Annotated in this window: 50 protein-coding genes and 2 pseudogenes (1 of these 52 running past the window's edge); 18 read left to right on the top strand and 34 right to left on the bottom strand. The window is 70.1% G+C overall.

What is annotated here, in order from left to right:
• Positions 1-428 precede the first annotated feature (428 nt).
• Together AB0J42_RS25310 and AB0J42_RS25305 are read left to right on the top strand one after the other, a co-directional pair.
• Complete coding sequence (locus AB0J42_RS25310) at positions 429-1,007, top strand: TetR/AcrR family transcriptional regulator (protein WP_364298478.1); 579 nt, start codon at positions 429-431, stop codon at positions 1,005-1,007.
• A gap of 52 nt (positions 1,008-1,059) precedes the next feature.
• Positions 1,060-1,941, top strand: a complete 882-nt coding sequence (locus AB0J42_RS25305) for an alpha/beta hydrolase (RefSeq protein WP_364298476.1) — start codon at positions 1,060-1,062, stop codon at positions 1,939-1,941.
• 232 nt (positions 1,942-2,173) lie between these two features.
• On the opposite strand, the gene AB0J42_RS25300 is transcribed toward AB0J42_RS25305, so the two are convergent.
• Positions 2,174-2,320 (bottom strand): hypothetical protein, encoded by a 147-nt coding sequence (locus tag AB0J42_RS25300; RefSeq protein WP_364298474.1) that lies wholly within the window; start codon positions 2,318-2,320, stop codon positions 2,174-2,176.
• Positions 2,321-2,611: 291 nt separating this feature from the next.
• Here AB0J42_RS25300 and AB0J42_RS25295 point away from each other — a divergent pair, with 291 nt between their 5' ends.
• Both AB0J42_RS25295 and AB0J42_RS25290 read left to right on the top strand, forming a co-directional pair.
• Positions 2,612-3,322, top strand: coding sequence for a hypothetical protein (locus AB0J42_RS25295; protein ID WP_364298472.1), 711 nt, complete (start codon positions 2,612-2,614; stop codon positions 3,320-3,322).
• Between the two features lie 236 nt (positions 3,323-3,558).
• Positions 3,559-4,044 (top strand): hypothetical protein, encoded by a 486-nt coding sequence (locus AB0J42_RS25290; protein WP_364298470.1) that lies wholly within the window; start codon positions 3,559-3,561, stop codon positions 4,042-4,044.
• A gap of 29 nt (positions 4,045-4,073) precedes the next feature.
• On the opposite strand, the gene AB0J42_RS25285 is transcribed toward AB0J42_RS25290, so the two are convergent.
• The 3 genes from AB0J42_RS25285 to AB0J42_RS25275 all read right to left on the bottom strand — a co-directional run bounded on the left by AB0J42_RS25285 (position 4,074) and on the right by AB0J42_RS25275 (position 5,429).
• Positions 4,074-4,253, bottom strand: a complete 180-nt coding sequence (locus tag AB0J42_RS25285; RefSeq protein ID WP_364298468.1) for a hypothetical protein — start codon at positions 4,251-4,253, stop codon at positions 4,074-4,076.
• A gap of 47 nt (positions 4,254-4,300) precedes the next feature.
• Positions 4,301-4,621, bottom strand: a complete 321-nt coding sequence (locus tag AB0J42_RS25280; RefSeq protein ID WP_364298466.1) for a hypothetical protein — start codon at positions 4,619-4,621, stop codon at positions 4,301-4,303.
• A gap of 103 nt (positions 4,622-4,724) precedes the next feature.
• Positions 4,725-5,429, bottom strand: a complete 705-nt coding sequence (locus tag AB0J42_RS25275) for a class I SAM-dependent methyltransferase (RefSeq protein WP_364298464.1) — start codon at positions 5,427-5,429, stop codon at positions 4,725-4,727.
• A gap of 199 nt (positions 5,430-5,628) precedes the next feature.
• Here AB0J42_RS25275 and AB0J42_RS25270 point away from each other — a divergent pair, with 199 nt between their 5' ends.
• Together AB0J42_RS25270 and AB0J42_RS25265 are read left to right on the top strand one after the other, a co-directional pair.
• Positions 5,629-5,751 (top strand): hypothetical protein, encoded by a 123-nt coding sequence (locus AB0J42_RS25270; protein WP_364298462.1) that lies wholly within the window; start codon positions 5,629-5,631, stop codon positions 5,749-5,751.
• A gap of 66 nt (positions 5,752-5,817) precedes the next feature.
• Positions 5,818-6,249 carry a cytidine deaminase gene (locus tag AB0J42_RS25265; protein WP_364298460.1) on the top strand — a complete coding sequence of 144 codons (432 nt, stop codon included), beginning with the start codon at positions 5,818-5,820 and terminating at the stop codon, positions 6,247-6,249.
• Between the two features lie 5 nt (positions 6,250-6,254).
• Here AB0J42_RS25265 and AB0J42_RS25260 read toward each other — a convergent pair whose 3' ends face one another.
• The gene (locus AB0J42_RS25260; RefSeq protein WP_364298458.1) at positions 6,255-7,133 is read right to left on the bottom strand and encodes a hypothetical protein; all 879 of its coding nucleotides are present in this window, start codon (positions 7,131-7,133) and stop codon (positions 6,255-6,257) included.
• A 338-nt stretch (positions 7,134-7,471) separates the two neighbouring features.
• On the opposite strand from AB0J42_RS25260, the gene AB0J42_RS25255 reads away from it, so the two are divergent.
• On the top strand, positions 7,472-9,034 hold the full coding sequence (locus AB0J42_RS25255) for a BCCT family transporter (protein WP_364298456.1): 1,563 nt from the start codon (positions 7,472-7,474) through the stop codon (positions 9,032-9,034).
• Here AB0J42_RS25255 and AB0J42_RS25250 read toward each other — a convergent pair whose 3' ends face one another.
• The 9 genes from AB0J42_RS25250 to accB are packed head-to-tail and all read right to left on the bottom strand — an operon-like array spanning position 9,035 to position 19,801.
• A complete protein-coding gene (locus AB0J42_RS25250; RefSeq protein WP_364298454.1) occupies positions 9,035-9,802 on the bottom strand; it encodes an IclR family transcriptional regulator in 768 nt (255 codons plus the stop codon).
• A gap of 10 nt (positions 9,803-9,812) precedes the next feature.
• Complete coding sequence (locus AB0J42_RS25245; RefSeq protein WP_364298452.1) at positions 9,813-10,703, bottom strand: amidohydrolase family protein; 891 nt, start codon at positions 10,701-10,703, stop codon at positions 9,813-9,815.
• The gene (locus AB0J42_RS25240; RefSeq protein ID WP_364298449.1) at positions 10,700-12,712 is read right to left on the bottom strand and encodes an acetoacetate--CoA ligase; all 2,013 of its coding nucleotides are present in this window, start codon (positions 12,710-12,712) and stop codon (positions 10,700-10,702) included. The genes AB0J42_RS25245 and AB0J42_RS25240 overlap by 4 nt, the downstream gene beginning before the upstream one ends.
• Positions 12,705-13,802 (bottom strand): PEP/pyruvate-binding domain-containing protein, encoded by a 1,098-nt coding sequence (locus tag AB0J42_RS25235; RefSeq protein ID WP_364298446.1) that lies wholly within the window; start codon positions 13,800-13,802, stop codon positions 12,705-12,707. Before AB0J42_RS25235 ends, AB0J42_RS25240 begins: the two co-directional genes overlap by 8 nt.
• A complete protein-coding gene (locus tag AB0J42_RS25230) occupies positions 13,799-15,655 on the bottom strand; it encodes a PEP-utilizing enzyme (RefSeq protein ID WP_364298444.1) in 1,857 nt (618 codons plus the stop codon). The genes AB0J42_RS25235 and AB0J42_RS25230 overlap by 4 nt, the downstream gene beginning before the upstream one ends.
• Positions 15,652-16,506: an HAD hydrolase-like protein gene (locus AB0J42_RS25225; protein ID WP_364298442.1), complete on the bottom strand. Its 855-nt coding sequence runs from the start codon at positions 16,504-16,506 to the stop codon at positions 15,652-15,654. The genes AB0J42_RS25230 and AB0J42_RS25225 overlap by 4 nt, the downstream gene beginning before the upstream one ends.
• Positions 16,503-17,975 (bottom strand): hypothetical protein, encoded by a 1,473-nt coding sequence (locus tag AB0J42_RS25220; protein WP_364298440.1) that lies wholly within the window; start codon positions 17,973-17,975, stop codon positions 16,503-16,505. The genes AB0J42_RS25225 and AB0J42_RS25220 overlap by 4 nt, the downstream gene beginning before the upstream one ends.
• Positions 17,976-19,352 (bottom strand): biotin carboxylase N-terminal domain-containing protein, encoded by a 1,377-nt coding sequence (locus AB0J42_RS25215; protein WP_364298438.1) that lies wholly within the window; start codon positions 19,350-19,352, stop codon positions 17,976-17,978.
• On the bottom strand, positions 19,349-19,801 hold the full coding sequence (accB, locus tag AB0J42_RS25210) for an acetyl-CoA carboxylase biotin carboxyl carrier protein (RefSeq protein ID WP_364298436.1): 453 nt from the start codon (positions 19,799-19,801) through the stop codon (positions 19,349-19,351). Before accB ends, AB0J42_RS25215 begins: the two co-directional genes overlap by 4 nt.
• A gap of 154 nt (positions 19,802-19,955) precedes the next feature.
• Between accB and AB0J42_RS25205 the strand changes: the two genes are divergently transcribed.
• Together AB0J42_RS25205 and AB0J42_RS25200 are read left to right on the top strand one after the other, a co-directional pair.
• Positions 19,956-20,654: a helix-turn-helix domain-containing protein gene (locus AB0J42_RS25205; RefSeq protein ID WP_364298434.1), complete on the top strand. Its 699-nt coding sequence runs from the start codon at positions 19,956-19,958 to the stop codon at positions 20,652-20,654.
• Positions 20,655-20,708: 54 nt separating this feature from the next.
• Entirely contained in the window at positions 20,709-21,260 is a 552-nt protein-coding gene (locus AB0J42_RS25200; protein WP_364298432.1) for a dihydrofolate reductase family protein, read from the top strand.
• Here the strand turns inward: AB0J42_RS25200 and AB0J42_RS25195 are convergent.
• The 3 genes from AB0J42_RS25195 to AB0J42_RS25185 form a co-directional block, all read right to left on the bottom strand.
• Positions 21,242-22,246, bottom strand: a complete 1,005-nt coding sequence (locus tag AB0J42_RS25195; protein ID WP_364298430.1) for a 1-aminocyclopropane-1-carboxylate deaminase — start codon at positions 22,244-22,246, stop codon at positions 21,242-21,244. The two genes, AB0J42_RS25200 and AB0J42_RS25195, sit on opposite strands and share 19 nt — an antisense overlap.
• A gap of 73 nt (positions 22,247-22,319) precedes the next feature.
• Positions 22,320-22,955, bottom strand: coding sequence for a response regulator transcription factor (locus AB0J42_RS25190; RefSeq protein WP_364298428.1), 636 nt, complete (start codon positions 22,953-22,955; stop codon positions 22,320-22,322).
• Positions 22,952-24,031, bottom strand: a complete 1,080-nt coding sequence (locus AB0J42_RS25185; RefSeq protein ID WP_364298426.1) for a sensor histidine kinase — start codon at positions 24,029-24,031, stop codon at positions 22,952-22,954. The genes AB0J42_RS25190 and AB0J42_RS25185 overlap by 4 nt, the downstream gene beginning before the upstream one ends.
• 124 nt (positions 24,032-24,155) lie before the next feature.
• Here AB0J42_RS25185 and AB0J42_RS25180 point away from each other — a divergent pair, with 124 nt between their 5' ends.
• From AB0J42_RS25180 to AB0J42_RS25165, 4 genes are all read left to right on the top strand, one after another.
• Positions 24,156-24,977 carry a type II CAAX endopeptidase family protein gene (locus tag AB0J42_RS25180; RefSeq protein ID WP_364298424.1) on the top strand — a complete coding sequence of 274 codons (822 nt, stop codon included), beginning with the start codon at positions 24,156-24,158 and terminating at the stop codon, positions 24,975-24,977.
• A gap of 85 nt (positions 24,978-25,062) precedes the next feature.
• On the top strand, positions 25,063-25,500 hold the full coding sequence (locus AB0J42_RS25175; RefSeq protein ID WP_364298422.1) for a hypothetical protein: 438 nt from the start codon (positions 25,063-25,065) through the stop codon (positions 25,498-25,500).
• A gap of 49 nt (positions 25,501-25,549) precedes the next feature.
• Positions 25,550-25,933 (top strand): MerR family transcriptional regulator, encoded by a 384-nt coding sequence (locus tag AB0J42_RS25170; protein ID WP_364298494.1) that lies wholly within the window; start codon positions 25,550-25,552, stop codon positions 25,931-25,933.
• Positions 25,934-25,986: 53 nt separating this feature from the next.
• The gene (locus tag AB0J42_RS25165; protein ID WP_364298420.1) at positions 25,987-27,156 is read left to right on the top strand and encodes an MFS transporter; all 1,170 of its coding nucleotides are present in this window, start codon (positions 25,987-25,989) and stop codon (positions 27,154-27,156) included.
• A gap of 508 nt (positions 27,157-27,664) precedes the next feature.
• Here AB0J42_RS25165 and AB0J42_RS25160 read toward each other — a convergent pair.
• The 5 genes and pseudogenes from AB0J42_RS25160 to AB0J42_RS25140 form a co-directional block, all read right to left on the bottom strand.
• Positions 27,665-28,042 (bottom strand): hypothetical protein, encoded by a 378-nt coding sequence (locus tag AB0J42_RS25160; RefSeq protein ID WP_364298417.1) that lies wholly within the window; start codon positions 28,040-28,042, stop codon positions 27,665-27,667.
• Between the two features lie 97 nt (positions 28,043-28,139).
• Positions 28,140-28,310: pseudogene (locus tag AB0J42_RS25155) on the bottom strand (IS5/IS1182 family transposase); the annotation flags it as partial.
• Positions 28,311-28,619: 309 nt separating this feature from the next.
• A complete protein-coding gene (locus tag AB0J42_RS25150; protein WP_364298415.1) occupies positions 28,620-30,047 on the bottom strand; it encodes an aldehyde dehydrogenase in 1,428 nt (475 codons plus the stop codon).
• Entirely contained in the window at positions 30,044-30,241 is a 198-nt protein-coding gene (locus AB0J42_RS25145) for a 2-hydroxymuconate tautomerase (protein WP_364298413.1), read from the bottom strand. Before AB0J42_RS25145 ends, AB0J42_RS25150 begins: the two co-directional genes overlap by 4 nt.
• A gap of 31 nt (positions 30,242-30,272) precedes the next feature.
• Positions 30,273-30,791, bottom strand: a complete 519-nt coding sequence (locus AB0J42_RS25140; RefSeq protein ID WP_364298411.1) for a MarR family transcriptional regulator — start codon at positions 30,789-30,791, stop codon at positions 30,273-30,275.
• A gap of 69 nt (positions 30,792-30,860) precedes the next feature.
• Between AB0J42_RS25140 and AB0J42_RS25135 the strand changes: the two genes are divergently transcribed.
• Positions 30,861-31,925 (top strand): hypothetical protein, encoded by a 1,065-nt coding sequence (locus AB0J42_RS25135; RefSeq protein ID WP_364298409.1) that lies wholly within the window; start codon positions 30,861-30,863, stop codon positions 31,923-31,925.
• Here AB0J42_RS25135 and AB0J42_RS25130 read toward each other — a convergent pair.
• The 5 genes and pseudogenes from AB0J42_RS25130 to AB0J42_RS25110 form a co-directional block, all read right to left on the bottom strand.
• Positions 31,916-34,894: an NEW3 domain-containing protein gene (locus tag AB0J42_RS25130; protein WP_364298407.1), complete on the bottom strand. Its 2,979-nt coding sequence runs from the start codon at positions 34,892-34,894 to the stop codon at positions 31,916-31,918. The two genes, AB0J42_RS25135 and AB0J42_RS25130, sit on opposite strands and share 10 nt — an antisense overlap.
• Positions 34,895-35,063: 169 nt before the next feature.
• The gene (locus AB0J42_RS25125; protein ID WP_364298405.1) at positions 35,064-35,981 is read right to left on the bottom strand and encodes a hypothetical protein; all 918 of its coding nucleotides are present in this window, start codon (positions 35,979-35,981) and stop codon (positions 35,064-35,066) included.
• 137 nt (positions 35,982-36,118) lie between these two features.
• Entirely contained in the window at positions 36,119-37,066 is a 948-nt protein-coding gene (locus AB0J42_RS25120; protein WP_364298403.1) for an ATP-dependent DNA ligase, read from the bottom strand.
• Between the two features lie 5 nt (positions 37,067-37,071).
• Positions 37,072-37,608 (bottom strand): sugar O-acetyltransferase, encoded by a 537-nt coding sequence (locus tag AB0J42_RS25115; protein WP_364298492.1) that lies wholly within the window; start codon positions 37,606-37,608, stop codon positions 37,072-37,074.
• A gap of 116 nt (positions 37,609-37,724) precedes the next feature.
• Positions 37,725-37,844: pseudogene (locus AB0J42_RS25110) on the bottom strand (50S ribosomal protein L11); the annotation flags it as partial.
• 41 nt (positions 37,845-37,885) lie between these two features.
• Here AB0J42_RS25110 and AB0J42_RS25105 point away from each other — a divergent pair.
• Together AB0J42_RS25105 and AB0J42_RS25100 are read left to right on the top strand one after the other, a co-directional pair.
• Complete coding sequence (locus tag AB0J42_RS25105) at positions 37,886-38,803, top strand: MerR family transcriptional regulator (protein WP_364298400.1); 918 nt, start codon at positions 37,886-37,888, stop codon at positions 38,801-38,803.
• Between the two features lie 22 nt (positions 38,804-38,825).
• On the top strand, positions 38,826-39,383 hold the full coding sequence (locus AB0J42_RS25100) for a DUF305 domain-containing protein (protein WP_364298398.1): 558 nt from the start codon (positions 38,826-38,828) through the stop codon (positions 39,381-39,383).
• Between the two features lie 57 nt (positions 39,384-39,440).
• On the opposite strand, the gene AB0J42_RS25095 is transcribed toward AB0J42_RS25100, so the two are convergent.
• The 3 genes from AB0J42_RS25095 to AB0J42_RS25085 form a co-directional block, all read right to left on the bottom strand.
• A complete protein-coding gene (locus tag AB0J42_RS25095) occupies positions 39,441-41,573 on the bottom strand; it encodes a carbon starvation CstA family protein (RefSeq protein WP_364298396.1) in 2,133 nt (710 codons plus the stop codon).
• Between the two features lie 3 nt (positions 41,574-41,576).
• Positions 41,577-41,903: a hypothetical protein gene (locus AB0J42_RS25090; protein WP_364298394.1), complete on the bottom strand. Its 327-nt coding sequence runs from the start codon at positions 41,901-41,903 to the stop codon at positions 41,577-41,579.
• Positions 41,904-42,011: 108 nt separating this feature from the next.
• A complete protein-coding gene (locus AB0J42_RS25085; protein WP_364298391.1) occupies positions 42,012-42,518 on the bottom strand; it encodes a hypothetical protein in 507 nt (168 codons plus the stop codon).
• Positions 42,519-43,176: 658 nt separating this feature from the next.
• Between AB0J42_RS25085 and AB0J42_RS25080 the strand changes: the two genes are divergently transcribed.
• Together AB0J42_RS25080 and AB0J42_RS25075 are read left to right on the top strand one after the other, a co-directional pair.
• Positions 43,177-43,743 (top strand): PadR family transcriptional regulator, encoded by a 567-nt coding sequence (locus tag AB0J42_RS25080; RefSeq protein ID WP_364298389.1) that lies wholly within the window; start codon positions 43,177-43,179, stop codon positions 43,741-43,743.
• Positions 43,744-43,864: 121 nt separating this feature from the next.
• Positions 43,865-44,485, top strand: coding sequence for an Ig-like domain-containing protein (locus tag AB0J42_RS25075; RefSeq protein WP_364298386.1), 621 nt, complete (start codon positions 43,865-43,867; stop codon positions 44,483-44,485).
• Positions 44,486-44,558: 73 nt separating this feature from the next.
• On the opposite strand, the gene AB0J42_RS25070 is transcribed toward AB0J42_RS25075, so the two are convergent.
• The 4 genes from AB0J42_RS25070 to AB0J42_RS25055 form a co-directional block, all read right to left on the bottom strand.
• Positions 44,559-45,164 (bottom strand): energy-coupling factor transporter transmembrane protein EcfT, encoded by a 606-nt coding sequence (locus tag AB0J42_RS25070; protein ID WP_364298383.1) that lies wholly within the window; start codon positions 45,162-45,164, stop codon positions 44,559-44,561.
• Positions 45,161-45,835 (bottom strand): ABC transporter ATP-binding protein, encoded by a 675-nt coding sequence (locus tag AB0J42_RS25065; RefSeq protein WP_364298381.1) that lies wholly within the window; start codon positions 45,833-45,835, stop codon positions 45,161-45,163. The genes AB0J42_RS25070 and AB0J42_RS25065 overlap by 4 nt, the downstream gene beginning before the upstream one ends.
• A 107-nt stretch (positions 45,836-45,942) precedes the next feature.
• Complete coding sequence (locus AB0J42_RS25060; protein ID WP_364298490.1) at positions 45,943-47,046, bottom strand: thiolase family protein; 1,104 nt, start codon at positions 47,044-47,046, stop codon at positions 45,943-45,945.
• Between the two features lie 265 nt (positions 47,047-47,311).
• Positions 47,312-48,340 carry the 3' portion of an AMP-binding protein gene (locus AB0J42_RS25055; RefSeq protein ID WP_364298379.1) on the bottom strand. 441 nt of this gene lie beyond the right edge of the window, so the window shows 1,029 of its 1,470 coding nt (coding positions 442-1,470); its start codon lies off the right edge, out of view; it ends in the stop codon at positions 47,312-47,314.

Genomic DNA, 48,340 nt, shown 5'->3' with positions numbered 1-48,340 from the left:
ACACCAGGCCCGCGCCCGCTGGTTCCATAAACGCGCCCGCCTGGCAGCCGCATAAACCCACAGCTCAGCTCGCGAATGGAGACTGCCGTACTAGTGGTCTCAATTTCGTCGCGCACACGATGTCCTTCTTCAACGCGCTCCGGCTCCGGGATGATCGCCGTGCCGAGGGTGGGTCCGTAGGTGGCTGAGGTGCTTGTCCTTCTTGAGCGCCGCCATCATGCTCACCCCAACGTAGAGGCAGAAGAGCAGCCCGCCGCTACTTTCGAGCGATCCGCTCCAACGCCTTCGCCCGTGTGGCGGGGGCGGGATGATGCTTGGTCGCGTGGGCGATCGGCTGTTGTTCCTGTTCGTCCCCTCGTACACAGAGGAACCCCGGCCCGCATGACCCTTTCTGGATCGATCGCTCCAGATAGGTGTACGGTGGAGTCATGGCCAGAACGCGGGGGTTCGACACCGAGGTCGCGGTGAGCCGTGCGATGGAGTTGTTCTGGATGCGCGGCTACGAGGCGACCTCGCTGCGGGACCTGACGCAGCACCTGGGGATCGGCCAGGGCTCGCTGTACGCGGCGTTCGGTGACAAGCAGGGCCTCTACCGGGCGGCGCTGGAGCACTACCGCGCCAACCTGGCCGCGGCTGCCCTGCGCGATCTGGAGGAGGGGGCGGATGCCCGGTCGGCGGTTCGTGCGTTGCTGATGGAGCGGGTGCGGATCGCTGTGGAGGACGGCGGCCGGGGATGTCTGGCTGTCAACGCCGCCTGTGAGCGGCTGCCGGAGGATCCGTCGATCCGGCGTGTCGTGCGGGACATGCAGGACGCCAGTCAGGAGGCGCTCGCTGAGGTGTTGCGCGCCGGGGTGGAGCGGGGTGAGATCGCGCCGCAGCATGACCCTCACACGCTGGCCGCTTTTCTCGTCACCTTCCTCAATGGGCTGCTGGTCACCTCGAAGATCACGCCGGATGCCCGTGCCCTCGAACCTGTCGTGGAGGTGGCGCTGGCCACTCTCGGGTGACTTCTTCGTGCCCGCAATCTGTATCAACTGTTCCAGAAAGGCTGGATGAGAAATGATGGTCGACCACAACGGGCAGCCCATGCGTACGGGCCGCGCCGGCGTCAACGGGACGAGCCTGCACTACCGGACGGCCGGTTCCGGTCCTGCGGTGGTGCTGCTGCACGGCGTGCCCAAGACCGGCTACCACTGGCGTCACCTGGTCAAGAAGCTTGCGCCCCACTACACCGTCGTCGTGCCCGACCTGCGGGGGCTCGGCGACTCGGCGCGTCCCGCGGACGGGTACGACTCCGCGACGATGAGCGATGACATCGCCGAGCTCATGACGTTCTTAGGGCATGAGAGCTACGCCGTGGTGGGCGAGGACTGGGGAGCGGTGATCGGCTACCAGCTCGCCGCACGGCACCGCGGCCACGTCAGTGCCCTCGTCTTCGCTGAGGCGCTGTTCCCCGGGTTCGGCTTCGAGGAGCACACCGCGCTCACTCCCGAGAACGTCTCCAGCGGGATGCATCTGTGGCATCTGGGCTTCTACTTCCAGCCCGACGTACCCGAGATGTTGATCTCGGGGCATGAACGCGAGCTGATCACGTACATGATCAAATCCGAGCGCAGCCACCCCGACACGGCCACCCCCGACGCGATCGAGGAGTACGTGCGCACCTACTCGATGCCCGGCGGCATCCGCGCGATGCTGTCCATCTACCGGGCGATGCTCGTCGACGCCGAGCAGAACCGGCAGGCCGCGAGGAAGAAGCTGGACATCCCGGTCCTGGCGCTCGGAGGCTCCGCCTTCATCGGCGAGCGCAACGAGTCCCAGATGCGGATCATGGCCGACGACGTCACCGGTCACGTCTTCGACGCGGGGCACGACCTCGCCGAGGAGGTGCCCGACGAGATGGCCGACGTGATCCTGCCGTTCCTGGCGGGGAGCCGGTAACGGGTCGATGATCTAGGTGTTCAAAGGCGGGCCAGGCATGGGGAGCTCCATCATCACCTGATGAAGGCGAGCGGCCGGACGGCAGCCGCCGCGGAGTTCCCCACTCACCTGTACGACCGCGTACCGGCGATGCGGTTCCCCCGGATCTCCAGCGAAGTGCCAGGTTGTCCGCTCATGCCCGTGACCTCACGTCTGTTTACTTGGGCCGACGGTTTCGGGTTCGCCGCTCTGATCAGCGATCTCCCGGGGGAGTCGGCAGCCGCCGTTTCTCATGTCTGATGGCCAAGCGGATCGTCCAGTAGAGGCAGAAGAACACCAGCGCGGCCGGAACAACCCACATGATGAGCACGAACAGAATCTCGGGAAGCCCGATCGACATCTGACCCTCCGCTATAGGGGGAACCAGCTTGCCTGATTACGCAAAGGGCGTCCATCGATGCTGATCATCAATTTCCGCCATTCCGAGTGCCGAGATGGAGCCTGACGACCGTCTCGTCATCGATCTCACAGCTGCGTCTCGGTGATCCCGCCGTCACTGCCGGGTGAGGTGGGTTCTGGCGGAGGTGGGCGATGAGGGGGGCTTTCGCGGCGCAGACCTGACTTTCGGCAGGGGGGCCGGTTGACGATCGGCAGATGAACCGCCGGGCGCGCCCTTGACAGGCTCGCCCGTATGAACACGCTTTTCCCCGGGCGGTGGATCGGCGGGGTGGCCCTCATCCTGGGCCCGGTGATCATGTGGGCCGGCTACCTGCTGCGTTACCTGAGCACCGTCACCGCCCTCACCTCTCAACAGCAGGCCTGGGCTGATGCGAAGCCCTTCGCCGCCTTCGGCCAGCTCCTCGCCTACACCTCCGAACCCGCCCTGATCACCCTCTCCTACGCGGTCTTCACCCTGGGGGCGCTGCTGCTCTTCCCCGCCTTCGTCGCCCTGGCCCAGCAGGTGGGCGGCGGTCTCGCCTTCTGGGGCGGCACCCTGCTGGTCGCCGGGCTCTTCTCCCGCCTGTACTACGCCGGCGCCGAGCAGACCGCCTTCCAGCTCACCGAGATCATCGGCCTCGACCAGGCGACCTATGCCATCACCGAGGAGTACGGCGACATCTCCTACGGCCCGTGGCGGGTGCCGGTCTGGGCCTCGGTCGGCCAGTACGCGGGCTCGCTCCTCCTGGCCGTCGCCGCCTGGCGTTCCGGTGTTTTCGGCACCGCCCGCGCGGCGATGCTGCTGCTGGCCGGAGGCACCTGGATGGGTGTGCTGAAGGGTTCCTCCATCCCGGACGTCCTGGTCACGGGGCTGCTCTGCGTGGCCCTGGTCCCGCTGGGCGTGCGGACGCTACGGGATCAGCTGCCCGTCCCGGCCGGTCGGCCGAAGATATTCAGCTGGTGAACGGCGGCACCGCGACCCTGGTGCGGGAGCCGCCTGCCCGATTCCCGGCGGGACCGCTGGTTCGGCGAGCTGGAGCGGCGCGGGATCGACCCGTCGTCGGACGAGGTTCCCGCCGAGTACAGGGACGGGCGCTGGGGACGTACGTCCGATCCAGTCCACATTCGGACACGTGGGAACTCTGGGCCGCGATCGGGAGTCCTACGTCTGGACGATTCATCATCTTCACGGGGGAACGCATGAAGAAGGCACTCGTCGCGGTGGTGGCCGGTGGAACGCTGCTGGTCACCGGCACGCCCGCGCTCGCCAAACCGACGCTCGGACCGTACGGCTACGGCGCGGTGAAGCTCGGCATGAGCGCGAAGAAGGCCAAGGCGACGGGCAGGATCGTGTCCAAGATGCCCGCGGGGGAGGGGGCCTGCTCGGGCTGGGACCTCAAGGCGCACCCCACCGGCAAGCACTCCGTCGGCCTGTACATCTCGAAGAAGGCCGGCGTCGCCGTCATCTTCGCCCCCAAGGGGGTCAAGACACCCAGGGGCATCGGCGTCGGCTCCACGCTGAGGCAGGTCAAGAGGGCTTACCCGCGGCTCAAGTCCTCGCCGTCCGGCATCCGGTACGTGTCCGTCCCGGGGAACTCGAAGGCCTACTACGCGTTCCTCACCGACTCCAAGGGCAAGGTCCGCGAACTCGCCTTCGGCCTCGACAAGCAGGACTGCGTCAACTGACGACGAGAGCCGAGGGCTCGGGCTTGGTCTCAGGCGAGTGTCTCTGGCAGCAACCGGAACGCCGGCACGTGCCGGGGGCGAATGAGCGTGAAATCCCGCCGGTCGATCGTCGCGACCTGTGTGACGCCCAGCCGTTCCGCGATGGCGGCCAGGGACACGTCAGCCGGGTCGAGCCGGGCGTCTTTATAGAGCCGGACGAGTTCGGCCATCCGCCGCACATCTACAGGAAGCAGTTCAACCAGTTCGAACTCTTCGGTTACGAGATCAAGAAACTGGGCGTGTACGGCGGGTCCATGTGCCTGTTGATCGTCCATCCGGCTTCGATCAAGATTGTCGACGGGAGAAGCCGCGGCCCCTCCAGACGCTCCGCCAGCAGATCTTCGACCCGTTCCGACAGATCTCCCTCGCCGGATGCGCCGATCCCGGCGATCGACAGCCGACGACGCCGAACCGGCTCGTCGGCTGCCTCGGCCAATTCCGGATCTGTCTTGACCAAGCGCAGGAGGCGGCGCGCCTGGTCCGGCGACAGCCGATCCACCAGGTGATGGAGTTCCTCATGCGCATGCTCGGCGCTCATGTCTACGAGTTTACGCAAGCGGTTCCGCTGGGGGCAGCAGCAGTACGCACCCAAGGGTGTCGCCGAGACCGCGCTCGCCGTCCTTCAGAGCGTAGTGAGGTGGTTAAGGAAGGCGCCAGGCGAGGAGGCCTTCGGGGGCCGTTGTCTGGGTGAAGCCGGCGTTGGCCAGTTCCTCTTGGATCACTTCTCGTACGGGGCGGTAGGCGTGGCCGACGATCTCTTCCTCGCTGAGCACGTGGTCGCCCTCGGTGATGCGGTAGAGGTAGCGGGCCTTGCAGCCTCCTTCGTACGACTCGAGGATCTCCGACAGGACGGCGTAGGTGTGGCGGCCCACTTGGCGTGACTCCAGTTCCCGGAGCGGGGAGGGTGCCGGGGGGCCGCCGTCGCGCCAGGTGAAGACCAGGAGGCCGTCCGGTTCGAGCTGGGAGGCCAGCACCGGCCAGAGGCGGCGGCGGTACTCAGGTTCCATGGCGTACATGACGTTGATCATCACGATGGCCTCGGCCGGTTCGGGCAGGTTGACGCTCAGGGCGTCGTACGGGAGGACGGTGACGCGCTTGAGGAGGTCCGGGCGGGCGTTGAGGCGGGACAGCAGGATTCCGCGCATGCCGGGCGAGGGTTCCAGGGCGAAGATCTCGGCCGGTGTCCGGTCGGCCAGTGAGGTGGTGATCAGGCCGGATCCGGCGCCGATCTCCAGGATGCTGCGCCGGACGCCGGTGAGGAGCGGGGGTAAGACCTCACGGATCCTCGGCACGTGCCCGTTCTCGTGGAACAGGTCGTAGAAGGGGAGGGATATGAAGTCGGTCACGGCGGGTCATGCTAGCCCCAGGGCACGGCCCATTTCGTCCGGTCGATCTTCGGAGTCGCGTCGCGAGCGTGACCATGGGCGGAGCATACTTAGGAGAGTGAATCAAGCCAGCGGTGCGTCCCACCGCCACCTGCCCACAAGTCCCTTCAAACCCCGCCCACCGGCGCCGCCCGTCGAGCGGTACAGCGTGGACGACCGAGTGACCCATGATCGGTACGGTCTCGGTGTCGTCATCGCCGTGGAAGACACCGCCGTGATCGTGGACTTCGGTACGCGCCAGGAGCGCATCACCTCACCCTTCAGCAAGCTGTACAAGCTCTGAGGCTCCTGGTCCCAGGAGGCTTCGTCACCGGTCAGGCGACGAGGCCGGATGTGTCACGCTTGCTCCATGCAGCTTGATCAGGTTCTTGTCGACGCGGCCATCGCACAGGCGGAACGTCGGTGGCCCGCAGGAGAGTCGGGTGGTGCCGCGGCCGTCTACCTGGATGATGGGCGGATCCTCACCAGCGTCGGTCTGGACAACCTCAACGGCGGCGTGTCCCTCTGCCATGAGACCGGCGCCATCTGTCAGGCCTACACGCTGGACAAGAAGATCACCGCCTCTGTGTGCGTGTATCGGGACCGGGAACGTGTCCTGATCCTTCCTCCGTGTGGCATCTGCCAGGAACGCCTGGCCTTGTGGGGGCCCGACGTCCAGGTCACCGTGCCCAACGTGACGGGGTGGATTGCGCGCACCCTCAGGGAGGTGAACCCGTTCTACTGGGGATCGCAGTTCACCGGAGACGGGACGTGGCCCGCCCCTGAAGCCCACTTCTCCTGACCTGATCAGTCCCAGGCGTAGTCGAAGGGCACCGTGATGCTCATGATGTCCGAGATGGTGGTCACCACCTGACCGTCGTCGTGCCGTACGGTGATCGGCCGGAGCTTCGAGCAGCTGATCTCGTAACCCGCCGACAGCTTCGCCGAGTCGTTGTCAGGGTCGTCGTCCTGGCAATCCTTGCGCAACCCGGCGAGTGCCTTCCGTGCCTCGCGTTGCAGGGCCTGGTCTTCGGGCCAGAGCTGTGTGACCACCTGCCCGAAGATCTCGGTGCCCAGCTTCGTGGCATCCTCGGGCTGCACGTCGCCGTTCAGGCCCCGGGCCGCGGCCGAGACGGACAGCCTGTCCATCTTCGACTCCAGGTGGCCGGTGTAGCTGATGCGCGCGCTCCTGGTGTTCGTCTGGTTGCGGGTCTGGCACTCGGGGTCCCTGATCGTGTGGCCGAAGGCGTCCTTCTCGCCTGCCTTGTAACAGCGCCACCCCAGCGCCTTCTCGACCCGTCGCAGGAACTCCGGGCCCGACACGGGGAAGCAGTGCGAGCCGCGGGGCTGGGACTCGTCGCAGGGCACGGGCGCTTCAGGACTGCTGGACTCGGCCGGCTTCTCGCTGGGCCGGGCGCTGACGCTGGGGGCCGCGGTGGGGATATCCGGCCGTGACGGCTCAGCCTGTACGACGGTCGGTTTGTCGGCGTTCTTGTACAGGAAGACCCCGGCCAGCGCGACCGCGGCGATCAGGACGAGCGCCCCGCCCACGCACCCGGCCACGATCAGCACCGTGTTGCTCTTCTTCGCCGCGACCGCGTAGTGGGGGTAGCGCGGATCGCCCCCGCAGTGTCTCCCGTTCCACTGGTCCACCCAGAACCCCGGTGCCTGGGGGTCCGGCTGCACGACCCATCCACAACGCCGGCACTGATTCGCCACCAGATCCCCCCGACAGAGCGTTTTGTCGCAGAATCCTAGGTCTCGTGTCGGTTTCGGGGTGAACGTTTAGATTCTGGTGAAATCGTGCACGCCTCCGGTCAGCCTTTCAGGGTGAGGAACGGGCCGCGGGTGCGGGTGCCGTCCGGGAGGTCCCACGGGCCGGGCGGGGCGGGCCGTCCTCGTCGGGGCTGATCTTCGTATTCTGGCATCCGCAGGGTAGGCGAAGGTTGGACGTGCCCGGGGTTACGGGGATTTGACGGAGGGGATCACCACTTTCACTGAGAGTAGTGATCCGGGAGGCAAGGATGCGCCGGCTGAGGCCTGACTTCCCGTTGCTGGCGATCTCCATGGGGTTGCTGCTGGCGGTGGTGCTGTGGGCGGTGCTCTTCACCGAGTCGCTCGCCCGGGCCGCCGATGTCGCGCTCGGCTGGGTGGTGGGGAGCTTCGGCTGGCTGTTCGTGATGGCCGCCGACTTCTTCCTGGTCCTGGCCGTGGTGCTGGCGCTGAGCCGGTACGGGCGGGTCCGGCTCGGCAAGGACGACGACGAGCCGGAGTTCGGCAACGTCGCCTGGGCGGCGATGATGTTCGCGGCCGGGATGGGCATCGGGCTGATGTTCTACGGCGTCGCCGAGCCCTTGACCCACATGCTGGAGCCGCCGGCCGGGGTGGGGCTCGCGCCGGGCTCGCCCGAGGCCGCGCAGAACGCGATGGAGTACTCCCTGTTCCACTGGGCCCTGCACCCGTGGGCGATCTACGCGGTGACCGGCATGGCGCTGGCCTACTCCACGTTCCGCAAGGGGCGGGGGAACCGGTTCAGCGACGCCTTCGCCCCGCTCTTCGGCGAGCGGCCCAGGCCGGTGGTGGGGCGGGCGCTGGATCTGCTGGCCATCCTGGCCACCGCCTTCGGCACCGCCACGAGCCTGGGGCTGGGGGCGCTCCAGGTCGAGTACGGCATCGACGAGGTGTTCGGGATCAGCGGGCGGAGCCTGGAGGTGGCCGTCATCATCGTGCTGACGGGCGCGTTCGTGCTCTCGGCGGTGAGCGGGGTGCACCGCGGGGTGCGCCTGCTCAGCACGCTCAACATCTATCTGGCCGCCGTCCTCGCCTTGTTCATCCTGATCTTCGGCCCGACGGTGGCGATCCTCGATCTGCTCCCCGCCGCGCTCGGCGGGTACCTGAACGACCTGCTGCTGATGTCCTCGCGGACGGGCGTGTTCATCAACAAGGAGTGGCTGAGCACCTGGACCCTCTTCTATTGGGCCTGGTGGATGTCGTGGGCGCCGTTCGTGGGCGCCTTCATCGCCCGGATCTCGCGGGGGCGGACGATCCGGGAGTTCGTCGTCGGCGTGCTGCTCATTCCGTCCGGGGTGAGCCTGGTCTGGTTCTCGATCAGCGGCGGGAGCGCGGTGTGGCTGCAGCTGTCGGGCCAGGAGGACTTCTCCGGCAAGCTCGCGCAGGGCGAGGAGGCGGCGATGTACGCGCTGCTCGAACAGCTCCCGCTGGGCCTGATCACCGCCGGGTTCACGGCGATCCTGGTCGCGCTCTACTTCGTGACCGGCGCCGACGCGGCCTCCCTGGTGCTCGGGTCGCTCACCACGAGGGGTTCGCTCCATCCCCCGAAGGTGCTGGTCGTGACGTGGGGCGTGCTGGTCGGCCTGGTCGCCCTGGGGCTGCTGCTGGCCGGCGGGCTGGTGGCGCTGCAGCAGGCCACGATCCTGGTCGCGCTGCCGTTCATGGTCGTCATGCTGCTGCTCTGCTGGGCGCTGCTGAAGGAACTGCGGGGCGATCCCGGCGCGGGCCCGTCGCACCGCCACCCGCAGCACCACCTCCCTGACGTCATCCGCTGGGCCAGCGGCGAGAAGGACTGATCAGCCTTGGAGGTCGCCGATCCGCGCGGTGGCGAGGGCGGCGGCGTCGCGCAGCGCGGTGACGTACGCGGTGACGTTGGAGCGGTCGAACCGGACGGCGGGCACGGCCACGGTGAACGCGGCGACGGCTGCGCCGCCCGGGTCGTGGACGGCGACGCCGACGCCGCTCACCCCGCGTTCGGTTTCCTCGTTGTTCAGGCCGTAGCCGCGTTTGCGTACGGTCGCGAGCTGGGTCTTCAGCGCGGCCAGCGTGGTGATCCTCGCGGTGGGCCAGGGCGGCAGCCCGCCCCGGTGCAGCATCTCCACGTCGGAGCTGCTCAGCTCGGCGAGCAGCACCTTGCCCCCGGCCGAGCAGTAGGCGGGCATGAGGTCGCCGATCCGCACGCCGACCCGGAGCGGGGCGTCGCACTCGACCCCGTCGATGAACTTGATGTTCCACCGTTGCAGCACCATGAGCTGGACGGTCTCACCCACGGCGGCGTACAGGCGGTCGAGCGCGGGCCGGGCTGCGGCTCTGAGCTCGTTGGTGGTGAGCGCGGTGTCCTGCCGGTCGCTGATGGCCGGGCCCGCCTGGTAACGGCGTTCCCGGTCCTGTACGGCGAAGCCCCGGTAGATCAGGGCGCCGAGCAGCCGGTGGGCGGTGGAGGGGGCGACGTCGAGGTGCTCGGCCGCGGCCTTGACAGTCAGCGTCTCGCCCTGGCGCAGCAGCTCGACCAGGCGCAGCGCCCGGTCGACCGACTCCAGCGGCGGCGACGACGAGGTGCCCATCACCGCCTCCCTACGCCGTGAGCCGGAGCAGCCGGGCGGCGTTGTCCTTCATGATCAGCGACTTTACCTCGTCCTCGATCTCCAGCTTGGCGAAGTCGGCCAGCCACCGGTCCGGGGTGATCAGGGGATAGTCGGAGCCGAACAGCACCTTCCGTTTGAGCAGCCTGCCCGCCTGCCTGACGAGCTGCGGCGGGAAGTACTTGGGCGACCAGCCGCTGAGGTCGATGTAGACGTTCGGCTTGTGGGTGGCGATCGAGATCTGCGCGTCCACCCAGGGCACGGCGGGATGGGCCATGACGATGTTCAGCGTGGGGAAGTCGGCCGCGACGTCGTCGAGCAGCATCGGGTCGGAGTAGCGCAGCTTGATGCCCCGGCCGCCGGGCAGGCCGCTGCCGATGCCGGTCTGGCCGGTGTGGAAGAGCGCCACCACTCCCAGCTCCTCCAGCGTCTCGTAGAGGGGGTAGAACTCGCGGGAGTTCGGCTCGAACGCCTGCACGCTGGGATGGAACTTGAAGCCCCGTACCCCGTACTCCTCGACCAGGCGGCGCGCCTGAGCGGCGGCGGCGCCGCGGTGCGGATCCACGGATCCGAACGGGATGAGCACGTCGGCGTGCTCCGCGGCCTGTTCGGCGATCTCCTCACTGGAGAGCGCCGGGTGGTTCAGCCCGGTGGAGGCGTCCACGGTGAAGACGACGGCGGCCATGCGGCGCTCGCGGTAATGGCCGGCGAGCTGGTCGATGGTCGGCGTGCGGTCGCCCGACTTGAAGTACTTCGCGGAGGCGGCGAGCAGTTCGTCGTCGAGCGCGAAGTGCCGGCCGGCGCGGTCGGTCTCGATGTGGGTGTGCACGTCGATGGCCGTGATGCCGGCGACGTCGATGGCGGGTTCGTAACGTCTGGTCATGATCCCTCGGGTGTGTGCGTGCGCTGCCGGGCGAGGCCGGCGAGTGCGGTGAGTGCGTCGGGGTCGGCGACCGCGTCCAGGTTGACCACGGTATGCGGCGCCTCGCCGAGCAGGATCCGCTTCGCCGGGAGTTCGAGCTTCTTGCCGGTACGGGTGTACGGGACCTTCGCCAGCGGCAGGATCCGGTCCGGGAGGTGGCGGGGGGAGAGCCGGGTACGGATCGTCCGGGCGATCGTGTCACGCAACGCGTCGTCGAGCGGCCCGCGCCCGGCGGTGACGACGAACAGGATGAGTTCGCCGGGGCCGCCCGCCGCGTCCTCCAGGTGCACGACCAGGCTGTCCGCGACCCCGTCGAGCTCCTCCACCGCCCGGTAGAACTCGGCGGTGCCGATCCGGATACCGCCCCGGTTGAGCGTCGCGTCGGACCGGCCGGTGATCACGCTGCTGCCCAGCTCGCTGAACCTGATCCAGTCGCCGTGCCGCCATACTCCGGGGTAGGTGTCGAAGTAGGCGTCGCGGTAGCGGCTGCCGTCCGGGTCGCCCCAGAAGGCGACCGGCATGGACGGCATGGGCGAGGTGATCACCAGCTCGGCCAGCTCGCCGACCACGACCTCGCCGTTCTCGTCGAACGCCTTGGCGTCCACGCCGAGGCTGGGACCGCTCATCTCGCCGAGCCACACCGGCTGTTCCGGGCTGCCCTGCACGATGCCGGTGCACACGTCGGTGCCGCCGCTGCCCACGTTGATCAGCACGTCGTCGCCGAACTGCGCGTGGAGCCACCGGTAGCCCTCGGCGGCCAAGGGGCTGCCGACCACACCGATCTGCCGGATCCTGGACAGGTCGAAGTCCCGGGCGGGTTCGAGCCCGGCCTTGCGGCAGGCCATCAGGAACGGCGGGCTGATGCCCATCAGCGTCACCCCGGTGCGCTCCGCGAGCCGCCACTGGAAGGCCAGGTCCGGATAGGTCGGGTCGCCGTCGATCAGGACGACCGAGCTCCGGGTCAGCAGTGCGGAGACCAGCGTGTTCCACACCATCCATGTCGTGGTGGAGAACCAGAGCAGCCGGTCGCCCGGTTGGAGGTCCCAGTGGAAGGCGTGGTTCTTCAGGTGCTCCAGCAGCACGCCGCCGTGGCCGTGCACGATCGGCTTGGGCCTGCCGGTCGTACCCGAGGTGAACAGCACGCAGAGCGGGTGGTCGAACGGCACCGGCTCGAAGACCGGCTCGCCCGGCTCGCCGAGCAGTTCCGGCCAGGACAGCGCGTCCGGCAGTTCCCGCGAGCCGTTGGGCACGTGGACGACGTGTTTGAGCGTCGGCAGCGCGGACCTGATCTCCGCCACCGCCGCGCCCCGGTCGACGTGCTTGTCCCCGTAGGTGTACTCCGAGACGGTGAGCAGCACGGTCGGCTCGACCTGCTCGAACCTGTCGACGACCCCGGCCGGCCCGATCTCGGGGGAGCAGGCCGCCCAGACCGCGCCGAGCCCGGCGGCGGCCAGGTAGGCCACCATCGTCTCCGGGATGTTCGGCAGGTAGGCCACCACCCGGTCGCCCCGGCCCACGCCCAGCCGGCGCAGGCCCGCCTGGGCCCGGGCCACCTGGTCGCGCAGCTCGCCGAAGGTCAGCTCGATCGGCCGCCGGTTCTGCGAATAAGCCACGATCGCGACCTGCTCCGCGTCCTCCGGCAGGCCGAAGGCGTGCTCGGCGTAGTTGAGCGTGGCCCCGGGGAACCATTCGGCCCCCGGCATCTCCCGGCGGCCGAGCACCTTCTCGTAAGGGGTGTGCGCCCGTACGCCGAAGTAGTCCCAGATCGATGCCCAGAACCCGTCGAGGTCGGCGACCGACCAGCGCCACAGTTCGTCCCAGCCGGAGAACCGCAGCCCGCGCTCGGTCTCCAGCCACCGTGTGTAACTCCGTACGCCCGACTCGCGGGAGGAGTCATACGGCGGGGACGTCAGAGGGACGAGACCGGCGGCGGCGGAGCGGGCGGCCAGGTCCGGCGTCGGGCTAGCCATGCCGGTGACCTCCCTCGCCGTCGCCGGCCCGCGTCGGCATCCGGTCTCCCGTTCCGATGGAGCTGGTGACCCAGGTCATCAGGCCCGCCCCGGCGTCGAACGCGGGGGCGCGCTTGACCCGGCTCCACACGGTTTCCGGGCGGCACTGGAGCAGCACCAGGTTCGAGTCCCGGGGCAGGTCCTCGTCGACGGCGAACTCGATGTCCTGCGGCCCGCCCTGCAGCTTCTCGAGTCTGCGGCCCAGCGCGGCCAGGGCCAGCACCTCGTCGTCGTCCAGGCAGAGCCGCGTCCTGCGGTCTTCCGGCACGGGCACCGGCCGGTCACCGCTGCGGTACTCCACCCGCTTGTCGCCCGGGACGCGCTTGTCCAGGGTGAGGCCCACCTTGTCGACCTCGTACCGGTCCGGGGTGACCTCGCCGCCGACGACAGACAGGCCGAGGCCCCAGCTCGACTCCAGGACGATCCGGGACCGGTCACCGGTGATCGGGTCGAGCGTGAACATGACCCCCGCCGACCTGGCCCGTACGGTCTTCTGCACCACCACCGCCATCTCGACCGACCGCAGGTCGATGTCGCGCTCCGCCGCGTACGAGAACACCCGGCCGGTGAAGACGCTCAGGTAGCAGCGGTGTACGTGGGCCAGCACGTCGTCGGCGCCGACCACGTCCACCCAGGTCTCGAACTCCCCGGCGAAGCTGTCGCCGGCCGAGTCCTCGGCGGTGGCGCTGGAGCGCACGGCCACCGAGACCTCGTCCAGGCCGACCCGCGCGCTCAGCTCGGCGTAGGCGCGGCGCACCTGGGCGGCGACCGCCGCCGGCAGCGGCGCCCGGCCCAGCAGCTCGGCCAGCTCCCGCTCGGCCGCCTCGAACGTGGCCGGGTCGTCCGGATCCACCCGGCCCAGGACGCGCCGGACGTCGTCGTGCAGCCCGTTCTCGTCCAGGAAATCGCGGTAGGCGGCGGCCGTCACCGTGAAGCCGGGCGCGACCGGCAGGCCGGCGGCCGTCATCTCGGCCAGGCCCAGCGCCTTGCCGCCGACCTCGCGCGCGTCGCGGCAGGCCGCCGAGTCGAACGGAACCGTGTAGCTCGTCATGCGCCCGCCTCCTCCAGAACCGTCACCACGCCGCTGTCGCCGTCCACCCGGACCCGCTGACCGGTCTTCAGCCTCGCTGTGGCGAAGCCGGTGCCCACCACGGCGGGCAGGCCGTACTCGCGGCAGACGATGGCGGCGTGGCTCATCATGCCGCCGATGTCGGTGATCACGCCGACCGCGACCGAGAACGCCGCCGCCCAGGACGGCGCGGTGATCGGCGCGACCAGGATCTCGCCGGGCTGGAGCAGCCCGAGGTCGTGCTCAGTGCGCAGCACCCGCACCACGCCCTCGACGACGCCGGGGCCGCCGGGGATGCCGGTGAGCCGGGAGTCGCCGCCGTCCGCGGCGCCCAGCCACTCCTGCACCCGCTCGGTGGTCACGCCGTAGTTCATCACCGCGAACGGGTCGGTCACCTGCTCGGGCGGAATGCCGTACGCGGGCGGCGCGAGCTCGCTGCGCAGGGCGGCCATGATGCCGCGGCGGCGCTCGATCTCGGCCTGCCAGCGCTTGGACCCGCGGGCCGGCACGCCGATCGCCCAGGACTCGACGACGTCGAACAGGACGGTGTCCAGCTCGAAGCGGTTCAGGTGGAACACGTCGTCACGCTCCCGGATGAACCCGGCGGCCACCAGCACGTCGCCGAGCTCCCGGACCTTCTCCCAGAAGACCGCGTGCGCCCAGTGCTCGACGTAGATGTTGTGCTCCTCGATGTACGGGAACACGGTCCGGGCCAGGTTGAGCAGTTCGTCGAACTGGCGGGCCTCGTCCTCGGTGAGCAGCGCACGGTACTCGGCGACCAGCCGGTCCCGCTCCTCGCGGAGTCTGGCCACCGGGCGGCTGATGTCCTCACCGGCCTGGATCTTCGCCGCGTAGCGGGCGATTCCGGTCAGCGGAATGGACAGGTTGCCCGCCCAGGTGTCCTGGTCGTGGGTGAAGCCGTACTCGGCGAAGTAGTTGAACCAGGGGTCCTTGGCCTTCTCGAACGCCTTCAGCCAGGTCTGGCCGTTCTCGGTCCCGGCCAGTTCGTCCAGCAGGGCGGCCGCGGAGGCAGGGGAGGCGGGGGAGGCGCTGTAGGCGGCGAACCGGTCGGCCAGGCCCAGCTCCGCGGCGAGCGCGGCGAGCCCGCGCAGCTCGTCGTCCGGCCGGAACGCCAGCACGTCCACGCCGGCGACCATGCGGGCCACGTTCTGCTCGCTGATCTGCGGGAACGCCTGGCGGCAGAACTGGAAGAAGGTGATGTAGCCGCCGTAGCCGAGGTTGAGGAACTCGAAGTGGTACTGCCAGATGAGGAAGAAGCCGTCGGTCAGGCGGTGGTAGTTCTCGATGAGGTCCCACGACACCGACCGGCCGCGGGCCTCGGTGACCACCTCGATCGGGTCGAACTCGGGCAGCGGCGCGAACGTCAGCTCCCGCATCGATGCGATGGCGGCCAGCAGCTTCTCCTTCCAGCGCCCGTACAGCTCGTCCCAGTTGGCGTAGTAGTAGCCCGCGCGCTTCTGGAAGAGCTCGGCCCGTCGCGAGATTTCCTCCGGGTCGGTCACCGCGATCGGCGAGATGTACACGTAGCCGTTGACGACCCGCACGTCCAGCCCGAGCGCGGTCGGCAGCGCGAAGATGCGGGTGCTGTTCTGGCCGGCGCCGAGGTAGACCGCCTCCGCTCCGATGCTGTCGAACGGATGGACCGCGCGCGACCAGTGCATGGTGTCGGCGAACCAGAACCGCGAGTTCTCCTCCTCGCGGGTTTCCTCGCTGGGTACGAGGAAGTACGGGTACATGGACTCCCAGCCCTCGGCCCCCTCGGGGGTTCGGGCCTCGTTGAAGAAGGGGAACCTGGAGTTGTCGGTGGCGCTCATGCCGTGACTCCTTCGGACTGGTCGAGGCGGGGGGTGAGGAGCTGGTACAGCTCCGCGACGTCGGCGTACAGCGCGTCCGGTCGTTCTTCCTGTGACAGGTCGTCGAGTCGTTCGCGGGTGGTCGCCCCGCTGAGGACGAGAAGGGCGTGCGCCCCCATGTGCCGGGCCAGCCGTACCTCGACCAGCGCGTCGCCGACGACGGCGACGCGCCCGGCCGGGCGGCCGAGCCGGCGGGAGAGCGTGGCGGCCAGCGCGGGCGAGGGCTTGCCGAGCACCTCCGGTTCGGCGCCGGCGGCCCAGCCGATCCCGTGGGCTACGGCGGCGGAGGCGCAGATGGACCGGCCGATTCCGCCGTGGAACCAGGGGACGTCCACGGTCGTGTAGAAGGCGGCGCCCGCGTCCACGGCCAGCCCGGCCGCGTTCAGCTCGGCTGTCGTGTACGAGCGGGCCGCGCCGACCACGACCACGTCGGCCAGGCTGGGGTCGTCCGGATCGGCCGGGGTGACGCCGAGGCGGCGGAGCGGGTCGCGCAGGCCCTCCCCGCCCACGGCGAGCACCCGGGCGCCGGGATGCTCGGCGGCGATGAAGTCGGCCGCCGCGCTGCCCGCGGTGACGAAGCGGTCGTCGTCGATGTCGAAGCCGTGCTCGCGCAGGTGGCGCGCGTAGGTTCTCGGCGGCTCCTCGGAGGCGTTGGTGCAGACCAGCACCTCGTGGCCGGCCGCCTTCAGCGCGGCCACGAACCGGACGGCGTCCGGCATCGGGGCGCCGCCCGCGCCGCCCGCGCGGGCGGTACGCACCAGGCAGCCGTCCACGTCGAGCACCCAGGCGTCGATCGAGTCCAGCGGGGTCATCGGGCCTCCTCGGAGGTGTTCCTGGTCAGGTCGAGCCGGGTGTCGCCGAACTGGACGGAGACGGTGGTGAGCTTCGGCCGGTCCTCGACCGACCGCAGCAGGTGGCGCAGCGTGGACACCGGCGAGGAGGTACGCGCCGCCACCATGGCGTCCACCTGCTCGGCGGGCATGACCGCGCGGAGCAGCAGTTCCTCGTCGTCGAGGGTTGCGCCGAACCGCTTGCGCAGCCCGGCCAGCGTGATGTCGGAGCTGCCGTCGTCGGGCGGCCTGTTGCCGCGCTCGGTGCCGAGCGCCCGGTCGAGCAGGTCCTGGTCGACCGGGCCGGGCAGCGGGCCGAAGTCGCCGCGGAGCAGGTCGATGATCTCGTCCGAGATCTGCCGGTACCGCTCGCCCGTGATCACGTTCAGCGTGGCCTGGGTGACGATGTACTGGGCGAACGGCGTCACGACGATGGGCCAGCCCAGGTCCTCGCGGACCCGCACGGACTCTTCGAGCACGGCGGGGAAGAGCTCCGGGCGGCCCAGCTCGCCGAGCTGGCGGGCCAGGGTCGACTGGACGCCGCCCGGGATGGTGTGCCGGTAGTAGTCCTCGTCGTACTCGGCGGGGACCCCGGCGGGCAGCCGCTTGATCCTGGCCTGCCTGGTCAGGTAGGCCGATGCCCGGTCCATCGCGTCGAGGTCGACGCCGACCCGGTGGCCGCGGGCCCGCAGGTTGCGGACCAGCCGCTGCGCGGCCGGGTGCGAATTGCCGTTGGCCAGCGGCGGGAGCGCGCAGTGGATGGTGTCGATCCCGTGGTCGGCGGCGGCCAGCGCGGTCAGCGGGGACAGCCCGGTCGTGCTGTGGCTGTGCAGCTCGTTCAGCCGCAGCCGCGACAGCTTCGAGCCGAGCATCGGCACCAGCGTGGACAGCCGTTCGGGAGTGAGCAGCCCGGCCGGGTCCTTGAGGTAGACGTTGTCGATGTCCGGGCAGTCGCCCAGTTCGGCGATCCGCTCGGCGTAGTAGGCGTCGGTGTGCACCGGGCTGTTGGTGTAGCAGATGCCGCCCACGACCTCCTCGAACCCGGCGCGCCGGGCCATCGCCGCCATCCGCTTGGCCCCGGCCATGTCGTGCATCGGGTCGATGATCCACAGCCTGGTCACGCCGTTCCGCACGAGCAGCCGGAAAGCCAGCTCGAACAGGGGGTCCGGGGTCCGGTAGAAGGTGATGAACCGCTTGCCGGTGGTGAGGAAGCCGAGCCTGGTGTTCGGCATGCGGTCGCGGGCGGCGCGCAGCCGGGCCCACGGATCCTCCTTGTGGAACCGTACGGCGACTGCCAGCAGCGTGCTCGACGCGATCTCCACTGCCCGGTAGCCGACCTGGTCGAGGAGGGGCGCGACCCCCTCGACCATCCTGGTCGTCACGCCGGTGGCACCCCAGAGGCTCTGGTTGCCGTCACGCAGCGACACGTCGATGAGGTTGATGTCCGTCATTCACTCGTTCCCGTCGCCGATCAGCTCGCCGAACCGGTCGTTCAGCCAGTGCGTGGTCACGCTCCCGATGCGGAAGTCCCCGTGCCGGATGATGCTCCGCAGCAGGTCGCGGGAGGTGGTGACGCCCCCGATCTCGAAGCCGGCCAGGGCGTCGTCCAGCCGGGTGGCGGCGGCGGCCCGGTCGTGGCTCCAGGCGACGAGCTTTCCCATCAGCGCGTCGTAGAAGGGCGGGAACTCGTACCCTTCGTAGACGTGCGAGTCGAAACGCAGGCCGCCGCCGACGGGGGGACGCCACCGCTTGACCGTGCCGGGGGAGGGCCGCAGTCTCTGGTGAGGGTCCTGGGCCGTGATCCTGGCCTCGATGGCGTGCCCGGTGATCCGCACCTCCTCCTGGCGGACCGAGAGCGGTTCGCCCAGCGCGGCGAGAAGCTGTTCACGGACCAGGTCCACCCCGGTGACGGCCTCGGTGACCGGGTGCTCCACCTGGATCCGGGGGTTGACCTCCAGGAAGTTCAGCTCGTCCCGGTGCAGGTCGTACAGGAACTCGACGGTGCCGAGCCCGACGTAGTCCAGCGCCCGCGCGATGCGCAGCGCGCTGTCGTGCAGCCTCTCCCTGGTGGCTTCCGGCAGCGCCGCGCAGGGGGCCTCCTCGACGAGCTTCTGGTAGCGGTACTGCACCGAGCACTCGCGTTCGCCCAGGTGGATGCGGTTGCCGTGCCGGTCGCCGAGGATCTGCACCTCGACGTGCTTGGCGTCGGTGACGTACCGCTCCAGGAAGACCGTGCCGTCGCCGAAGGCGGCCTCGGCCTCGGCGGAGGCCGGCGCCCACGCCTCGGCGAGCTCGGCGTCCGACGTGACGAGCTTCATGCCGCGCCCGCCGCCGCCGTGCGCGGCCTTGATCAGCACGGGGTAGCCGACGCGGGCGGCCAGTCCGGCCGCCTCGGCCACCGTCGAGGCGTAACCTCCTGCGGAGACCGGGACGCCTAGGGACTCGGCCAGTTCGCGGGCCTTCAGCTTGTCGCCGAGCGTGGTGAGCGCCTCCGGGGACGGGCCGACGAAGGTCAGCCCGTGCGCCGCGCACTCCCGGGCGAAGTCCGGCCGCTCGGCCAGGAACCCGTACCCGGGGTGGACGGCGGTGCAGCCGGTGGCCACGGCGGCGTGCAGCACGGCGGGGATCGACAGGTAGCTGCCGATGGCGTGCGGGCCGCCGAGGACCACGACCCGCCCGGCCCGGCGCGCTGCCAGCGTGTCGCGGTCGGCGCTGGAGACGCCGAGCACGGTCTCGAAGCCGAGCCGGTCGCACGCCTCGACGACGCGGAGCGCGATCTCGCCGCGGTTGGCGACGAAGACACGTTGTCTGGCGGGGCGGGTGGTCATGCGATCGCCCTGATGGCGAAGAGCGGGCTGCCGTACTCGACGAGTTCGCCGTCCGCGGCGAAGATCTTCGTCACCTCGCCCGACACGCCGGCGGGCACGGAGTTCATGAGCTTCATGACCTCGACGATGCAGAGCACCGTGTCGGGCGCCACCTTGTCGCCGATCTCTACGTACGGCGGCTCGCCGGGCTTGGGGGAGCGGTAGAACGTGCCGAGCAGCGGGGCCGTGATCACGACCTCGTCGTCGTCCGGAGCCTGGTCCGCGACGACACGCTGGGAGGGGGCGGCCTGCGCGGGTGCGGCAGGGGTGGCGGCCCGCGGCTGCTGTGGAACGTTCCCGTCACGGCTCACCGTGATGCGAAGGTCGCCCTTCTCGAAGCTGAAGTGCCGGAAGTCCGCCTTGTCCAGCAACTCGATGATCGCGGCCAGTTCTTCGAGGTCAAAGTCCATCAGTGCCGGCTCCAGTGCCAGAAATGCCCGTTGTGAGGGTAGAAGTTATGTAAGGCATCTCACTCTGCGCAATAGAGGAGAAGGTAAATTCCTTCCAGCGGAATCCAGGCAGGTCCGGACCGGCGGCGCGTACGATGGCGCAGGGGTGGTCCGGATGGGGCTGGAGGTCGAGAGCCGGCCGTCCGACTCGCCGTACATCGAGCGGGTCTGGAGGAGCAGCAGCGGCGACGGCCTGCGGCAGATGACGTCGGTGGCCTCCGCCCACGGCGAGCTGGTCGTCTGGGAGGAGCGCGGCCGGGTCAGCGTCGCGGTCCGGGGGCCGGAGACGCGGGCGAGCCGGGCTCCGGTGCCCGAGGACGCCACGTTCTTCGGGATCCTCTTCTCCGCCGGGACGACGATGCCGCATCTTCCGTTCCACCGGCTCGTCGACTCTGACGTGGAGATCCCCGACGCGACGCGGCGGGCGTTCTGGCTGAAGGGGTCCGCCTGGCCGCTGCCGGGTTACGACAGCGCGGAGTCGTTCGTACATCGGCTGGTGCGTGAGGGGGTGCTGGACCGTGACCCGGTCGTCGCCGCGGTGCTGCGCGGCGAGACGCCGGAGCTGTCGGAGCGTACGATCCAGCGGCGGTTCGTGGCGGCCACCGGGCTCACGAGGGGTGCGATCCGGCAGATCCACCGCGCTCGGCGGGCGGCCGTCATGCTCCGGGAACGGGTGCCGGTGCAGGACGTGATCTTCGAGCTGGGCTACTTCGACCAGCCGCATCTGGCGCGGTCGCTCTCGCGGTTCGTCGGGCGGACCGCGACCCGGCTGGGGGACCCGTCGGAGCCGCTGTCGCTTCTGTACAAGACCTGAGCGGCGCCGCGCGCCTAGCCTCCCCTGTCGGAAGTTCCGATATGAGAGGCAGACATGGCGAAGCTCATTGCCAATTTCTTCATTTCGCTGGACGGCGTCGTCGAGTCGCCGGACCAGTGGCACTACCCGTACTGGAACGACGAGATGGGCGCCGTGATCCAGGCCGGCCTGCAGACCCAGGCGGCGATGCTGATGGGACGGAAGCTGTACGACGAGTCGTCCGCGTACTGGACCACCACCGACCAGGACCAGGAGATCGCCGCGATCTTCAACAGCGCCCCCAAGTACGTGGTGTCCAGCACGATGGAGAAGGCCGACTGGAACAACACCACGGTCGTCAGGCCCGAGGGGATCCGCGACCTCAAGCAGCGGCTCGACGGCGACATCCAGATGTCGGGCTCGGCGACGACCGTGCGGTGGCTGCTGGCGAACGGGCTGCTGGACGAGCTGACCCTGCTCGTCCACCCGATCGTGGTGGGCCGGGGGCAGCGGCTGTTCGAGGACACCCCGGCCCATCCGCTCAAGCTGGTGAAGTCCGAGACGTTCGAGACCGGCGTGCTCCACCTGGTCTACACGCCGGACTCGGATCAGAAGACGCCGCTGTAGGCGTTGAGCGCCGGCTGGCCGCCGAGGTGGGCGAAGAGGACGTTCGAGTCCTCGGGGATGTCGCCGTTCCGTACGAGGTCGATGAGGCCGGCCATGGATTTGCCCTCGTAGACGGGGTCGAGGATGACCCCTTCGAGGCTGCCGGTGAGGCGGATGGCGTCGACGGTCGACTGCACGGGGACGCCGTAGAGGTCTCCCGCCCACCCTTCCAGCAGCGTGATCTCGTCGTCGCGCAGGTCGCGGCCGACGCCGATGAGCTCGGCGGTGGCGCGGGCGATCTTCTCCACCTGGGCCCGCGTCTCGGCGGGCTTGGCGGAGGCGTCGATGCCGAGGACGCGGCGGGGGCGGTCCTGGCCGGCGAATCCGGCGATCATCCCGGCCTGGGTGCTGCCGGTGACGCTGCACACCACGATGGTGTCGAAGAAGACGCCCAGCTCGCGCTCCTGCCGCTGCACCTCGTACGCCCAGCCGGCGAACCCGAGCCCGCCGAGCGGGTGGTCTGAGGCGCCCGCCGGGATGGCGTACGGGGTGCCGCCTTCGGCGCGGACGCTCTCGACGGCCTCGGTCCAGCTGTCCTTGTAGCCGATGCCGAACTCCGCCCGGACGAGCCGGACCTGGGCGCCCATGATGCGCGACAGCAGGATGTTGCCCACCTTGTCGTTGACCGCGTCGGGCCAGTCGACCCAGCTCTCCTGGACGAGGACGGCCTTCATGCCGAGCCTGGCCGCGGCCGCCGCGACCTGCCGGGTGTGGTTGGACTGCACGCCGCCGATGGTCACCAGCGTGTCGGCGCCCTGGCGGAGGGCGTCGGGGATCAGGTACTCCAGCTTGCGGGTCTTGTTGCCGCCGAAGGCCAGGCCGCTGTTGCAGTCTTCGCGCTTGGCCCAGATCTTCGCGCCGCCGAGGTGGGCGGTGAGGCGTTCCAGTGGGTGCACGGGGCTGGGGCCGAAGGTCAGCGGGTAACGCTCGAAGTCGTCGATGGACACGCTTGGCTCCTCACACGAGCGACATGCAATATATTGCATTCCACGCTAGATCCCCTGTCAAGACCCCCATCCCTTACCGGCCCGAGAGATGCAGGGCGAGCTGCGTGCGGTCGCGCAGGCCCAGCTTCCGCAGCACGCTGGAGACGTGGTTCTTCACCGTCCCCTCGGTGATGAACAGCCGGGCGGCGATCTCCCGGTTCGCGGCCCCGACCGCCACCAGCCGCGCCACTTCGAGCTCCCGGGCCGACAGCAGCTCCTGGCCGGGAAAGGCGCCGGGCACGGGCGGCCGGCGCAGACCGGCGACCAGCCGGGCGGCGACCGGGCTGCTCAGCACGGTCTCGCCGCGGCTCGCCCGCAGGATCGCCGCCACCAGCTCGTCGGGCGAGCAGTCCTTGAGCAGGTAGCCGACCGCCCCGCCGCGCAGCGCGCCGTAGATGTAGTCGTCCTCGTCGAAGGTGCTGAGCACGATCGCCGCCACCGACGGATGCTCGGCCGACAGGCGCGTGATCAGCTCCACGCCGTCCATCCGCGGCATCCGGGCGTCCACCAGCGCCACGTCGGGCCGGGTCTCGGCCACCAGCGCCAGCGCGGCCAGCCCGTCGGCGGCCTCGCCCACGACCTCGACGCCGTCCTCGATCTCCAGCAGCTTGCGCAGGCCCTGCCGCATCAGCTCCTGGTCGTCCACCAGCAGCACCCGCACCGCGCTCATGCCGGCAGCTCCGCCCGCAGCTCGACGCCCTTAGCGGCGTTGCCGCTGGTGAGTGTGCCGCCGAGCGCCTCGACCCGCTCGGTCAGCGAGCTCAGCCCGAACCCGGGACCCCGGTCGAGTCCCTTGCCGTCGTCGGCCACCACGAGCACGACCTTCTCCTTCTCGAACGTCAGCGTCCCCCGCACGGAATCGGCCTCGGCGTGCCGGAGGGCGTTGGTGAGCCCTTCCTGGAGCACCCGGTAGAGCACCAGCTCGGTGTCGGGCTCCAGCGGCCGCTCGGCCCCCGCCACCTGGAACGTGACCGTGACCCCGGTGCCGGTGAAGGTGGCCGCCAGCTGCCGGAGCGCCTCGCTGCCGAGGTGGCCGTCGAGCGGGAGCGGGCGCAGCGCGCGCACCCACCGGCGGGCGTCGGCCAGCGCCGCCACCGTGAGCTCCTTGGCCTGGCGCACCTCCTCCCACGCGGCCTCGGGACGGCGGTCGCGGAACCGCTCGGCGTTCTCCAGCCCCAGCTTGATCACGGTCAGGTGGTGGCCGATCGAGTCGTGCATCTCCGCCGCCATCCGGGCCCGCTCCTCGGCGACGGTCAGCTCCCGCACCCGGGCCGTGAGCTCCCGGGCCCGCAGCACGGCCGAGGCCATGCCCAGCGAGAAGGCCGCCAGCACCGCCAGGGCCGCCGTCTGGATCACCGCCGTCAGGAGAGATGTTCCGTACGACAGCGACACCACGATCGTGATCACGCCGAACGCGGCGAGGATGAGGGCGGCGACCCGCATGCCGTAGACGAAGGCCAGGTTGACCACGCCGATGAGCAGCAGCGGCAGATGCGTGCCGGCCGACCCGGTGAGCCCCAGCACGAGCGTGCAGGCCAGGAAGGCGGGCGCCACCAGACGCCGGCGGCCGGGCCGCCACGGCATCACCATCCACAGCACGCACAGCAGCACGACGTCGGCGAAGAACAGGATCCGCTCCGGCAGACCGCTGGGCTCCGCCAGGTTGACCGCGACCATGGCACCGAGGACCAGCCAGAACACCACGCTGAGCAGAACCGGGCGATCCGGGTCGCGTAACCACGCCATGTTCTCGAATGTACGATCTCGCCGGGCCGCTGTGATCCCACCCGGGTCACCATGACCTTCGTCATGGCGAAATCGGTCTCCGGCCCGATGCGTGCCCGGGGCGCGCGTTCGTAGCGTGCACGGCATGAGAACTCACTGGACCGTCCTCCTGGCCATGATCGTCATGCTGGTGCAGGTGATCGTCGGCACCCTGCCCGCGACGCTGCTGCTCGGCCAGACCCACCCGCTGCGCGGGGTGCTCGGCGCGGCCGGCATCACGCTCACCGCACTCCTGCTGGTCTACCTCGTCCGCCGCTTCCTCGACCGGCGGCCGTGGGGGACGCTCGGCTGGCGCCATCCGTTACGGATCCTGCCCGGCGTGCTCGCGGGGGCCCTGCCCGCGGTCGTCGCGAACCTCATCGCCCTCGCCGCCGGCGCGTCCGTCTGGAAGCCCGTCGAGGCGTCGGCGTATCTGGGGCTGCCGCTGTTCGCGGTCGTCACCCTGCTGAACCAGGCGTTCCCGGAGGAGTTGCTCTGGCGCGGCCATGTCTTCGAGACGCTGTCGCAGCGGTTGTCGCCGCGCGCGGTCGTGGTCGTCGTCTCGGCCGGGTTCGGCGTCATGCACATCATCTCCCAGGGCCCGGTGACCACCGTCCTGGAGAGGGTGCTGTACGTGGTCATGGCGGTGGCGCTGGGCTTCGCCTGCACGGCGGGGCGGGTGCGCGGCGGCGGGCTGTGGATGGCGACCGGCGTGCACCTCGGCTTCCACCTGGGCATGCGTCTGCTGCCCCTGGAGTTCGTGAACTTCGGTGTCACGCTGGCCCTGCTGACCGTCACGCTGACCTTGGCGGGACTGATCATGCTCAGGTCAGGACCTAAGGATGTGCCAGAGCCCGTAACCGGCGCACAGCAGCCCGGGAGCGGCCGGCACGCCCGCGAGGACGGGGCTGCTCCAGCGTCGGGGTGAAAAGCGTAGAGGTTCTGACGACACTTGACTCTCTGGCTTCGGAATAATCCGCACACCTTGAGTGGCGAGCTGATTACGCTGAGGCGTGACCAGTTACGTCCGCACGATTCGTGAGTACACGAGCCGGCAAACGCCCTCCACGTGGGTGGACGTCCCGCTCGCCGGGGCGGCGCTCTCGGAGATCGTCCTGTTCGGCCACGGCAAGGACGCCGACGTCATGGTCGAGCTCCTGGACGGGCGGCGGTTCGTCATGGGGCTGGGCGGCGCTCTGCTGGTGCGCGGCTGTCCCGGGTTGGAGAGCGAGGTGACCAGGTGGGACGACTGCTCGCTGATCTTGCGATACTCCGGCGAGGGCCTGGAGCTGGCCTCGTTCCGGCTCGGCGTGGGGGTGGTCGACGAGGAGGAGTTCGCCGCCGCCTTCCATCAGTGGATCGCCGCGGACGGCGCCGACGACCTGCACTGGGCGGTGACGATCGAGATCGAGGTCGTGCCGTCGGTTGCCGGTGCGGGAGGCCGGTGTTAGTTTGACGTGTACGTCAAGGTTAGGGAAGGGGGTGCGGGTCGTGGCGGACATGAGGATCGGCGAGTTCGCCGCCGCCGCCAGCGTGACGACCCGCACCGTACGGCATTACGAGCAGCTGGGCCTGCTGCAGCCCAGTGAGCGCAGCGCCTCGGGTTACCGCTACTACACCGACCGCGAGCTCGCCCGGATGAAGAAGATCGGCCAGCTGCAGGCGCTGGGGCTGACGCTGGAGGAGATCGCCACGGTGATCGACCTGTACTTCGACGACCCGACCGGGGTGCAGGGCAAGCGGAAGGTGCTCGGCATCCTGGAAGGGCACCTGCGCGAGACGCGGCGTCGCCGCAGCGATCTGGAGCGGTTCGAGAACGAGCTCGTGAAGAGCATCGAGAAGGTGCGGCGGCTGCTCGCCGAGGCCGAGCGCGCCGCCGAGTGATTTTTTTTCGCGACAACATTGACGTTAACGTAAACGTTAGTCTGGAGAATCCGATGGAGACGAGTACACGCGAGCGGACGGCCGCCTCGGCGACGCCCGTGGCCGTGCTGGCGGGCGGGGCGCTGCTGGTGCTCAGCCAGCTCTACGCCACGATCCCGCTCACCGCGCCGGTGGGGGCCGCCTTCGGCGGCGGGAACGTCTCCGCCGCGCTGGGGACGGCGTTCGCCCTCGCCTACGCCGTGGGCTTCCTGTTCTTCGGCCCGCTGTCCGACCACTACGGGCGGCTGCGGGTCCTGGTGCCGGGCATGGCGGTGCTCGCCCTGGCCACCGCGGCGCTGACGGTCGCCCCGTCGCTGGAGGTCATGGCGCTGCTCCGGGCCGTGCAGGGCTTCGCCGCGAGCTGCTTCGCGCCGATCGCGCTGGCCTACCTCATGGAGGCGCTGCCGCCCCGGCGGAGCGCGGCGGCGATCGGGGTGATGTCCACCGCGTTCCTCGTGGCCGGCATCCTCGGCCAGGTCTACGCCTCCAGCGTGGCGCTGGCCTGGGGCTGGGAGTGGGTGTTCGGCCTGGCGGGGGCGGCCCTCGCCGTCGTCGTGGTCCTCATGCGCACCCTGCTGCGGGAGCCGTCCCGCGACGTCGCGCCGGGGACGCTGGGCGGGCGGTTCGCGCAGATGGCCCGGCTGCTCGGCCGCCGCCGCATCGTGCTGCCCGCCGTCGCCCACCTGGGCACGCTGCTCGCCTTCGTCGCCATGTACTCGGCGCTCGGGCCGCACCTGGGAGCCGAGTTCGGCCTGGACGAGGGCGACATCATCTGGGTGCGCCTCGCCGGGCTGCCGGGCATGCTGATCGCCCCGTACGCGGGCACGCTGGTGGCGCGGTTCGGCGCGACGCGGATGGCCGTCGCCGGGTTCACGCTCGCCGCGCTCGGCGCGGGCGCCGAGGCGCTGGCGGGCGGGTCGCTCTGGCTGCTCACGCTGACCACGGTGGTCTTCGTGGCGGGCATCGCCACGGTCATCCCCGCCATGATCACCCTCTTCGGCGAGCGGGCCCTGCCGGCGCGGGCCGCCGGGGTGGCGCTCAACGGCTTCGTCCTCTTCGCCGGCGCCAGCCTGGGGCCGCTCGTGCCGCTGCTCGGCTGGGGGTTCGGGCCGCTGATGCTGGCGCTCGCGGGCTGCCTCCTGGTCTCGGCGGCCCTGGTCCTGGTGAGCGCCCCCGCCGAATAACCCCTGGTACGAAGCGACCGGCGCGGGGGCGGGGTCTGGAGGCTCCTGACCTTCCTGGCCGCGGCGGCCACCTTCGCTCGTCGGCCGCCGCGCCTTCGTGAAAGGGCTTTGAATTCGTGAAAGGGCTTTGAAAAGGGCTTCGCCCCCAGGCGCTGCGCGCCATCTCAGCTCAGGCGTTCTGATTAGGCGCCTCCGGCGCAAACCCCAGCGCCTCCGGCGCGATCGAGCGTGGGCGGGCGGGACACGGGATATGCGGCACCCTTGGCGGAACCGGGATCACGCTCGCCTGCTAACCGGACCGGGATTGCGCTGACTTGCTCACGAAGCCGGAACAGGCTGGCTTGCTCACGGCAATGGGATCACGCTCGCCCGCTCGGAGGAGGTAGTTCGCACCCTGGATGCGTCCGCGGGTGGTCAGTCGTGGAGTGGGCGAGGGCTGAGTCAGCGTCGACAGTCCAGGACACCATGGGGAATCTCGGCCAGGCTGGCGCAGGTCGGCGGCCACCGGTCAACCCCTGCGCTGCAGTTCCCCGATCGCGGCCACTGTGTGCCCGCCACCGCCTTTGCATCTCCAGAGGGCCGCCCCGCCCGCCTGTTCTGGATGCAACCCAAGGGAGTGTGCCGGGCAGGTTGGCCAGGCCTTCCAATCCTGCTCGGCAATCACTGCCTGGGCGAGATCAGCGATCAGCGCAAGGGCGGCAACCGGTTCGTGCTCTTCGCCGGCATGCAGCCCGTGGCTGGAGTATTGCCCCTTGTACTCGACGCGCAGGTATCCGTGGTCGTCCCACGCCGGGGTGTCGAAGCCGAGCCGTCCGGCGATACCGGTCGCGTCCATGTCGCGCTGTACGGCGAGCACCGCGTCATCCAGCACCTTGTTGGCGGTCATGTCTTTCATCCTGGTGTGTTCATCCCACTTCGCGGAGCTGAAGCACAAGGATCGTTTTGACGAGCTGACCGGCCAGAAGAGGGCGGCAGCGGAGTTTGCGTGCGTAGATGTCGCCGTCGCGCAGGTGGGCGAGCACGAGCAGGGCCTGCCGCGCCGGGTCCAGGCGGCTCCAGCGACAGCGGCGTTTGGCCCGGCGGGCGCGGATCCGTCAAACCAGGTGGGTCAGGGTGTGATCGGACAGCGGTATCGCGGCGGGGCATGACAGCAACGAGGCTTTCCGGTAGAGGCATCGGATCTTGGTCGACTGCTGTCTCACTTTTAGGCCATGCCGCCCTCGTGTCCCAATGGTCAGGATGCGCCAGCGAGCCCCCGTCGGCCGTCGAAAACATGTACTGCTCAGGCCATGCCGCCCACGTCCCCGATGGTCAGGATGCACGGAGGCGGTAAGGGTTGCGCCGAAGGCGCCCTATCAAAACGCCTGAGCTGAGATGGCGCGGAGCGCCTGGGGGCGAAGCCCTTTTTCCGGCGAAGCCCTTTCTCCCGCCAACCCTTTCCCGGCCAAGCCTTTTCAAGCTGGTCAAGGGTTGGAGATTTGCATGACCACCGCCTTCGGTTCGGTGAAGAAGTCGCGGCTGAAGTCGCCCCCCTCCCGCCCGATTCCCGAGTCGCCGACGCCGCCGAACGGGGCGCGCAGGTCTCGGATGAAGAAGCAGTTGAGCCAGACCGTCCCCGCGCGGAGCGCCGCCGAGACCCGGTGCGCGCGGTTGACGTTCTCGGTGAAGAGCATGGCGTTGAGCCCGTACCGGGTGGCGTTGGCGGCGGCGACGGCTTCGGCTTCGGTGTCGAAGGGCTGGACGACGACGACCGGGCCGAAGATCTCTTCGTGCCAGTGGCGGGCGGACGGGTCGACGTCGGTGAGGACGGTCGGGTGTACGGTCCAGCCGTCGCCGAGCCCGCCGGTCAGCATCGTGCCGGGCGCGTCCTCGACGTAGGAGCGGACTTTGGCGTAGTGGGTCTGGCTGGCGAGGGGGCCGAGTTCGGTGGCCGGGTCCTTGGGGTCGCCGATGCGCAGCGACTCGGCCTTCTTGACGAACCGGTCCAGGAATTCGCGGTAGACGGCCCGTTCGACGTAGAGCCGGCTGCCCGCGAGGCAGACCTGGCCGGCGTTGCGGAAGATGGCTTCGGCGGACCAGTGGACGGCGTTGTCCAGGTCGGCGTCGGCGAACACCAGGTTGGCGCCTTTGCCGCCGAGTTCGAGGCTGACCGGGGTGAGGTGGGCGGCGGCGGCGCGGGTGATGGCGCGGCCGGTCGCCGATTCGCCGGTGAAGGTGATGCGGTCGACCCGCGGGTCTTCGGTGAGGGCCTGGCCGGCGGAGTCGGGGCCGTGGCCGTGGACGACGTTGAGCACGCCGGGCGGCATTCCGGCTTCCAGCGCGAGCCTGGCCAGCAGGGTGGCCGAGACGGGGGTGTCTTCGGCGGGTTTGAGGACGACGGTGTTGCCCCAGGCCAGCGCGGGCGCGATCTTCCAGGTTTCCAGCATGAGCGGGAAGTTCCACGGCGCGATGGCGGCGGCGACGCCGGCGGGTTCGTAGCGGGTGTAGGCGTGGTGGCCGGAGTCCATCGGCAGCGCCTGGCCGGTCGACAGGCGGGCGTGGTCGGCGAAGAAGCGCAGGTTGGCGGCGGCGCGCAGCACGTCGTGGCCGCTCTGGGCGACGGGTTTGCCCATGTCGCGGGTGTCGGCGAGGCCCAGTTCGGTGCGGTGCTCCTCGACCAGGTCGGCGAGCCGGTGCAGGATCCGGCCGCGTTCGGCGAACCCCATGCGCGGCCACGGGCCTTCGTCGAACGCCCGCCGGGCCGCGGTCACGGCCCCTGCGGCGTCGTCGGCGCCGCCGAGCGCGACCTCCGCCCACGGCTCGCGCGTCCACGGGTCGATGCTGGGCATGCGCCGGCCGTCGAGGGATTCGGTCTCCTCGCCGTCGATGACGTGCCCGTAGAAGCCGCTCACGTGCGCGGCCCCCTCTCGGCGATCGTGACGTCTCCGGCGGCCCAGTGGGTCGGCGGGATCTCCCGTACGATCACGCGGACGCTCTCCTTGGGCGAGCCGAGCGAGTCGGCGACGGCCTCGGTGACGCTGGAGATCAGCGCCCGGATGGTCTCGGGCGGGCGGCCTTCGATGAGGCTGACTTCGACGAGGGGCATGGACACCACCGGGGGAGGGGGACGTCGGCGGTCACGGCGTGACCACCTGGGCGGATTCGATGGAGGTGCGCAGCTTGGCCAGCAGCGCGGTGAGGGTGCGGCGCTCGTCGCCGGTGAGCTGCCAGGCGAGCGCGTCGAGGTGGCGCCAGTGGGACGGCAGGAACTCGGCCAGGAACCGTTCGCCCGCCTCGGTGTTGGCGACCAGGAAGGAGCGCCGGTCGCCGGGGTTGATCTGGCGTTCCACGTACGACTTGGCGACCAGCCCGTCGACGACGTTGGTCAGGTTGGCGGGGCGGACCGAGATGGCCTGGGCCAGTTCGCCCATGTTGAGCGGCCGGTCGGCGCGGTGCAGGACGGTGAGGATGTTGAGCTGGCTGACCGTCAGCCCGTGCGGCGCCAGTTCGGCGGTGCCGGCGCGGTCGAACGACGACATCGTCCGGTAGAGCGTGAGGGTGAGCTTCAGCAGGTCGGGGTCGAACTCGGGGGTGTGCTTGTCCGCCTCGCGGGCGACCTGCCATTCGACGTCGTGGAAACCGGGCTCATCCGTCACTGGTTATTCCAAAGGTAGATATTTATGGTGGATGATAATACAGGCGCGGTAAGAAATGGAGGCCCGCCGATGGGCGAAGTCCTGGGCGTCGGTGTCACCCACTACCCCCCGTTCAGCGGCACGGACGCGGACATGGCCGGCCTGTTACGGCGCACCATGGCCGACCCCGGCATCCCCGCCGAGGCCAAGGACCCGGCCCGCTGGACCGAGACCGCCCGCCGCGAGTGGGGCGACGACGGCGGCGCGACCGGCGCGGCCGAGCACCGGGAGGCCCTGGTCAAGGGCTTCGAGCAGGTACGGGCCGCGATCGACGACTTCAACCCGGACGCCGTGGTGATCTGGGGCGACGACCAGTACGAGAACTTCCGCGAGGACCTGATCCCGCCCTACGCGGTGCTCGCCTACCCGGACCTGGAGGTCCGTCCCTGGGCCCAGGCCGGCGACTCCGCGGACATGAAGGGCAAGCCGAACATCTGGGGCGAACCGTACGACGCGACCTTCCGGGTGCGCGGCCGCCCCGACATCGCCAAGCACCTGGCCACCGGCCTGCTCGAACGCGACATCGACGTCGCCTACGCCTACAAACAGGCCCATCACCCGGGCCTGCCGCACGCGTTCCTCAACGCCATCCTCTACCTCGACTACCACCGCACCGGCTTCGACTACCCGGTCATTCCCTTCCCGATCAACTGCTACGGCCGCCGCGTCGTCAGCTACCGCGGCTTCATGAGCGAGATCGGCGACAAGCGCGAGCTGGACCCGCCCTCCCCGGCCCCGGCCCGGCTGATGCGGGTCGGGGCCGAGGTGGCGCGGATCTGCGCCGAGTCGCCGTGGCGGATCGCGCTGCTGGCCTCCTCCAGCTGGTCGCACGCGTTCCTGTGCGACCGCACCTGGCGGATGTGGCCCGACACCCCGGCCGACGTCCGCCTCTACGAGGCGATGGTCAAGGGCGACCTGGACGTGTGGCGGGCGACCACGCTGGCCGAGATCGAGGCGGCCGGCCAGCAGGAACTGCTCAACTGGTTCCCGCTGGTGGCCGCCATGGAGACGCTCGGCAGGCCGGTGCCGCGGTGGTCGGCGTTCGTGGAGACCGAGGTGTTCAACTCCAACAAGGTGTTCGCCGTCTACCGCTGACTGCGCCCCTCCACCCCGGCCAGCGTGATGGTGCCGCTGGAGCCGCGGAGGCCGAAGCCGTACCGGTAGCCCTCCCTGTCGAGCGGGCCGCCGAGGTCGGCGGTGCGCAGCTCACGCCAGACGCCGTCCGTCTCGGCGTAGGAGGTGATCGCGGTGCCCGACAGCGCCAGCGCGAACCGGTCGCCCGGCTCCAGCGTCACCGCCGCGTCGCCCGGGGTGTCGAGAAAACGGCCGTCCACCCGGACGTTGATGCCCGACTGCTTGCGCGTGTGGTTGTACCAGGCGGTCACGTAGTTGTCCGCGTCCTTGACCCAGCCGACGAACACGCTGTCCTCCGGCTGCCCGGTGCCCGCGAACGAGCCCGCCGTCAGCACGCTCATCGCGTCGCCGTCCGGCAGCGGCGCGGGCCCGGCCACCATGCCGAAGTACGGCGCGGAACCGGACGCGGCCAGCTTCCCGCCGCCGACGGTGATCCGAGGCTCGGCCTCGCCGCCGAACGGCCGGTACACGGTGTAACGGGCGGAGGTGTCGGCGGCGAAGTCGTCCGCCACGTCCACCTGCGGGAACGCGCCCAGGTCGAGCGGGACCGTCACGCTCCCGTACCCGCTGGACACCCGCTGCCCGCCGTACGCGGCGAACGCCCGCACCGGGTACGAGCCCGGCCGCACGCCCTCCGGCGGCGTCACCGTCCACCGCACGGTGAACTCGCCGCCCGGCTTCACCACCCTGGCGTGCTCGGGCCCCTCCGCCTTGGCGGTCCAGCCGGGCGGCAGCGCCGGGGTCACCCGCACGTTCGTCGCCGGGGTGCTCGCCGTGTTGGCGAAGACGGCGGTGACCGTGCCCGGGTCCTGCTCCCGTACCGTCAACCGCGCGTCACCCGTGGACGGCGACCAGGCCTGCAGCTCGACGACCCCCACGTACGCGCCGGGCGGGTTGTCGAAGACCAGCCGCAGCCGCGTCGTCGTCAGCGCCGGAAACGTGACCCGGTTGAGCGCGTTGCCCACCGGCTGCGCCGGGGTGCGGCGCTGGCCGGGCACCTCGCGCCAGGCCGTGCCGTCCCAGTGCTCCAGCCGGTACCCGGCGGGCGCGCGCACCCCGCCGCCGTCGTCGTACGGGAAGAACCGCACGTCGCTCACCTCGGTCGGGACGCCGAAGTCCAGGCCCAGGTGGTCCTGCGGGTTCGGGGAGCGGTAGTTGGTCCACCGGCTGTGCGGGATGTCGTCGTAGTAGATCCGGCCGTCCACCGCGTCCCACACGTCGTCGATGTCGTTGGTGTACGAGGCGAACGGGCGCGGGTAGCCCGACCCGTGCGGGTTCGCGGCGTCGTTCACCAGGCGCGGCGTCCGGTCGGCCGGGACGTTCGCGGGCATCCGGGCCTCGATCCTGCCCAGATCGGGGCCGGCGGCGATCCGCCTGCCGTCCACGTACAGCCGCAGGCCCGCGCCCTGCCCGTACCGCTTGCCGTCGCGATCCCACAGGACGGTGACGTTGTGGCCCCGGTACGGCACGTTCTCCAGCGCGAAGTGGTCCCAGGACGCCGGGACGAGCGGGTTCACCACGAGCTTGTTGTCCGGCTGCGGCCGGAGCCCGATCAGGCCGTTGATCACCAGGTCGTTGAAGGTCGAGTGGTTGTAGTGCTCGCTGTGGCCGGGGCCGTCGTAGATCCAGCGCGGCTCGTCCGGGTGGTGCGCCTCCGCGACGTACGGGCGGCCGTCCTTGTACTGGGTCAGCGCGTATGTGCGCAGCACCTGGTAGTAGTCGTCCTTGCCGATCACCTGCTGGTCGTGGTCGTTGAGCAGGTTCGCCAGACCGGTGAGGGTCTGCGAGGTCGAGTACGGCCAGCTCGGGCCGTTCCACCGGCAGCAGCCGCTGAGCGCCTCATGCATGAACCACCGGCTGCGCCGCTCGGCCGTGGCCGGCCCGTACGGCGCCGCGAACCCCTGCGGATCCAGCAGCTGCGCCCACGCCTGCTCGGTGCCCGGCTTCGCCATGCCGAACATCCACGGCACGAACCCGATCTGCTCCCGCACCGACACCAGCTTCTGCTCGGGGTCCAGGTCGGCGCGGGCCTTGTGGTAGAAGAACCGCCGCTCCGGATCCCACAGCCACTGATGCAGCGCCTCACGCAGCGACTCCGCGCGCCGCTCGAACGTGCTGGCCGTCCGCGCGTCGCCGCGCATCCGCGCGATCGCCGCGATCGCCTTGGCGTCGCCGTACTGGTAGGCGTTGAGGGTGGGCCGGTAGCCGTGCCCGCCATGGTACGGATCGTCCGGGTCTGTCTCGTACGAGGAGGCGGTGTACTCCATCGCGTCCCACACGGGGACCGACCAGTAGAGGCCCAGCTTCTCGTCGTACTGATGACCCCACTTGTCGTACTGGCGGACCAGGTCGGGCAGCAGGCTCTTCACGAACCCGGTGTCCCCGGTGACGAGAGCCCGCTGGTAGGCGGCGTCGGCGGCCCAGAACGCGTACTGGTGCGCCCAGTCGTCGGTGTCCTCGTTGACGTAATCCTCCTTGGGCTTCGGGCCGGCACCCGGCCCCTGCAGCCAGTAGCGGAGATACTCGTCGAGCGGCCGCCGGTCACGCAGCCACCGCCCCTCGTACACATGGTGCCCGGCCGCGGCGACGATCCCGCCCAGCGGCGCCGAGTAGCCGGGCGGGTTGTGGAACTCGGTGATGACGTGACCGTTCTCGGTGTCGGTATAGCGGAGGTGCCTCTTGAAGGTGCTCCACCGGTAGTAGTAGACGTCCTGGATCTCCTGGTCGGGCACCTCCAGGAACGGGATGTTCGCCCGGTACCACTCGGGCTCCGCGTACCCCTCCAGCAGCCTGTCGTGATCGAGGAAAGCGGTGCCCCGCCCGACCACCGGGTACGGCGGCGGCTCCTGGGGCCGGGCTTGTGCGGGGGGCGTGAAAAGCGTCGCGGCCAACGCCGTGACGGCGGCAAGCGCTGCGGCCTTGCGTCTCATGGTCACCTCAAGCGTTCCGAGCCAGTCAGAACCAGTCGCCCTTGTGACCGGATCTGACTGTAATCGCTCCAATAGTGACCATTTCCTTTCGCCGACACAAGACCACGGACCAGGAGACGTCGAACGCACGGCCCCCGGGAGGACGAGCCGCACTGTCAGAACGGATGGATCAGCTGAACAGATCGTCGAAGGTCTGGGCGGTGATGGCGCGGGTGGCCCAGGTTTCGAGTTGGTCCAGGTCGGTGCAGGTGGTGATACGGGCTCGGGCGTCGTCCGTGATGTCGAGGCCGCGGGTTTCCAGGAGTAGCAGCACCATGCGCGCGGCTTCTTCGGCCCTGCCCTCAGCTTTGCCCTCAGCTTTGCCTTCAGCCTTCCCCGCGGCCTTGCCTTGAGCTTGGCCGTCTTCGAGTCCGCGGCCGTAGTGTTCGCGCGCGAAGGGGCTGTAGACGGGCCAGGTGGTGGATTTCATGATTTCCTCCAGGAGGCGCCGGATCTCGGGCGCGGCCATGCTGTAAGCGTATTCATAGTACTTCGGAGCGTGTTCGTCACAGAGTTCCTCCAGCGCCATGGCGAACGCCTCGACGACCTTGCGATCGCGCCCGTGGACCATGACCGCCATGGCCGCCAGCCCCGGCTGTGCCGCGGCCTCGTGAGGGTCGGTGATGGCCGGAATGTCGTCCGGCCCCAGCACGTGAGCCTGGAGGCGGTAGCCGGTCAGACCCGTGTCGATCGGCTGTGCGTAGTAGGCGGCGGCACTCCGGCTGGGGCAGATGACCAGGACCGTGACGTCGCAGTCGAGCATCAGCCAGAGCGCGGCGGCATACCGGGCGAGCTTGCGAGGGTTCTTGGACCTGTCCTGCTGAATCTCCACGACGATGGCGTGCGCCGGGCTCTGCGGCGGCCCCATCACGAGCACCAGGTCGGCCTCGAAGTCGTCGGACGGCCGGGTGTTGAACGTGCTGTCCTCCACTCGGATCAGCGGAGTGACGGGCACATCCACACCCATGAGGTCGCGGAGAATCTCCACGGCCAGTTCGGGGCGCTCGCTGATCATCTGAATGAGAGCGTCGTGCGGGGGAGAGGGCATGTCGCAGATCGTAATGGAGCAATCACTTTAAGCGGTGTCGATCGAGAGTCAAAGGCGCCGGTAGATCTCTCCAGTGCGTCGCATCTCTGTGGTGGGCAACTCCGGATCCGGCAAGTCGACGGCGCCCTCAAATCACGTCATTCGCCGCGGCGGGCACGGGCCGCGCGCCGCTTGCCTTCGTGCATGGCCTGGACGCGGGCGACCGGAATGGTGTGCCCCTCCGCGATGAGGTCGGCGGGCAAGGACTGGGGCGACGGCAGGTGCGCCGCCCACGGGTCGGCGTCGCCGAGCAGCCCGGGGACGGTCCTGATGGTGAAGTCGCGGGGCGTCACCCGGTCCAGTTCCTCCCAGGCGACGGGGAACGAGACCGGCACTCCGGGCCTGATGCGCGGGCTGTACGCGGCCACCACGGTCGCCCCACCGGCCCGGGTCGAGTCCAGGAACACCTTGCCCTGACGGTCTTCCCGGATGAACGCGGTGGTGGCCAGAGCGGGATCCAGCCGCTCGGCCCGGGCGGCGACGGCGCGGGTGGCGGCGGCCGTGTCCTCCAGAGAGATCCCGGCCACGACCGGCACGAACACATGAACACCCTTGGCCCCGGAGGTCTTGACGGTCCCGGCCAGCCCGGCCTGAGCGAGCGCCTCCCGGATCAGTTCCGCGGCCCGCACGACCAGGGAGAAGTCGCCTCCCTCCGGCGGGTCGAGGTCGAGGACGAGGTGGGTGAAGTGGTCGCCGGCCAGCAGCGCCGGGTGGTATTCGACGGCCCGCTGGTTGGCGAACCACAGCAGCGTCCGCCGGTCGTCGCAGAGCGCGTAGGAGACCTGCCGGTGTGACGTCTCCGCCCAGATGCGCACCGTACGAATCCACGAGGGGGCGTACTTGGGGAGGTTCTTCTGCATGAACGGCGCCTGCCCGGGCCGCACCCGCATGACCGACAGCGCCCGCCCGCGCAGCGCGGGGATGATGCGGTCGCGCACCGCGTCGAGGTAGTCGACCAGGTCGCGCTTGGTGGCGTCCGCCCCGTCGAACAGCGGCTGATCGAGGTTGGTCAGCTTCACCCCGTCGCGGGTCTCATCGCCGGTCACCCCGCTTACGATATCGAGCGGACCACCCGCGCGGGGTTTCCGACGGCGACCACGTTGTCCGGGATGTCCCTGGTGACGACCGCTCCGGCGCCGATCACGCTGTTGGCCCCGATCGTCACCCCGGCGAGCACGATGGCTCCGCCGCCGAGCCAGGCATTGTCACCGATCGCGATCGGCGCCGCGGACTCGAGCTTGGCGCGACGCCGCTGGGCGTCCACCGGGTGGGTGGGGGTAAGGAGCTGCACGTGCGGGCCGATCTGCACGTCGGCGCCGATGGTGATCGGGGCGACGTCGAGCGCGGTCAGCCCGTAGTTGGCGAACGTGCCCGCGCCGATCGTGATGTGCGAGCCGTAGTCGACGTACAGCGGCGGTCTCACGTGCGCGTCCGGCGCGACCGAGCCCAGCAGTTCCTCCAGGATCGGCCGCGCGGCGGCCGGATCGCTCGCATACACCTGTCCGTAGCGGTGCGCCAGCTCCTCGGCGCGCCGCAGCGCCGCCGCCAGCTCCGGATCGTCGGCGATGTACAGGTCGCCGGCGAGCATGCGTTCGCGCTGTGTACGAGGATCCCCGGCGAAGAAGTCGGTCACAGGCCGATCGTACGTACGCCGGACCCAGGCGCAGGTAGGCGAACAGCATGAAGAGTAATCCCGTCTGGAGGTCAGTCCTTGACCTCCAATCCCATCGACCGGGCCGTGCCGGACACGATCTTGGCGGCCTGGTCGAGGCCGTCGGTGTTGAGGTCGGGCAGCTTGGCCTCGGCCACCTGCCTGAGCTGGGCGGTGCGGGCTAAGCTAAAGTCTCCCGTAACTGGAGACTCAAATGGATTATTCGATCGGCACGCTGGCGAAGCTCACCGGCCTCACCGTCAAGACGATCCGGTTCTACTCGGACGAAGGTGTGCTGCCCGCGCCCGATCGCACCCCGGCGGGCTACCGCCGCTACACCGACGAGCACCGCGTCCACCTGGAGCTGGTACGGACACTCCGGGAGCTGGGCGTCGACCTGGCCACCATCCGCTCGCTGGGCCGGCGCGACCTCAAGGACGTGCTCGCCCTCCACCTGAAGGCCGTGGAGACCCAGATCACCGCATTGCAGCGCACCCGGGCCGTGCTCCGCGCCACGCTCGCCAAGGACGAACCGGCCGAGGAGGACCTGCGCCGCCTGCACGCGCTGGGCCGGCTGGGCGCCGAGGAGATGGGTCAGCTGTTCGACGCGTTCGCCCAGGACGTGGGCCGCGACACCCAGGCGCAGCGCGACTGGCTGGAGAGCATGCGCGCCTGCATGCTGCCCGAACTGCCCGAGGACCCCACGGCCGCCCAGCTCGACGCCTGGCTGGAGCTGATGGACTTGCTGGCGGACGACGGGTTCCGGCGCCGGCTGCGGGAGTCGTCGGCGGATTTCTGGGATCGTCCGTACGATCATGAGACGTGGCAGCGGGACAGCGCCGCGCTCGTGGAGGAGGCGCTGCGGGCGATCGAGGCCGGGATGGCGCCGGACGCGCCCGAAGCGGTGCCGATCCTGGAACGCGCCCTCGCCGTCATGGGCGGCGGCCGGGACGAGGTGCTGCGCGCCTTCGAGCAGCACGATCCGCGCGCCGCCCGCTACTGGGAGCTGGTCGCGGTCGTCCGCGGGCTCGACCCGGAACCCACGCCGGTCGCGGTCGCGTACGACTGGATCCACCGCGGACTGCTCGCCCACCCTGAACTTTCCCCGCGGCCGGCGCGTACCTCGGAGTGATCGAACCCACCGAGGGGAGCTGATGCAGGTGCGGACCCGCCTGCTGATCGCCGCCGCAGCCCTGTGCGTGCCCGTGTCCGTCGCGTGCGCGCCCGCCACCGGAGAGCCGCTGCCCGCCGCGCAGGCGGCGTACGCGGAGGCCGACGTCCGGTTCTCGCAGGAGATGATCCCGCACCACCGGCAGACCATCCAGCTCGCCAAGCTGGCCGAGGGCCGGGCGGAGAAGCTGTACGTGCAGGATCTCGGCGTGCGGCTGATCGATCAGGAGCAGATCGACATCGAGAAGATGGTGTCCTGGCTGACCGAGTGGAAGCAGAAGGTGCCGGCGGACAATCCGGAGGTCGCGCACTCGATGCCGGGGATGCTGTCGGCCCAGCAGCTCAAGGTGCTGGAGGGGCTGTCGGGTGCGGAGTTCGACGAGTCCTGGCTGACGGTGCTCTCCAGGCATCTGGCCTTCGGCACCGAGATGGCCGAGAGGATCATCGGGGACGGCAAGCACGAGCCGACCGCGCGCCTGGCGAGAGAGATGATCAAGAACCAGCGGAACACCATCAAGGAGATAGCCCAGCTGCTGGACTGATCCCCGGACCGGCAGGGCGGGTGACCGCCGGGAGACACCCGCCCTGCCCGCCTCGCGTCAGTCGCCTCTCGCGGGCCCGCCCGCGCCCGTCATCAGCTCGCGCTCCTCACGCGTCGCGATGAGCCCGGACGGCGCCACGAGCTTCGACTCCACGTACGGTGCCTCCGTGTCGGGCAGCGGTTCCCGGGAGCGGATCGCTCTGATCCAGATCCGCGCCGCGTCCACCAGCACGATGATGATGAGGACCGCGAACAGCGCGGCCAGGACGCCGTCGACGGTGGAGTTGAAGACGACCCGTTCCATCTCGCCGATCGACTTGGCCGGGGCCAGCACCTCCCCCTGGTCGAGGGCGGTCTGGTAGCGGTCGCGCTGGGCGAAGAAGCCGAGCCCCGGGTCGGGCGAGAACACCTTCTGGTAGCTCGCCGTCAGCGTGACCGCGACGTCCCACGCCAGCGGGATGCCGGTCACCCAGGCCCATTTGAGCCGCCCGCTCTTGATCAGCAGTGTGGTGGCGACGGTGAGCGCCACCGCCGCGAGCAGCTGGTTGGCGATGCCGAACAGCGGGAAGAGCTGGTTGATGCCGCCCAGCGGGTCGTTGACGCCCTGATACAGGAAGTAGCCCCAGGCGCCGACCACGATCGCGCTGGTGGCGAGGAGCCCCGGCCACCAGCTGACCCTGCCGACCGGCTTCCACAGGTTGCCCAGCGTGTCCTGCAGCATGAACCGGCCCACCCGGGTGCCGGCGTCGACCGTGGTGAGGATGAACAGCGCCTCGAACATGATCGCGAAGTGGTACCAGAAGGCCTTCAGCGCGTCGCCGCCGAGGAACCCGGAGAAGATCTCCGAGATGCCGACGGCGAGCGTCGGCGCTCCTCCGGTACGGGCGATCAACGTCTGTTCCTGCACCGCCGCCGCCGCGGCCTGCAGTTCCTCGGGCGTGATGACGAAGCCCATGTTGGTGACCGCCTCGGACGCCGTCTGGACCGTGGCGCCGAGCACCCCCGCGGGCGAGTTCATCGCGAAGTAGAGGCCGGGGCTCAGGATGGACGCCGCGGCGATGGCCATGACCGCCACGAACGACTCCATCAGCATGGAGCCGTAGCCGATCATCCGTACCTGGGACTCCTTCTGGATCATCTTCGGCGTGGTGCCGGAGGAGATCAGCGCGTGGAACCCCGACAGCGCGCCGCAGGCGATGATGATGAACACGAACGGGAACAGCGACCCGGCGAACACCGGGCCCTCGCCGTTGAAGGCGAAGTCGGTGAAGGCGCTGTTCTGCATCGCCGGCATCGTGACCAGGATGCCGACCGCCATCAGCGCGATCGTCCCGATCTTCATGAACGTCGAGAGATAGTCGCGCGGCGCGAGCAGCATCCACACCGGCAGCACCGCCGCGATGAACCCGTACGCGATCAGCCAGAGCGCCAGCGCCGACGGGCTCAGCGTGAACACCGACGCCCAGCTCGAATCCTGCACCCACCCGCCGGCCATGATGGCGATCACCAGCAGCACGACGCCGATGACCGAGACCTCGGCGACCTTCCCCGGCCGGAGCACGCGCAGGTAGAAGCCCATGAACAGGGCGATCGGGATCGTCATCGCGATCGAGAACACACCCCACGGCGACTGCGCCAGGGCGTTGACCACGACCAGCGCCAGCACCGCCAGCAGAATGATCATGATGGCGAAGACCGCGATCAGCGCCGCCGCCCCGCCGACCGGGCCGATCTCGTCGCGGGCCATCTGGCCGAGGCTGCGCCCGTTGCGGCGCATGGAGAAGAACAGGATCACCATGTCCTGGACCGCCCCGGCGAAGATCACGCCGGCCACGATCCAGATCGTGCCGGGCAGGTAGCCCATCTGGGCCGCCAGCACCGGCCCGACCAGCGGGCCGGCGCCGGCGATGGCGGCGAAGTGGTGACCGAACAGGATCCGCCGGTCCGTGGGCTGGTAGTCGATGCCGTTGTCGAGCCGCTCGGCGGGCGTCGCCCGCCGGTCGTCGGCGCCCAGGACCTTGCGCTGGATGAACCGGGCGTAGAAACGGTAGGCGATGGCGTACGAGCCGAGGGCGGCGGCTAACAGCCAGACCGCGTTGACGTTCTCACCTCTGGACAGGGCGAGCACGGCCCACCCGGCGGCACCCACCAGGGCGACCGCTGTCCAGATGATGATGGAGCGCACCTTCACCGATTACCTCCCATAAATGGGACGGCCCAGGCAGCAGCGGAGTCCGGCGTCCGGTGGCAGATCGGTGGTGAAACGCCGCCAGCGCCAGAGCGGGCGGCAGTCGATCGTCACAGGCAGCTCGACTAGATGCACCCAGGCGAAGGGGTGGGCGTACACCAGATCGGTCCCGAGCCTCCGGGCCCTGCGAGGCAGACGGGACCGCCGCAACGGCCGCACGGAGAACTCTCCCGCGTCCGCACAGCACAGGCCCGTGACGTGCCAGTCGAAGAAGACGACTTCGTCGTCGTGGAGATGGTCGTGTGCGGCGGCCGTGAGCGTGATGCGAGACATCTGGGGCTCCTGAAAAAGTTGGGGTTCAGAAGCTCAAGACGCCTTTACCCGTGGTGTCGATTCGTGAAACACCCCCTTGACTCAGGTCATTCTTCCGAAATCGAGCCGTTAGAAACGGCGGCACTGGCCTTCCTTGTCGCCCTTCACCCGGTTGCCCTTACCGGTGGGCGCCGGCCGGTTCTTCTCGCACTGGAGGTTGCCGTCGACCTTGTTGTTGTCGATCTTCACGCGGCCGCGGTTCTTCTCGATCTGGATGTCGCCGTCCACCCGGGTCGAGCGGATGGTGATGTCCCGGCTCTCCTCGATCTGGATGTTGCCGTCCACCCGCGAACCCTTCGTCACCGACACCCGCCGCGCCTTCTCCGCCTGGATGTCACCGTCCACCCGGACCTTGGTGGCGATGAGGGTCGCGCCCTTGCCCACCTTGACGTTGCCATCCACCCGGGTGCCGATCAGCGTGCACTTCTGGCCCCTGGGCACCTTGACGTCCCCGTCCACGGACACCGCCCGGATCACGCCCCGGCACGTCCGGTCATCGTCCGCGTACGCAGGAGCAGCCGCGAAAACGGACCCGAGCAGCGCACCGGCCAGAACCACCAGGGAGATCTTCTTCACTGTCAATCCTCTTTCCCGTTCGTCTTGGTTCAGAGCATTTCGCCCCGCGGTGAGCAGCCAGTGAGCCGAACATGAGGGACCTCTCATCTAGCAAAGACCCTGACCCCTGGAACCCAGCCCAAGGCGTTCACCCAAAGGACTTCGCCCCCCAAGCGCTCCGCGCCCCCAGCTCAGGCGCTCTCATAAGGCGCCTCCGGCGCAACCCCACGCCTACGGCGATCCACGCCTACGGCGTCAAAGGGCTTCGCCCACAGGCGCTTCGCGCGTCCCAGCTCAGGCGATCCGATGGCAGCCTTCGGCAACCCCACGCCTACGGCGATCCGCGCCTACGGCGCCCTTACGGAATCCCGACGCCACCCCAGAGAACCAGCACCGCTTGCCGACAGGCCCCGGCGCGGACCGTGGCGGGACAGTAAGGCCAGACCACAACGGCAACCCGGCAAACCTCCACCTCGATTCACCCAGCCCAGGCAGGCGACGCCCAAAGCCCATGCCACCTCCCACAACCAGAGCCACGCCCCCCAGCCAGAGCCACGCCACCGACCCCAAAATGAACCACCCACCATGACCACAGACAGCAGCCCTATCCACCAGATAGTCCGTGAGACCCCGGACAGCCCCTGACTAAGGTGGGGCCGTAAAGATCGAGGGAGTGGCGATGTCGGTGGTGCGGCTGCTGGTGCTGGGGGCCGTGCGGCGGCGCGGCAGGGCGCATGGCTACCAGGTCCGCTCCGACCTGGAGTCGTGGGGCGCGCACGAGTGGGCGGGCCTCAAACCGGGATCGATCTACCACGCGCTGCGCCAGATGACCGCGCAGGGCCTGCTGCGGGCGGACGAGGAGGCGCCGAGCACCGCCGGTGGCCCGCCCAGGACCGACTACGAGCTCACCGAGGCGGGCGAGGCCGGCTACCTCAGGCTGCTCCGCGGTGCGCTCGCCCGTGCCGACCAGCGGCTCGACATGCTGAGCGCCGGGCTGGGGCTGATGGACGACCTGCCGAGGGCCGAGGCGGTGGAGTTGCTGAGGCAGCGGGTGCGGGCGCTGGAGGAGTGGCGGTCCCGGGTGCGGCGCGACTGGTCGCCGGGGGAGGACGCCGAGGCCTGGGGCGCGGTGGGCGAGGTGCTCGGCATGTGGGTGCACACCGCGGAGAGCGGCGCCGAGTGGACACGCGGCCTGATCGAGCGGCTGGAGCGCGGCGCGTACGTGATGGCGGGCGAGCGACGCTGACGCGCTGTCACACCAGTTACGCGAATTTTACGGCGACATACCAGCGTTTCGTTTTGGTTCTCCAGCATGCTCACAGATAGTCGCAAGAAAGCCAGGCACACGAATAGAGCCCGATATTCGTGTGCGCGACGGGAGGCGTGACGCGGATCGCAGCCGAGCCGGACCGTCGATCAAGCGACAAAAGGAAGAGCGCATGAAATACGGAACCCTGATAGCGGCCGGAGCGCTGGCGGGAGTGGTGGCCTTCGCTCCCGCGGCGTCGGCCGTGATCCAGCTCCCGACCGTGACGACCCTGACCGCGACGCCGCCGACGGCGACCACGGGACAGCAAGTGCTTCTGTCCGCCCAGGTCGCCGGCTGCCCCGACCCCACCGTCTCGGTGGGCATGAGCTTCTTCGACGGCACCGTCAACATCAGCCCTGACCCGTCGGGTGCGGTGGGAATCGACGCAGGCGGGAACGCATCGCTCCCCGTCACCTTCGACACACCGGGAACACACACCATCACGGCTGTCTTCAACGCCACCGAAGGCTGCGCCGTCTCCTCCGCCACGTTCGATGTGATCGTCACCGCGGCGTCCGTGCCCACGCCCACCACCACGACCACGCCGATCCCGACCCCGACGGTGACTCAGTCCAACATCGTCGGTGTCACGGTCGGCTCCAATCAGAGGAACAACAACACCAACAGCGCGTCGAACGTCATCGACTGGCACGCCCTGCTGGGGATCAGAGACTCCTGAAAGACAGCCTTCGGCTCGGCGGTCTTCTCCGGGACGCCGGGGGAGCACCGCCGCCGGGCGGCACCGCTCGGGATCAGTCGTCCAGGCCGCGCGCGCTGAGCGCCTCACCCAGGGCGTCGGCGTGCCGCAGCGCCCCCACCACCAGCGGCACCGCGAACGCGCGCACGCTCCACTCGACGCCCCTGGCCCGCTGCGCCTCACGGACCCGGGTGGCGATCCCGGCGATGATCGGAATGCTGCGGATGGTGAGCGAGAGCAGCAGCGACAGCCGGAACGGGTCCAGCCCCACCCGCCCGGCGGGCCGCAGCGCCCGTTCCAGGACGGCCATCATGTCCGAGGTCCTGGTCGTGAGCGTGACCAGCCCGGCCAGCGCGACCGCCAGCACGATCCTGGACGAGACCATCACCGCCGGCACCGGCCCGGCGAGGACGAACTGGATCACGAACAGCCCCGCCGCGAACCAGCGCACCGGCCGCACCTGCGCCCACGCCGCCGCCACGCCCACCCGCGTGACCCCGTACAGCAGCACCACCACCACGGCCGCCCCCGCCATCGCCCACATGTCGGGCAGCAGGAACAGCACGACGCAGCAGGCCGCCAGCCCCGCCAGCTTGGCCCCGACGGGCATCCGGTGCAGCGGCGAGTCGCCGGGTACGTAGGCGCCGGTGAGCCCGTTCACGTCATCAGCCCCCGGTAGTGCGCGATCGCCTCGTCGGGCGGCGCGTCGGCCACCACCCGGCCCTCGTCCAGCACCAGCACCCGGTCGAAGTCCGCCAGCAGCGGCAGATCGTGCGTGACCACCACCAGCTGCTGCGGCAGGGTGCGCAGGTGCTCGGCCACCAGCCGGGAGTGGCGCAGGTCGAGCAGCGTCGTCGGCTCGTCCATGATCAGGATCTCCGGCTCCAGCACCAGCACCGAGCAGAGCGCCAGCAACTGCTTCTGCCCGCCGGACAGCTGATGCGCCGGATGGTCGGCATGACCGGCCAGCCCATGCCGCTCCAGCACGTCCGCCACCCGCGCCTTCACCTTCTCCGCCGGAAGCTTCTGCCGCCGCAGCGAGAACGCCACGTCCTCGGCCACGGTCGGCATCACGATCTGCGCGTCCGGGTCGGTGAACAGGAACCCCACCCGCTGCCGGATCTTGGCCGCCTGCCGCCGCGTGTCATGCCCCAGCACGGTCACGGAGCCCGAGGTAGGCAGCGCCAGCCCGTTGAACAGCCGCGCAAGCGTGCTCTTCCCGGACCCGTTCGCCCCCACGACCCCGATCCGCCGCTCGGCCAGCGTCGCGCTGACCCCGCGCAACACCTCCCGCTCCCCGAACCGGACGCGCACGTCCTCAAGCTCGATCACGCCGACCACTCCAACCGGACGTACGTGTCAGCGAGTCTGATCACTTCCACCACCTGAATCGGACGGATACGTGAGCTTCCACCACCTGAACCGGACGCGCACACCACTCAGACCACCTCGAACAGGGCAGCGACCCCCAGCCCGCCACCCACCGCCGCCGTGGCCAGCCCGAGCGTCCCGCGCGGCGCCCCCGCCCGCACCAGCCGGGTGAACAGCCGCGTCACCACCACCGCCCCACTGGCCCCCCACGGATGCCCGAGCGCGATCGCCCCGCCGTCGGCGCACACCCGCGCGCCGTCCGCCCCCAGCGGATCGAGCCCGAGCGCGTCGGTGACGGCCAGCGTCTGCGCGGCGAACGCCTCCACGATCTCCACCGCCGCCACCCGCTCCAGGTCCACCCCGGTACGGTCGAGCAGCCGGCGCACAGCAGGCACCGGCCCCCACCCCGGCAGTGCCGGATCACACCCCACCACCGCGGCGCCCACCAGCCGCAACCCCGGCCTGCCCTCCCGCAGCCGCTCCGGCACCACGGCCACCGCGGCGGCCCCGTCGCTGTTGGGCGAACAGTTCCCCGCGGTCACCGCACCCCCGGGCACGAACGCCGCAGGCAGCCGGGCCAGCGAAGCGAGCCGCAGAGTCCTGGGCCGCTGATCCCGTTCATGCCCTTCCACCGGGACGATCTCCGCGTCGAACCTCCCCTCCGCCCGGGCAGCCACCGCCTTCGCGTGACTGGCGGCGGCATAAGCATCCTGACGCTCCCGGCTCACCCCGCACGCCACCCCGAGGGCCTCCGCCGCCTCCCCCATGTCCGGATCCGGATGCCCCTCCGGCGCGAACGGCGCTCGCTCGTACACCGCCCCATCCCGATGCGCCCGCACCGGAGCCGTGGACGCGCTCTCGGCACCCCCCGCGATCACCACGTCCATGTCCCCGCTCCGCACAGCCTGCGCGGCGACCAGAACGGCGGCCAGCCCGCTCCCGCACTGCCGGTCCACCGTCACCCCGGGCACACCGTCCCCCAGTCCGGCCCGCAGCGCCGCCACCCGCGCCACATTCCCGCCGGGCCCCATGCAGTTCCCCAGCACGACGTCATCGACCGCGCTCCCCACGTCCTTCGCAACAGAGGCGATCACCGGCGCAGCCAGCGCATCCACCGACACCCCTTTGAACGCGTGCCCCGCCGTCCCGATCGGACTCCGCCGAGCAGCCACGACCACGGCGTCAAGCGCCCCGCTCACAGCCCCTCCACCTCCCAGCCAGCGGAGAGAACGGTCACCGTCATGAGGTCGGACAGCCTTGTCATCGCACCTCCCACAGTCTGTGGTCTACGGGTGGGCACGGTCAGCGCGGAGAGCATCCCTGTTGCCGCACCTCCCGAAGCCCGGGGTCGGCGGGCCGGTGGGATCAGCGGGTTGTGCGTCTCACCCTCCACAGCCTGGGGATGGCGGGTGAGCAGACCGAGGCGGCGAGCGGGGGTCATCGCAGTCTCCGCAGTTCGGGGTCGGGGGTGGTCAGGCGGGCGGCCAGCTGGGCGCGGGCCGGTTTGCCGGTCGGGGTGCGGGGCATGCGCGTGATCGCGTACCAGCGGCGGGGCCGTTGAGCGGCGGCGAGCCCGGCCCGCGCCGCCGCCTCCAGATCAGCCTTGGACGGGAGCGCCCCGGCACCGGCCTCGACCACCGCGGTCACGACCGTGCCCAGACCGGGGTGCGGAGTGCCGACGACCACGACGTCACCCACGCCGGGCACGCGCCGCAGCACTTCCTCGACGTCCTCGGGCACCACGGTCGCCCCACCGGTCTGGATCGCGCCGTCACCGCGCCCCCGCAGCCGCAGCGGCTCCCCCGGCGTGTACGGGTCGGCGAGGTCGCCGACGCTCATCCACTTGTCCTCGATCTTGAGCGGCCCCGCCACCCCGCCCAGGTAGCCCTCGGCCAGCCAGGGGGAACGCGCCCACACCTCGCCCCGCGGCGGCCGGACCTCGATCTCCACCCCGGGGAACGGCCGCAGCCCGCCGCCGTCGTCGTCCACGGCCACGAAGGACAGCTCGGTGGCCCCGTAGTAGGCGACCACCCGCACCCCCACCTCCCGGGCCCGCTCCCGCACCTCCGAAGAAAGCGCCGCCCCACCAACCACGGCGACCCGCAGCGGCGCCCGCTCGGGCAGCGCGTCCAGCAGCCGGGGCAGCAGGTGCGGCACCAGGTGCACCGCGGTCGCCCGCCGCAGCAACTCCGGCAGCGCCCCCGCCGCCCACCGCCCCGGCGCCAGCACCGTCGCCCCGACGGCCAGCGCGTGCATGGCCGCGAACCCGTACAGAGAAGACACCAACGCCCCCGGCACCAGCACGACGTCGTCGGCCCCGATCCCGGTGAGCTCACTCAGCGGTTCGAACGACCCCGTCCAGGACGCACGGGTCCGCACGACGGCGCGCGGCCGCCCGGTGCTCCCGGAGCTGAAGCACGCCCAGGCCAGATCGTGCGGCGACGGCTCAACCCCGGCGAACGAATC

This window comes from Nonomuraea sp. NPDC049649, assembly GCF_040675175.1.
GTDB lineage: Bacteria > Actinomycetota > Actinomycetes > Streptosporangiales > Streptosporangiaceae > Nonomuraea.
The sequence above is the reverse complement of the archived record's forward strand: the minus strand, read 5'-3'. Positions and strand labels throughout refer to the sequence as shown.

What these genes read in the sequence shown, in the direction of transcription:
- accB (WP_364298436.1), bottom strand. Translation starts at nt 19,801, where the DNA reads ATGGACTTTGACCTCGAAGAACTGGCCGCGATCATCGAGTTGCTGGAC.
- AB0J42_RS25230 (WP_364298444.1), bottom strand. Translation starts at nt 15,655, where the DNA reads ATGAGCGCCACCGACAACTCCAGGTTCCCCTTCTTCAACGAGGCCCGA.
- AB0J42_RS25170 (WP_364298494.1), top strand. Translation starts at nt 25,550, where the DNA reads ATGAGGATCGGCGAGTTCGCCGCCGCCGCCAGCGTGACGACCCGCACC.
- AB0J42_RS25165 (WP_364298420.1), top strand. Translation starts at nt 25,987, where the DNA reads ATGGAGACGAGTACACGCGAGCGGACGGCCGCCTCGGCGACGCCCGTG.
- AB0J42_RS25180 (WP_364298424.1), top strand. Translation starts at nt 24,156, where the DNA reads ATGAGAACTCACTGGACCGTCCTCCTGGCCATGATCGTCATGCTGGTG.
- AB0J42_RS25255 (WP_364298456.1), top strand. Translation starts at nt 7,472, where the DNA reads ATGCGCCGGCTGAGGCCTGACTTCCCGTTGCTGGCGATCTCCATGGGG.
- AB0J42_RS25245 (WP_364298452.1), bottom strand. Translation starts at nt 10,703, where the DNA reads ATGACCAGACGTTACGAACCCGCCATCGACGTCGCCGGCATCACGGCC.
- AB0J42_RS25295 (WP_364298472.1), top strand. Translation starts at nt 2,612, where the DNA reads ATGAACACGCTTTTCCCCGGGCGGTGGATCGGCGGGGTGGCCCTCATC.
- AB0J42_RS25280 (WP_364298466.1), bottom strand. Translation starts at nt 4,621, where the DNA reads ATGAGCGCCGAGCATGCGCATGAGGAACTCCATCACCTGGTGGATCGG.
- AB0J42_RS25305 (WP_364298476.1), top strand. Translation starts at nt 1,060, where the DNA reads ATGATGGTCGACCACAACGGGCAGCCCATGCGTACGGGCCGCGCCGGC.
- AB0J42_RS25185 (WP_364298426.1), bottom strand. Translation starts at nt 24,031, where the DNA reads ATGGCGTGGTTACGCGACCCGGATCGCCCGGTTCTGCTCAGCGTGGTG.
- AB0J42_RS25205 (WP_364298434.1), top strand. Translation starts at nt 19,956, where the DNA reads ATGGGGCTGGAGGTCGAGAGCCGGCCGTCCGACTCGCCGTACATCGAG.
- AB0J42_RS25250 (WP_364298454.1), bottom strand. Translation starts at nt 9,802, where the DNA reads ATGGGCACCTCGTCGTCGCCGCCGCTGGAGTCGGTCGACCGGGCGCTG.
- AB0J42_RS25130 (WP_364298407.1), bottom strand. Translation starts at nt 34,894, where the DNA reads ATGAGACGCAAGGCCGCAGCGCTTGCCGCCGTCACGGCGTTGGCCGCG.
- AB0J42_RS25080 (WP_364298389.1), top strand. Translation starts at nt 43,177, where the DNA reads ATGTCGGTGGTGCGGCTGCTGGTGCTGGGGGCCGTGCGGCGGCGCGGC.
- AB0J42_RS25105 (WP_364298400.1), top strand. Translation starts at nt 37,886, where the DNA reads ATGGATTATTCGATCGGCACGCTGGCGAAGCTCACCGGCCTCACCGTC.
- AB0J42_RS25215 (WP_364298438.1), bottom strand. Translation starts at nt 19,352, where the DNA reads ATGACCACCCGCCCCGCCAGACAACGTGTCTTCGTCGCCAACCGCGGC.
- AB0J42_RS25220 (WP_364298440.1), bottom strand. Translation starts at nt 17,975, where the DNA reads ATGACGGACATCAACCTCATCGACGTGTCGCTGCGTGACGGCAACCAG.
- AB0J42_RS25225 (WP_364298442.1), bottom strand. Translation starts at nt 16,506, where the DNA reads ATGACCCCGCTGGACTCGATCGACGCCTGGGTGCTCGACGTGGACGGC.
- AB0J42_RS25145 (WP_364298413.1), bottom strand. Translation starts at nt 30,241, where the DNA reads ATGCCCCTCGTCGAAGTCAGCCTCATCGAAGGCCGCCCGCCCGAGACC.
- AB0J42_RS25200 (WP_364298432.1), top strand. Translation starts at nt 20,709, where the DNA reads ATGGCGAAGCTCATTGCCAATTTCTTCATTTCGCTGGACGGCGTCGTC.
- AB0J42_RS25125 (WP_364298405.1), bottom strand. Translation starts at nt 35,981, where the DNA reads ATGCCCTCTCCCCCGCACGACGCTCTCATTCAGATGATCAGCGAGCGC.
- AB0J42_RS25090 (WP_364298394.1), bottom strand. Translation starts at nt 41,903, where the DNA reads ATGTCTCGCATCACGCTCACGGCCGCCGCACACGACCATCTCCACGAC.
- AB0J42_RS25235 (WP_364298446.1), bottom strand. Translation starts at nt 13,802, where the DNA reads ATGACGAGCTACACGGTTCCGTTCGACTCGGCGGCCTGCCGCGACGCG.
- AB0J42_RS25190 (WP_364298428.1), bottom strand. Translation starts at nt 22,955, where the DNA reads ATGAGCGCGGTGCGGGTGCTGCTGGTGGACGACCAGGAGCTGATGCGG.
- AB0J42_RS25240 (WP_364298449.1), bottom strand. Translation starts at nt 12,712, where the DNA reads ATGGCTAGCCCGACGCCGGACCTGGCCGCCCGCTCCGCCGCCGCCGGT.
- AB0J42_RS25160 (WP_364298417.1), bottom strand. Translation starts at nt 28,042, where the DNA reads ATGACCGCCAACAAGGTGCTGGATGACGCGGTGCTCGCCGTACAGCGC.
- AB0J42_RS25115 (WP_364298492.1), bottom strand. Translation starts at nt 37,608, where the DNA reads ATGCTCGCCGGCGACCTGTACATCGCCGACGATCCGGAGCTGGCGGCG.
- AB0J42_RS25300 (WP_364298474.1), bottom strand. Translation starts at nt 2,320, where the DNA reads ATGTCGATCGGGCTTCCCGAGATTCTGTTCGTGCTCATCATGTGGGTT.
- AB0J42_RS25310 (WP_364298478.1), top strand. Translation starts at nt 429, where the DNA reads ATGGCCAGAACGCGGGGGTTCGACACCGAGGTCGCGGTGAGCCGTGCG.
- AB0J42_RS25135 (WP_364298409.1), top strand. Translation starts at nt 30,861, where the DNA reads ATGGGCGAAGTCCTGGGCGTCGGTGTCACCCACTACCCCCCGTTCAGC.
- AB0J42_RS25265 (WP_364298460.1), top strand. Translation starts at nt 5,818, where the DNA reads ATGCAGCTTGATCAGGTTCTTGTCGACGCGGCCATCGCACAGGCGGAA.
- AB0J42_RS25290 (WP_364298470.1), top strand. Translation starts at nt 3,559, where the DNA reads ATGAAGAAGGCACTCGTCGCGGTGGTGGCCGGTGGAACGCTGCTGGTC.
- AB0J42_RS25285 (WP_364298468.1), bottom strand. Translation starts at nt 4,253, where the DNA reads ATGGCCGAACTCGTCCGGCTCTATAAAGACGCCCGGCTCGACCCGGCT.
- AB0J42_RS25100 (WP_364298398.1), top strand. Translation starts at nt 38,826, where the DNA reads ATGCAGGTGCGGACCCGCCTGCTGATCGCCGCCGCAGCCCTGTGCGTG.